59 protein-coding genes, 1 tRNA gene, 1 other RNA gene and 1 pseudogene (2 of these 62 cut by a window edge) are annotated in these 54,962 nt (G+C 55.5%); 30 read left to right on the top strand and 32 right to left on the bottom strand.

What is annotated here, in order from left to right; genetic code table 11:
* The 14 genes and pseudogenes from FEE96_RS19875 to FEE96_RS19810 all read right to left on the bottom strand — a co-directional run.
* Positions 1-1,196 (bottom strand): annotated as a pseudogene (locus FEE96_RS19875) (acyl-CoA synthetase) (it extends 700 nt beyond the left edge of the window).
* Between the two features lie 333 nt (positions 1,197-1,529).
* Positions 1,530-3,329 (bottom strand): ABC transporter transmembrane domain-containing protein, encoded by a 1,800-nt coding sequence (locus FEE96_RS19870; RefSeq protein ID WP_138164868.1) that lies wholly within the window; start codon positions 3,327-3,329, stop codon positions 1,530-1,532.
* A 157-nt stretch (positions 3,330-3,486) separates the two neighbouring features.
* A tRNA-Gly gene (locus FEE96_RS19865) sits at positions 3,487-3,560 on the bottom strand.
* 478 nt (positions 3,561-4,038) lie between these two features.
* Complete coding sequence (locus tag FEE96_RS19860) at positions 4,039-5,145, bottom strand: CaiB/BaiF CoA transferase family protein (RefSeq protein ID WP_138164867.1); 1,107 nt, start codon at positions 5,143-5,145, stop codon at positions 4,039-4,041.
* Between the two features lie 18 nt (positions 5,146-5,163).
* Positions 5,164-5,745 (bottom strand): cupin domain-containing protein, encoded by a 582-nt coding sequence (locus FEE96_RS19855; RefSeq protein ID WP_138164866.1) that lies wholly within the window; start codon positions 5,743-5,745, stop codon positions 5,164-5,166.
* Between the two features lie 129 nt (positions 5,746-5,874).
* Positions 5,875-6,549: a nitroreductase gene (locus FEE96_RS19850; RefSeq protein ID WP_138164865.1), complete on the bottom strand. Its 675-nt coding sequence runs from the start codon at positions 6,547-6,549 to the stop codon at positions 5,875-5,877.
* A gap of 42 nt (positions 6,550-6,591) precedes the next feature.
* Positions 6,592-7,722: a TFIIB-type zinc ribbon-containing protein gene (locus FEE96_RS19845; RefSeq protein WP_138164864.1), complete on the bottom strand. Its 1,131-nt coding sequence runs from the start codon at positions 7,720-7,722 to the stop codon at positions 6,592-6,594.
* A 15-nt stretch (positions 7,723-7,737) separates the two neighbouring features.
* Positions 7,738-8,265: a cytochrome b gene (locus FEE96_RS19840; protein WP_138164863.1), complete on the bottom strand. Its 528-nt coding sequence runs from the start codon at positions 8,263-8,265 to the stop codon at positions 7,738-7,740.
* Positions 8,266-8,301: 36 nt separating this feature from the next.
* Positions 8,302-8,736: a hypothetical protein gene (locus FEE96_RS19835; RefSeq protein ID WP_138164862.1), complete on the bottom strand. Its 435-nt coding sequence runs from the start codon at positions 8,734-8,736 to the stop codon at positions 8,302-8,304.
* Position 8,737: 1 nt separating this feature from the next.
* Complete coding sequence (locus FEE96_RS19830; RefSeq protein WP_138164861.1) at positions 8,738-9,901, bottom strand: SPFH domain-containing protein; 1,164 nt, start codon at positions 9,899-9,901, stop codon at positions 8,738-8,740.
* A gap of 16 nt (positions 9,902-9,917) precedes the next feature.
* Positions 9,918-10,775, bottom strand: a complete 858-nt coding sequence (locus FEE96_RS19825) for a DUF2927 domain-containing protein (RefSeq protein WP_342770985.1) — start codon at positions 10,773-10,775, stop codon at positions 9,918-9,920.
* Positions 10,776-10,890: 115 nt separating this feature from the next.
* On the bottom strand, positions 10,891-12,081 hold the full coding sequence (locus FEE96_RS19820; protein WP_138164860.1) for a toxic anion resistance protein: 1,191 nt from the start codon (positions 12,079-12,081) through the stop codon (positions 10,891-10,893).
* Positions 12,082-12,100: 19 nt separating this feature from the next.
* Positions 12,101-12,991 carry a 5-bromo-4-chloroindolyl phosphate hydrolysis family protein gene (locus tag FEE96_RS19815; RefSeq protein ID WP_138164859.1) on the bottom strand — a complete coding sequence of 297 codons (891 nt, stop codon included), beginning with the start codon at positions 12,989-12,991 and terminating at the stop codon, positions 12,101-12,103.
* Between the two features lie 164 nt (positions 12,992-13,155).
* The gene (locus tag FEE96_RS19810; protein ID WP_138164858.1) at positions 13,156-14,169 is read right to left on the bottom strand and encodes a pseudouridine synthase; all 1,014 of its coding nucleotides are present in this window, start codon (positions 14,167-14,169) and stop codon (positions 13,156-13,158) included.
* A gap of 61 nt (positions 14,170-14,230) precedes the next feature.
* On the opposite strand from FEE96_RS19810, the gene FEE96_RS19805 reads away from it, so the two are divergent.
* The 4 genes from FEE96_RS19805 (at position 14,231) to FEE96_RS19790 (ending at position 16,355) form a co-directional block, all read left to right on the top strand.
* Positions 14,231-14,680, top strand: a complete 450-nt coding sequence (locus FEE96_RS19805; protein ID WP_138164857.1) for a nucleoside deaminase — start codon at positions 14,231-14,233, stop codon at positions 14,678-14,680.
* A 130-nt stretch (positions 14,681-14,810) separates the two neighbouring features.
* Complete coding sequence (locus tag FEE96_RS19800) at positions 14,811-15,383, top strand: TetR/AcrR family transcriptional regulator (protein ID WP_246079522.1); 573 nt, start codon at positions 14,811-14,813, stop codon at positions 15,381-15,383.
* A gap of 36 nt (positions 15,384-15,419) precedes the next feature.
* Positions 15,420-15,707 carry a YciI family protein gene (locus FEE96_RS19795; protein ID WP_138164855.1) on the top strand — a complete coding sequence of 96 codons (288 nt, stop codon included), beginning with the start codon at positions 15,420-15,422 and terminating at the stop codon, positions 15,705-15,707.
* Positions 15,708-15,725: 18 nt separating this feature from the next.
* Positions 15,726-16,355: a DNA-3-methyladenine glycosylase I gene (locus FEE96_RS19790; RefSeq protein ID WP_138164854.1), complete on the top strand. Its 630-nt coding sequence runs from the start codon at positions 15,726-15,728 to the stop codon at positions 16,353-16,355.
* Here FEE96_RS19790 and FEE96_RS19785 read toward each other — a convergent pair.
* From FEE96_RS19785 to FEE96_RS19770, 4 genes are all read right to left on the bottom strand, one after another.
* Positions 16,333-16,704 carry a hypothetical protein gene (locus FEE96_RS19785; RefSeq protein WP_138164853.1) on the bottom strand — a complete coding sequence of 124 codons (372 nt, stop codon included), beginning with the start codon at positions 16,702-16,704 and terminating at the stop codon, positions 16,333-16,335. The two genes, FEE96_RS19790 and FEE96_RS19785, sit on opposite strands and share 23 nt — an antisense overlap.
* Before the next feature lie 140 nt (positions 16,705-16,844).
* Entirely contained in the window at positions 16,845-17,537 is a 693-nt protein-coding gene (locus tag FEE96_RS19780; protein ID WP_138164852.1) for a metal-dependent hydrolase, read from the bottom strand.
* Between the two features lie 139 nt (positions 17,538-17,676).
* Positions 17,677-18,369: a metal-dependent hydrolase gene (locus tag FEE96_RS19775; protein WP_138164851.1), complete on the bottom strand. Its 693-nt coding sequence runs from the start codon at positions 18,367-18,369 to the stop codon at positions 17,677-17,679.
* 141 nt (positions 18,370-18,510) lie between these two features.
* Positions 18,511-18,921: a VOC family protein gene (locus tag FEE96_RS19770; protein ID WP_138164850.1), complete on the bottom strand. Its 411-nt coding sequence runs from the start codon at positions 18,919-18,921 to the stop codon at positions 18,511-18,513.
* Positions 18,922-19,074: 153 nt separating this feature from the next.
* On the opposite strand from FEE96_RS19770, the gene gatC reads away from it, so the two are divergent.
* From gatC to FEE96_RS23580, 9 genes are all read left to right on the top strand, one after another.
* A complete protein-coding gene (gene gatC, locus FEE96_RS19765) occupies positions 19,075-19,362 on the top strand; it encodes an Asp-tRNA(Asn)/Glu-tRNA(Gln) amidotransferase subunit GatC (protein ID WP_138164849.1) in 288 nt (95 codons plus the stop codon).
* A gap of 4 nt (positions 19,363-19,366) precedes the next feature.
* Entirely contained in the window at positions 19,367-20,854 is a 1,488-nt protein-coding gene (gatA, locus tag FEE96_RS19760) for an Asp-tRNA(Asn)/Glu-tRNA(Gln) amidotransferase subunit GatA (protein WP_138164848.1), read from the top strand.
* 40 nt (positions 20,855-20,894) lie between these two features.
* Positions 20,895-21,656, top strand: a complete 762-nt coding sequence (locus FEE96_RS19755) for a hypothetical protein (RefSeq protein WP_138164847.1) — start codon at positions 20,895-20,897, stop codon at positions 21,654-21,656.
* Positions 21,617-22,378: an N-acetylmuramoyl-L-alanine amidase gene (locus FEE96_RS19750; protein WP_138164846.1), complete on the top strand. Its 762-nt coding sequence runs from the start codon at positions 21,617-21,619 to the stop codon at positions 22,376-22,378. The genes FEE96_RS19755 and FEE96_RS19750 overlap by 40 nt, the downstream gene beginning before the upstream one ends.
* A 204-nt stretch (positions 22,379-22,582) precedes the next feature.
* Positions 22,583-23,000, top strand: an RNA gene (gene rnpB / locus FEE96_RS19745) — RNase P RNA component class A.
* A 107-nt stretch (positions 23,001-23,107) separates the two neighbouring features.
* Positions 23,108-23,275, top strand: coding sequence for a 50S ribosomal protein L33 (gene rpmG / locus FEE96_RS19740; protein ID WP_008206879.1), 168 nt, complete (start codon positions 23,108-23,110; stop codon positions 23,273-23,275).
* A 74-nt stretch (positions 23,276-23,349) separates the two neighbouring features.
* The gene (locus FEE96_RS19735; protein ID WP_138164845.1) at positions 23,350-23,835 is read left to right on the top strand and encodes a GNAT family N-acetyltransferase; all 486 of its coding nucleotides are present in this window, start codon (positions 23,350-23,352) and stop codon (positions 23,833-23,835) included.
* Between the two features lie 73 nt (positions 23,836-23,908).
* On the top strand, positions 23,909-24,415 hold the full coding sequence (locus FEE96_RS19730) for a hypothetical protein (protein WP_138164844.1): 507 nt from the start codon (positions 23,909-23,911) through the stop codon (positions 24,413-24,415).
* A 135-nt stretch (positions 24,416-24,550) separates the two neighbouring features.
* Positions 24,551-24,700: a hypothetical protein gene (locus tag FEE96_RS23580; protein WP_158980957.1), complete on the top strand. Its 150-nt coding sequence runs from the start codon at positions 24,551-24,553 to the stop codon at positions 24,698-24,700.
* A gap of 110 nt (positions 24,701-24,810) precedes the next feature.
* On the opposite strand, the gene FEE96_RS19725 is transcribed toward FEE96_RS23580, so the two are convergent.
* The 3 genes from FEE96_RS19725 to FEE96_RS19715 all read right to left on the bottom strand — a co-directional run bounded on the left by FEE96_RS19725 (position 24,811) and on the right by FEE96_RS19715 (position 26,538).
* Complete coding sequence (locus FEE96_RS19725; protein WP_138164843.1) at positions 24,811-25,284, bottom strand: GNAT family N-acetyltransferase; 474 nt, start codon at positions 25,282-25,284, stop codon at positions 24,811-24,813.
* Positions 25,285-25,365: 81 nt separating this feature from the next.
* Positions 25,366-26,145, bottom strand: coding sequence for a Bax inhibitor-1/YccA family protein (locus tag FEE96_RS19720; protein WP_138164842.1), 780 nt, complete (start codon positions 26,143-26,145; stop codon positions 25,366-25,368).
* A gap of 183 nt (positions 26,146-26,328) precedes the next feature.
* The gene (locus tag FEE96_RS19715; protein ID WP_138164841.1) at positions 26,329-26,538 is read right to left on the bottom strand and encodes a DUF1127 domain-containing protein; all 210 of its coding nucleotides are present in this window, start codon (positions 26,536-26,538) and stop codon (positions 26,329-26,331) included.
* Positions 26,539-26,665: 127 nt separating this feature from the next.
* Between FEE96_RS19715 and FEE96_RS19710 the strand changes: the two genes are divergently transcribed.
* Positions 26,666-27,553, top strand: coding sequence for a LysR family transcriptional regulator (locus FEE96_RS19710; RefSeq protein ID WP_138164840.1), 888 nt, complete (start codon positions 26,666-26,668; stop codon positions 27,551-27,553).
* A gap of 117 nt (positions 27,554-27,670) precedes the next feature.
* Here the strand turns inward: FEE96_RS19710 and FEE96_RS19705 are convergent, their stop codons facing one another.
* On the bottom strand, positions 27,671-28,642 hold the full coding sequence (locus FEE96_RS19705) for an NADPH:quinone oxidoreductase family protein (protein WP_138164839.1): 972 nt from the start codon (positions 28,640-28,642) through the stop codon (positions 27,671-27,673).
* A gap of 345 nt (positions 28,643-28,987) precedes the next feature.
* Here FEE96_RS19705 and FEE96_RS19700 point away from each other — a divergent pair, with 345 nt between their 5' ends.
* The 4 genes from FEE96_RS19700 to FEE96_RS19685 all read left to right on the top strand — a co-directional run bounded on the left by FEE96_RS19700 (position 28,988) and on the right by FEE96_RS19685 (position 32,097).
* Positions 28,988-29,359 (top strand): helix-turn-helix domain-containing protein, encoded by a 372-nt coding sequence (locus tag FEE96_RS19700; RefSeq protein ID WP_138164838.1) that lies wholly within the window; start codon positions 28,988-28,990, stop codon positions 29,357-29,359.
* A gap of 53 nt (positions 29,360-29,412) precedes the next feature.
* The gene (gene hisN, locus FEE96_RS19695; protein ID WP_138164916.1) at positions 29,413-30,204 is read left to right on the top strand and encodes a histidinol-phosphatase; all 792 of its coding nucleotides are present in this window, start codon (positions 29,413-29,415) and stop codon (positions 30,202-30,204) included.
* Positions 30,205-30,314: 110 nt separating this feature from the next.
* On the top strand, positions 30,315-31,652 hold the full coding sequence (locus FEE96_RS19690) for an 8-oxoguanine deaminase (RefSeq protein WP_138164837.1): 1,338 nt from the start codon (positions 30,315-30,317) through the stop codon (positions 31,650-31,652).
* Positions 31,653-31,656: 4 nt separating this feature from the next.
* On the top strand, positions 31,657-32,097 hold the full coding sequence (locus tag FEE96_RS19685; RefSeq protein WP_138164836.1) for a CAP domain-containing protein: 441 nt from the start codon (positions 31,657-31,659) through the stop codon (positions 32,095-32,097).
* A gap of 58 nt (positions 32,098-32,155) precedes the next feature.
* Here the strand turns inward: FEE96_RS19685 and guaD are convergent, their stop codons facing one another.
* On the bottom strand, positions 32,156-33,445 hold the full coding sequence (gene guaD, locus FEE96_RS19680) for a guanine deaminase (RefSeq protein ID WP_138164835.1): 1,290 nt from the start codon (positions 33,443-33,445) through the stop codon (positions 32,156-32,158).
* 134 nt (positions 33,446-33,579) lie between these two features.
* Between guaD and mgtE the strand changes: the two genes are divergently transcribed.
* From mgtE to FEE96_RS19655, 5 genes are all read left to right on the top strand, one after another.
* Positions 33,580-34,968, top strand: a complete 1,389-nt coding sequence (mgtE, locus tag FEE96_RS19675; RefSeq protein WP_138164834.1) for a magnesium transporter — start codon at positions 33,580-33,582, stop codon at positions 34,966-34,968.
* Positions 34,965-35,534 (top strand): 5-formyltetrahydrofolate cyclo-ligase, encoded by a 570-nt coding sequence (locus FEE96_RS19670; RefSeq protein WP_138164833.1) that lies wholly within the window; start codon positions 34,965-34,967, stop codon positions 35,532-35,534. Before mgtE ends, FEE96_RS19670 begins: the two co-directional genes overlap by 4 nt.
* Before the next feature lie 201 nt (positions 35,535-35,735).
* The gene (locus tag FEE96_RS19665; RefSeq protein ID WP_138164832.1) at positions 35,736-36,548 is read left to right on the top strand and encodes a TIGR00282 family metallophosphoesterase; all 813 of its coding nucleotides are present in this window, start codon (positions 35,736-35,738) and stop codon (positions 36,546-36,548) included.
* An 85-nt stretch (positions 36,549-36,633) separates the two neighbouring features.
* Complete coding sequence (locus FEE96_RS19660) at positions 36,634-38,412, top strand: SLC13 family permease (RefSeq protein WP_138164915.1); 1,779 nt, start codon at positions 36,634-36,636, stop codon at positions 38,410-38,412.
* Positions 38,413-38,514: 102 nt separating this feature from the next.
* Positions 38,515-39,273 (top strand): YbaY family lipoprotein, encoded by a 759-nt coding sequence (locus FEE96_RS19655; protein WP_212744800.1) that lies wholly within the window; start codon positions 38,515-38,517, stop codon positions 39,271-39,273.
* 174 nt (positions 39,274-39,447) lie between these two features.
* Here the strand turns inward: FEE96_RS19655 and FEE96_RS19650 are convergent, their stop codons facing one another.
* Positions 39,448-41,220: an SLC13 family permease gene (locus tag FEE96_RS19650; protein ID WP_138164830.1), complete on the bottom strand. Its 1,773-nt coding sequence runs from the start codon at positions 41,218-41,220 to the stop codon at positions 39,448-39,450.
* Between the two features lie 41 nt (positions 41,221-41,261).
* Positions 41,262-42,212 (bottom strand): glutathione S-transferase family protein, encoded by a 951-nt coding sequence (locus FEE96_RS19645; RefSeq protein WP_138164829.1) that lies wholly within the window; start codon positions 42,210-42,212, stop codon positions 41,262-41,264.
* Positions 42,213-42,389: 177 nt separating this feature from the next.
* On the opposite strand from FEE96_RS19645, the gene FEE96_RS19640 reads away from it, so the two are divergent.
* Positions 42,390-43,130 carry a YebC/PmpR family DNA-binding transcriptional regulator gene (locus tag FEE96_RS19640; protein WP_138164828.1) on the top strand — a complete coding sequence of 247 codons (741 nt, stop codon included), beginning with the start codon at positions 42,390-42,392 and terminating at the stop codon, positions 43,128-43,130.
* A 72-nt stretch (positions 43,131-43,202) separates the two neighbouring features.
* On the opposite strand, the gene FEE96_RS19635 is transcribed toward FEE96_RS19640, so the two are convergent.
* From FEE96_RS19635 to FEE96_RS19620, 4 genes are all read right to left on the bottom strand, one after another.
* Entirely contained in the window at positions 43,203-44,222 is a 1,020-nt protein-coding gene (locus tag FEE96_RS19635) for a DUF1036 domain-containing protein (RefSeq protein WP_138164827.1), read from the bottom strand.
* 30 nt (positions 44,223-44,252) lie between these two features.
* Positions 44,253-44,462 carry a peptidyl-tRNA hydrolase gene (locus tag FEE96_RS19630; protein ID WP_138164826.1) on the bottom strand — a complete coding sequence of 70 codons (210 nt, stop codon included), beginning with the start codon at positions 44,460-44,462 and terminating at the stop codon, positions 44,253-44,255.
* Between the two features lie 173 nt (positions 44,463-44,635).
* On the bottom strand, positions 44,636-45,415 hold the full coding sequence (locus FEE96_RS19625; protein ID WP_246079521.1) for a COG3904 family protein: 780 nt from the start codon (positions 45,413-45,415) through the stop codon (positions 44,636-44,638).
* 120 nt (positions 45,416-45,535) lie between these two features.
* Entirely contained in the window at positions 45,536-46,414 is an 879-nt protein-coding gene (locus FEE96_RS19620) for a LysR family transcriptional regulator ArgP (RefSeq protein ID WP_138164825.1), read from the bottom strand.
* Between the two features lie 87 nt (positions 46,415-46,501).
* Between FEE96_RS19620 and FEE96_RS19615 the strand changes: the two genes are divergently transcribed.
* The 3 genes from FEE96_RS19615 (at position 46,502) to FEE96_RS19605 (ending at position 49,157) form a co-directional block, all read left to right on the top strand.
* Positions 46,502-47,107 carry a LysE/ArgO family amino acid transporter gene (locus FEE96_RS19615; RefSeq protein ID WP_138164824.1) on the top strand — a complete coding sequence of 202 codons (606 nt, stop codon included), beginning with the start codon at positions 46,502-46,504 and terminating at the stop codon, positions 47,105-47,107.
* Between the two features lie 83 nt (positions 47,108-47,190).
* Positions 47,191-48,123 carry a pirin family protein gene (locus FEE96_RS19610; protein ID WP_138164823.1) on the top strand — a complete coding sequence of 311 codons (933 nt, stop codon included), beginning with the start codon at positions 47,191-47,193 and terminating at the stop codon, positions 48,121-48,123.
* Between the two features lie 128 nt (positions 48,124-48,251).
* The gene (locus FEE96_RS19605; protein WP_280817706.1) at positions 48,252-49,157 is read left to right on the top strand and encodes a DMT family transporter; all 906 of its coding nucleotides are present in this window, start codon (positions 48,252-48,254) and stop codon (positions 49,155-49,157) included.
* Positions 49,158-49,170: 13 nt separating this feature from the next.
* On the opposite strand, the gene betI is transcribed toward FEE96_RS19605, so the two are convergent.
* On the bottom strand, positions 49,171-49,746 hold the full coding sequence (gene betI / locus FEE96_RS19600) for a choline-binding transcriptional repressor BetI (protein WP_138164822.1): 576 nt from the start codon (positions 49,744-49,746) through the stop codon (positions 49,171-49,173).
* A 157-nt stretch (positions 49,747-49,903) separates the two neighbouring features.
* Here betI and betA point away from each other — a divergent pair, with 157 nt between their 5' ends.
* Positions 49,904-51,559, top strand: coding sequence for a choline dehydrogenase (gene betA / locus FEE96_RS19595; RefSeq protein ID WP_138164821.1), 1,656 nt, complete (start codon positions 49,904-49,906; stop codon positions 51,557-51,559).
* 73 nt (positions 51,560-51,632) lie between these two features.
* Positions 51,633-51,872, top strand: coding sequence for an HP1242/YdcH family protein (locus tag FEE96_RS19590; protein WP_138164820.1), 240 nt, complete (start codon positions 51,633-51,635; stop codon positions 51,870-51,872).
* Between the two features lie 103 nt (positions 51,873-51,975).
* On the opposite strand, the gene FEE96_RS19585 is transcribed toward FEE96_RS19590, so the two are convergent.
* On the bottom strand, positions 51,976-53,364 hold the full coding sequence (locus tag FEE96_RS19585; RefSeq protein WP_138164819.1) for a helix-turn-helix domain-containing protein: 1,389 nt from the start codon (positions 53,362-53,364) through the stop codon (positions 51,976-51,978).
* 87 nt (positions 53,365-53,451) lie between these two features.
* On the bottom strand, positions 53,452-54,666 hold the full coding sequence (locus FEE96_RS19580) for a multidrug effflux MFS transporter (protein ID WP_138164818.1): 1,215 nt from the start codon (positions 54,664-54,666) through the stop codon (positions 53,452-53,454).
* Between the two features lie 189 nt (positions 54,667-54,855).
* Between FEE96_RS19580 and FEE96_RS19575 the strand changes: the two genes are divergently transcribed.
* A protein-coding gene (locus FEE96_RS19575; protein ID WP_138164817.1) for an acyl-CoA carboxylase subunit beta crosses the window boundary here: on the top strand, positions 54,856-54,962 show its beginning. Its footprint extends 1,426 nt past the window's final position; 107 of the gene's 1,533 nt are visible here — the first part of the coding sequence; its start codon is at positions 54,856-54,858; its stop codon lies off the right edge, out of view.

Below are 54,962 nucleotides of genomic sequence, written 5' to 3'. Positions count from 1 at the left end.
TCCGTGTAGGGAAAGGGGATGCCGATTGAGCCAACTTTTTTCTCTCCCGCTGGTGGGTTGCAGGACACCAGACAGGTGGCCTCGGTCAGTCCATAGCCTTCAACGATGGAAATGCCTGTCGCGTCTTCAAAGCGGCGGAATAGTTCCAGCGGTAACGGGGCAGAGCCAGAAAATGCGGTCTTAACTGTCGAGACGTCTGCATCAATTGGGCGCTGCATTTTGGCGGAGATTGCGGTGGGGACCGTGATGATAAAGGTGATTTTCCAGCGTTCCACCAGTTTCCACAGATTGTCGAACACACCTTCACCGCGATAGCCTTGCGGTGTTGGAAACACCACATGCGCACCCGAAGCAATGGCCGGCATTTAAATTACCTGGCAGGCAAAAACGTGGAACAGTGGCAGCGGACACATGATGTTGTCTTCGTCGGTGAACAACAAAGTATGGCCCAGCCAGCCATTGTAGATCATGCCGGAATATTTGTGTTGTGCCACTTTGGGCATGCCGGTGGTGCCACCGGTATGGAAATAGCACGCGACCCTGTCTTCGGTACTATCTGCAAAGGTCAACGAAGTGGGCTGCTTGTTCAGTTCTTTGTTAAAGGACTTGTATTCAGCATGCGCAACCTTGTCTTTGTCCTCTAGCTTGGGGCGGATCAGCGGTACGATCCAGGATTTCGGCGGAGTTAAGTAGCGGTTGAGATCGATTTCTAGGACGGTGTTAACGCCTGGTGCATGGCGTACGGCCTCAGCCACCTTTTGGGCGACGTTCGTTTTGGGAAAAGGTTTGAGTGTCACCACAACCTTGGCTTTGGTTTCGCGCAGGATCGAGGCAATCTGTTCCGGCTCCAACAGTGGATTGATCGGATTGACAATCCCAGCCACAGCCCCGCCCAACAGCGTTAAGATTGTCTCGGTACAGTTGGGGAGAATATAGGCCACCACATCTTTTTCGCCGATCCCAAGAGAGCGGAACAAGTTGGCAGCTTGCGTGGTTTTGTCTTTTACCTGTTTCCAGGTGAGAGTTTCAGCTTTGTCTGTGGGGCCAGAAAGTATCTGATAGCTGACAGCACTGTTATTGGGGAACTTTGAAGCGGTGCGTGATAACAGGCCGTACAGTGTTGCCGGTAGATCCCGCTCGCCAAATGGCATCTCTGCTTCCAACGCATCGCGATCCGCGAACCCGGCAAATGTCATGTTGTGTCTCCCCTGATGCCCATTTGTTGCGGGCTTGTTTTGTGCTTTGTTCCAAGATGCGGTCAAAATCGCAAAGGTGCAAGCAAGGGCAAGGATCACCTTAAGTTAGCTAGGGTTGTGACGCTGCGCAATTTTGGTATCAGCAAGCCCGTTTACTGGGCCAACGTGAGGGGCGTGCCAAAAAAATGGATTGCCGCTTCCTATAGGAAGTGTGTTCGTCGATGTTTGGTGGCTGCTGTGGGGGCAGCCAGACATTCACGTTCCTCTTCGGTCAAAATGCAAAAGCCCCGGCGAACGGGCTAGGGCTTCTAATTCGTAATTTGCAGTGTTGACTTACTCCGCTGCCAGCCCTTCGGTGAACTGCAAACGTGCCAGCCGGGCGTACAACCCACCCTCAGCCACCAGCTGATCATGGGTGCCAGTCGCAACAATCCGGCCTTCTTCCATTACCACAATCCGGTCGGCCTTTTTTACCGTTGCCAGACGGTGTGCCACAATCAGTGTGGTCCGACCCTGGCTCAGCTCATCGACAGCAGCCTGTACCAAACGTTCACTTTCCGCATCTAATGCCGAGGTTGCCTCGTCCAGCAGTAGCACCGGAGCGTCACGCAGGATGGCGCGGGCAATTGCGATGCGCTGTTTTTGACCACCAGACAGCATAACGCCGCGCTCGCCGACATAGCTGTCATAGCCATCGGGAAGGGCTGAAATGAAATCATGGGCCGCCGCCGCTTTCGCCGCCGCTTCGACCTCGGCATCGGTGGCTTCTGGTCGACCAAAGCGGATATTTTCGCTGGCTGAGGCCGCGAAGATCACCGGATCTTGTGGCACCAGAGAAATGGCCCTGCGGAATTCGTCCCGCTGAAGGTCGGTCAGTGCAATCCCGTCCAGTGTCACAGCGCCTTTGCTGGGATCGTAGAACCGTTGGATCATTTGGATGATCGTGGTTTTACCAGCCCCTGACGGGCCAACAAAAGCCACGGTTTCACCCGGCGCTACCGTTAGCGAAACTTCTTGCAAAGCTGGGGTTTCGGGGCGCGCCGGATAGCGGAAAGACACATCATCGAAAGTGATCTCGCCCCGCACCGGGCTGGCTAGCACCTTAGGAGACGCAGGGTCGATAACATTGTCTGTGGCGTTCAACAGCTCGATCAACCGTTCAGTCGCACCAGCGGCTCGTTGCAATTCGCTGAATATCTCTGACAGTGCTGCCACCGAACCGGCGACGAGAACAGAATAGATCACAAACTGAATCAGAGTGCCTTCGCTCATCAGGCCTGCGCGGACGTCAATGGCGCCCATCCACAGCACCCCAACGATACCCGAGAACACCAGAAAAATGACAATCACGGTCAGATATGCGCGGGTCTTGATCCGACGCTGAGACACATCATAAGATGTCTCGGTCATCTCGGCGAACTGGGCTTTGCTGGCCCGTTCATGGGTAAATGCCTGGACGGTCTGAACCGCGGTTAGGGCTTCACCTGCATTACCAGAGGAGGCGGCAATCCAGTCCTGATTTTCCCGGCTGATAACCCGTAAACGGCGACCCAGAACCAGAATGGGTACAATCACAGCCGGTACGATCAGCAAGACTAATCCGGCCAGTTTTGCCGAGGTCAAAAGCATCAGTATGAGACCGCCGCTGAACAAAAGCAGATTGCGCAATGCAATAGAGACGGATGACCCCAATACGGATTGGATTAGGGTTGTATCGGTCGTGATCCGGCTCAGTACTTCGCCGGTCATGATCTTTTCAAAAAACTCCGGGCTCATACCGATAACACGATCAAACACAGCCATGCGAATGTCAGCGACTACACGCTCTCCCAACCGGGTCACCAAAGCATAACGCAATCCAGTGCCCAAGGCTAACAGCGCCGCAATACCCAGTGCAGCCAAAAAATATTGATTTAGCCGTTCAGTATCCGAGACCCGGAAGTTATCGACCACCCGCCGCACGGCCAGTGGCAGTGTCAGCGATAGGCTGGCGGTCAGTACCAGCGCACATGTTGCCGCCAGCATCAACAACCGGTAGGGCTTCATAAATGGCCAGAGCGCCCCCAGAACGCTGATTTTCTTAGAGCTTTCACGCTCTTCTTTCGCATTGGGTGCTACTTGCGATCGCGCCATTTCGGATCCTCTGGTCAGTCAAAACGGGCAGGCATTCAAAGCTCTGCATGTGGCCTAGGTTCATGGCCTCGCAATGACAGTTCGTCAAGCCGCCAGTTGTCGCGCAGTTGCACGAGATAACACTCAATTGCGGTGTGAATGAAGCGGATTGAGGAGTTGGAGCGGGCGACGGGAATCGAACCCGTGTCATCAGCTTGGAAGGCTGAGGTCTTACCATTACACAACGCCCGCGCAACTAAACACCACTTATTTCATAGGAAAATGGAGGTCAAGTCACCCTGTGGCTTCTTTTGGAAATACGGGTGAACTTTTTTGAAAACAGTATTCCAAAATGGATGGCGCTATACCTCGGACAGCCAGTCACGCATAAAGCTGGCAAGCGTTGGGCTAATGTCTTGTGCTTCGCTTTCACACTCAACACATCGAGACCCCAAAACTTTTCGCAGGTTATAATGCCGGTTCTTGCACATCCGGCCTGAGAAAAAGTAATCAGCCCCGGCTTTCAAAGCTCTGGGACGCGTGCGTGGATACTCCATCCATTCGGGATGCCCTGCAAGATTGGCTCTCCTTTTACGCTGACCTTCTTTATGATGCTCTGCCATCTTTTTAGTATCGGAAGTCAGGTTGCTAATTTCAATAAGAAGGTTGGCTTCTCGCTACCCAAAAGGGGCAGAAGCCGACCTCAAGAAATAAGGCCGACCTCTTGTTGTTAATCCTTGGGCAGAATGGGGGCGGACTTCTCTGTTGCGAGTTCCGCGTCTGAGAAAACCCAAGGGCCACGCACCCCGGGAACACCTTCAGGCGTGATCACCATGCCGCGTGACTGGATTTGTGGGTCATCAAATGTTTGGGCAATCGTGTTGATTGGCCCTGCGGGCACTGTTGCGGCTTCAAATGCCGCCAGCAATTCTGCGCTGGTCCAACCTTGAAATTGCGTTTCCAGGCTGGCGGTCAGTGCATCGCGATGTTCAACCCGCAAGGAATTACTGGAATAGCGCGGATCACTGGCCAGATCAGGTCGATCAAGCACTCCGCACATCCGTTGAAACTGCCCATCATTGCCGACGGCGATGATGATGTGTCCATCTGAGGTCGGCAGCACCTGATACGGTGCAATATTGGGATGGGCATTGCCTTTGCGCTCTGGGCTAGCCCCCGTGGCCAGAAAGTTCATCGCTTGATTGGACAGCATGGCCGTAGCGCAGTCCAGCAGGGACATGTCGATATGCTGACCCTTGCCCGTGGTGTGCCGTTGTTCGATTGCCGCAAGAACACCGATCGTACCGTATAGCCCTGTCACGATATCTGTCACAGCAACACCAACTTTTTGCGGGTGCCCATTAGGCTCCCCCGTGATCGACATCAGGCCCGACATGCCCTGCAAAAGGAAGTCGTAGCCAGCTCGTTTTGCATAGGGTCCATCCTGACCAAAACCGGTGATCGAGCAGTAGACCAAACGCGGATTGAGCTCTGACAGGCTGTCATAGTCCAACCCGTATTTTTTCAGCCCACCAACTTTGAAATTCTCTACCAGGATATCAGCATCGGCAATCAGGTCGCGTACGGTCTGCTGGCCCTCGGGTGTGCGGAAATCAGCAACCACTGATGTTTTGCCCCGGTTTGCTGAATAGAAATAGGCCGCTGTCTTGTCTCCGTCGCGTTCGATGAACGGAGGCCCCCAGGTGCGGGTGTCGTCGCCTTGCGGAGCTTCGACTTTGATTACCTCGGCACCAAGATCAGCCAGGGATTGGCCTATCCAGGGGCCAGCGAGAATTCGGGCCAGTTCGACGACCTTCAGACCTTCAAGCGGTTTCATACTGGGTTCCTTGCGTATCTAAAGATAGGGGGGCGTACAGGCTGAAATCACTTCGGCTGCACGGTCAGAGATGTTGCGGAACCGGTGTGGTTCGCGGCTGTTGAACAGATAGGCGTCCCCGGCCTTTAGGATACTGATTGTGTCGCCAACCGTTATCTCGATTTCCCCGGACACAACAATCCCACCTTCGTTGGCATCATGTTCAATCATGGTCTCGCCGGTATCGGCACCAGCTTCGTAGCGTTCCTGAAGAATTTGCAACCCATGCGCTTTGGCGTCGCCAACCTGCTTGATGGCAATCTTCTGCGGAGTGTCTTTACCGTCTTGATACAGCAGTGACGTCAGATCGCGCAGTTCACCCGGTGTGAAGAAGATCTGCGATGTTGCAACGGAATCTGGCTCAAAAAACTCTGACATTGTAATGCCGAATCCGCCCAATATTTTGCGCAAAGATGCCACTGAGGGGCTACTTCTGTTGGTTTCGATCATGGATATCTGCCCGTGAGGCACGCCTGCACTGTCAGCCAATTGTCTTTGAGAGAAGCCAAATTGCTGCCGAATGGCTTTCAATCGTCCGCCTACATCAAATTCATCTGCCATTATTGGGATCTCCAGATCGAGTCCCATCCACACTAGCAGTGCTAATGGAGATTGCGCAATATATTGAGCGATTGACGGGGTGCAGCGCCGAGACCGCTGCCACACAGCACGAAAAGCTCCTACTGTTGCTCAATCCTGCCAGTCTACGAAATCGTCCAAATCAGCACGTTCGGTTCTGAATGAATTTGCAGCGTGGTTGGGGTTGCCATATCCAAATGAAATCGCGCACAGAATGATCCGGTCTTTTCCAATGCCAAGGTGCTGATGCAGCATTGGCGCAAATGAAGCGACAGCAGCTTGTGGAATACTGGCGACACCAGCAGCCTGTGCAGCCAGAGTGAATGCAGCAACAAAGCCGCCGCAATCCATAGCACCATAAGGGCCTAGCTCAGCCGGGCTGGAAATGATCGCGCAATGGGGCGCATCAAACAGGCTGAAATTTTGCCGCATTTGCCGGGCTGACCCCTCGCGGTCGCCTTTCATTACGCCAACAGCTTCGTAGAGGGCCCAACCGCAAGTGCGACGGCGGTCTTGGTATTCATTCGAGTAACCAGTCGGAAAAGCCAGATCCGGAGCATGGCCACCTGCATCGGCGGCCCGCAGCAGCTCCCCTCGCAATGATTCTGTTTGTGCGCCACTGGTAACGGTCAGTTTCCACGGTTGCGCATTACACCAAGATGGCACTTTTTGCGCAGTTTCGATAATCTGTTCAATCACCGTCCGCGGCACTGGGTCAGATAAAAAGGCGCGACAGGAATGACGCGCTGCAAACAGCGAATTTAGCTCGGGCAGGGTAGGCGGCATAGGTCTCTCCTTGGGCACACGCCGTTGGTAAGGTGTCAGAGCTTACTGCTGGGCAGCCAGATATCCGATGCCTGCAGCGATGATCAGACCAACAACCACGGCCCCCGCAATTTTCCAAGCAGAATAGGGGCGTTCCCCTTGCACGCGGCCGGATTGCCCGTTGACGACAAACCGATAGGTTTTGCCACGGTATTTATAGGCCGCCAACCATACTGGAAGAAGGACGTGTTTGAATGTAACCTCTGAAACACTGGTATTGATGTCATGGATCCGCTGACGATCTCCGCCAATGTCGAACCGCACATCACGTTCGATTACCCGATCCATTTTGTCCCGCGCTTCAGTGTATCCGTCCTGTAGCTCGACGGCGTAGGCCTCGGCCCGGAACCCGGCCAGATACTGCGGTTGATAGGGTTCCATCGCGGATAGGTCCCAGGGCTCCAGTGCTTCTGTATATCGTTTTGGCAGGCTTTTTGAGGCCAGCACCAACACGTCGTCAAACCAACGCTGAACGCGGCCCGAGGCGGGCCTCCAGCGTACTTTGGCCACTTGGTGGCTTTCGCTCTTGCCATCCACCATCCGGGTTTCGGTGACGTAATATACGGTCCCGCGTTGGCCAGAATAGTTGGATTTGGTGTCCGCATCAAAAGTCCAGTAGGGGACATAGATGCCCTGCATTTTGCGGCCTTTGCGTGCGTATTCCTTAAGGCCGTTAGGGGCAAACCACAACTTGCCTAGCCAAGCGCTCATGTCCTTATGAGCGCTACGCTCATCAACCCCAAATGGCAGCACACCTTTCGGCTTAATGTGACGGTTTTCACCGGTGTCTACCACCACTGGTGACGCACAGAACGGGCATTCCTTGGCGTGGGTGTTGGGATCAAACTCAACCTGCGCTGCACAGTTGGGACAGGCCGAAATCCGGGTCACCTCGATCTCAGCTTCGGGCAGCTGCTGTGCAATCGCAGTGTCAAAGTCCAGCTCACGCAGGCCTGTAGCCCGCCATGGCCCATCACTGATCTGATCCGTATGACCGCAGTGATCACAGGTCAGCGTTTGGTTCTTGGGATCATAGCGATAATCACTGCCGCATTGTTCGCAGGGAAAGCGATGTGATTCATCCGGGGTGGCAGGGCTGTCTTGTGAGGCGGGAGGAGGTGGAGGTGTGGTCACAGGGTATCCCTTGTCTCAAAGGTATTTGTGCAAAACGCGTGGCACCATGATACGCAGAGCATTGTCTTTCAGCCAATAGTGCCGCCAGATATGAAATGCAGCATGGGCCAGGATCACGATGATCAACCCGTCAAAGACTATCTCGTGCAGCTCTTCGGCCAGTTCGTGCAACCATTTGCTACCAAAAGCCGGATTAATAGGCACAGTTCCAAAAGCGCGGATGGCAAAGGGGGCGACAAGCCCGGCCAATGCGCCTGAGGCCACAACCACCGCGACGCCATATTGCAGGGTTTTGTGACTTAGGTGGTGAAACCCTTTGGCCCAGCTCGGCAGCTTCGGGCCAGGGCGACCCATCAAGCCTTTGGTCAAATAGAAGGCGAGCCAGAGGGCGACGATTACCGATAGGATCAGCCCAACGCCTGCATGAGTGGACAGACCTAATCCAGGATCGGCCTTATTTTCATCGGGTTCCACAAGATAGAAATATGCAATCAGCCCAAGGCAAAGCCAGTGCATCCATTTAACGGCGGAGCGTCGGTTCATAGTAGAGTAATTCCTGTAGTGACTGCGAAAGGTTGGCTAGGAACCTATCTCGCATTTCTTTTTCCATTTGGCGCGGTTGCCAAAAACACCCGTGCAATAAAGTTGGCCTGCGGCATTCTTGTAAACCTTAACGCACATTCCGCTCCAGTTCCCGGTACTCGCAATACACAGAAGGTCGGGCGCTGGATAGTATGACCGTGAGGTTTCGGTAAGGTCGGTTAGGGCGCGCATGGGGCGATATACAACGTTCCCATCTGGTAAGAAAGTAAAACGGAATTCATTACCAGCTTGAAGCGAAAACTCTTGAGTATCTGATCCTGCGTTGTGAAACTGTTTTTGCAGGGCGTCAAAGGTTATGATCTCGTAGCCTTTAGGGGCTTTCTTATGACGTAGTTCGGCCGGATCAGCAGCAAGGGCCGCGCCAGCCGACAGGCCAAGCGCGGCAATTATTGTGGCAGCCAGAACTTTCATATCAAGCACCTGGAGCAGGCGGCGGAGGCGGCGGCATGATGGTGAACAGCTGTGCCAGTTCGGCGACATCACCGGCGCGTTTCCACCCATCCTGACCCGGGGTCCAGACATGGGTTTCGCGGGTTAATCCGCCCTCAACCGCCATGCGCCCTAGGCGGGCCTTGGAAAACGGTCCGGTGGTCTGGCCGTTTTCAGCCAAGTGCCAGACATGTTCCACAGGTGGCGGCGGGGGGGCAATTGGCGCAGCCGCCGGTGCCGGTTGCGCGGCCGGTGCTGCCGCAGCGGGGGCAGGGCGGGCGCCCCATGGGCCTGCGGCCTGACCAGCTGCCATCTGTTGCGCCATGCCCATACCCATCCCCATGCCAAGACCTGCGCCCATGCCACCGTTTGGATTTTGTGCTGCTGCCGTCATCGCTTCGGCGGCCGAGAATTGCGTGTAACGGCCCAGATCGCCGACAATGCCCATCTGGGTGCGCTTATCCATCGCCGCCTCTACCGCAGGGGGCAGCGAGATGTTTTCGATGTAGAGCTCAGGGATCGACAGCCCGTATTCGCTAATGGTGCTGGAAATCTCCGCGGCAACCAGCTTGCCCAGATCGGCCGTGTTGGCCGCCATGTCCAGCACTGGAAGACCGGACCCGGCCACCACGCGTGAAAATTCCTGGACGATGATATTGCGCACCTGGAATGAGATTTCATCCATGGTGAATTCGCCATCAGTGCCGACGATCTCAGTCAGGAACCGGGCGGCGTCGGCGACCTTGACCGAATAGGTGCCAAAGGCGCGCAAGCGGATCGGGCCAAACTCGGGGTCGCGGCAGATGATTGGGTTCTTGGTGCCCCATTTCAGGTCGTTAAACCGCGTGGTGTTGACGTAATAGATCTCAGATTTGAACGGCGACTGAAATCCATGGTCCCAATGCTGCAACGTGGTCATCACCGGCATATTGTTGGTTTCAAGCATATAGAGGCCGGGGGTGAAGACATCGGCCAACTGGCCCTCATGTACAAAAACGGCTGCCTGACCTTCGCGCACAGTCAGCTTGGCGCCGTACTTGATTTCGTGGTCTTCGCGTTCAAAGCGCCAGACCATGGTGTCGCGAGTGTCGTCGGTCCAATGAATGACATCGATGAATTCACCGGTCAGAAAATCAAAAATTCCCATTGTGCAGGTCCTCTTACTAATAGGCGCGGGGCGTGGCCTCTGGAGGCACCCCCATCAATTCGTTTGCTATGATGCGGGCGATGGGGCGGGCCTGTTCGGCACTCATCCCGGGTTGCAGACGCGCATCATACAACATGGTCAGCAGTTTTTCATCGTGGCTGGTGAGCAGGGCAAATTCATCGTCATCATTAAAGATCGATGGTCGTGCCCTTGGACTGTCGTTGCGCAATCCCAGCCCCTGCGCAACTTCCTCATGTACACAGCTTTTACGCACCAAATCCGGGTGTTCGTCACGAATCAATGCGATACCGCGGGTATAGGACAGCGGGTCGTTTTGCGGTCCACCAGCTAGCACCAGACAGTAAAAGCTACGCGGCGGATTGGCAAAGATTTCTAGGTTTTCGGCGCTGATGCCGGGCAATATCTGCTGCACCCGGGCACGCACAAAATCGCTATCGTCTTTGCCGGCATAGATCACGTAAAAATTGCCGCGAGACGTTGGGGTGCTGATCGGATGTCCGGTGATCCGTGCCAGCCGATTTGCGTAGTCGGCAAGGAAACGGCTATCTTCAAACTGCTGTGCCTTTGAGACAGACGGGCCAAACTCTGCTTTCAGGCGAACAGGCCCTCGCCACCGGCTGAGCCCGCCAGCGCTGCCGCTGCCGCTGCCTGCGTATTCGTCAAAAAAGGCAATGGCCTCGAAGTTTCTGACCAATTTATCCGCGTCATAAGGCGTGTCCGGTCCCCCTCCATCCCGCCGTAGTAAGCCGCGGGTCAACAGGTCCTGCTGCAAAACCGCGTAGTAGTGGGCCAGTTGCTCGCTTTCGGATGATCGTGGGGGGGGCGCAAGGTCCTCCGGGCGCGATTGTGGCACCAGCGAATCCCGCGGTGGCGGTGGCGTGCAGGCTAGCAGTGCAGTCAGGCCAATTAGACCTGCTCCAAACCGTGGCGCCTGTAGCCATCTATTTCGCCGCCGAGCATTCATTGGCTTAGCTGGGGACCGAAGTTGCGGCTGTGTCACCAACCCCGTCTTTGCGCGCCTTGGCAGCGGCAAGCGTATCGCGCAACTCACCTTCCATCTTCTTCAGCTCTTCTTCAGCTGCGGCGCGCTGGGCTTTGCCCTGGTCCGCAATCGCAAGACTGTCCTGAATGGTGCCAATCAGATCTGCGTTGGCTTGCTTCACCGCTTCGATATCAAATACGCCGCGTTCCATTTCTTCGCGCACCATCTTGTTGCTGGTGCGCAGGTTGGCGGCGTTGGCGGTCAGAAGCTCGTTGGTCAGGTCATTGGCTTCGCGCACCGCAGCGGCAGCCTCGGCACTCCGTTGGATGGTCACCGCCTGCGCCAACTGTGTTTCCCACAGCGGCACGGTGTTCACCAGGGTTGAGTTGATTTTGGTGACCAGTGACTTGTCATTTTCCTGAACCAAACGGATTGAGGGCAGCGACTGCATGGTGACCTGGCGGGTCAGTTTTAGATCATGCACCCGGCGCTCCAGATCGTCCCGCGCGGCGCGGATGTCGCGTAGCTCCTGCGCCTGCATCACCTGTTCGCCTTCAGCGGCGGCGTTTACCTCAGCCTCTTTGGCGGGGATGGTGGTGGTGTCCAGCTCAGTCAGTTTTTCCTGACCGGCAGCGATGTACAGGCCCAGTTCATCGTAAAATTCGAGTGTCTTGGTATATAAGACGTCTAGCGATTTGATGTCTTTCAGCAGCGTGTGTTCATGCCCCAACAGGTTGTCTGTGATCTTGTCGATTTGACCCTGAACACTTTCGTAGCGGGCTGTGAACTGGGCAAAAGGCGCTGCCTTGCCGATAATGCGCTCCCACAAGCTGGGCTTTCGACGCACATCCAGTTCCGAAACCGAAAACCCACGAATAGCGGTGACCATGTCTCGCAAGCTATCGCCTGCCGGGCCAACATCTTTGTTGCGGACATCTGCCAACATGGCCTGCGAAATCACTTGCAATTCCGCTTGTGCCGCCGATCCAAATCCAATGATCGAATTGCTGTCCGTCATGTCCAATTGATCCATACGGGTGCGGATCGCTTCGCTTTTGGGGGCGTCAGCTTGCTCCAGTGTTTGGATCTCGGCCACAGGTTCGGGCAGGACAATGGCCGTGGTTTCAATGACCAACGTCTCGGCCTCAGTCGCTTTTTGTTTCACAATCTCGGACATAAAGGCATTCCTTATTTAATTAGGTCAGGTCCAGATGGACCCCTTCGCGCTGCAAACGGTCACGCAGCACATCAATTTCAATGGTCAGATCGCTGCGGTCTTCTAACAGCATCTTGCGGTTGCGGGCAGCAAAGTTTTTTTCCAGGTCATCCAACAGCGATAGATAGTCGACACGGGCTTGGGTATCACCACTGCGGCCATAGATATCGGCAAACTTGATTGTCGCGTCGCGCGCGCCCTGTAGATAGACCGTCAGATACTTACGCGCGGCTGTTAGATCGCGCGGATCTTCCTCGACGGTACGAAACAGGTCGCGAGCGACGGATTGGAACTGTTCGATGCGGGCTTCGACCTGCCGGTCCTGTGCGCGCAATGCAGCATCGCGCATTTCGGTCAGGTAATCCTCTGCATCATCCACAACCCGGGCGACACGGGACTGCTGAAAGTCATCAATGCCTTCGACGCCTTTGTCTTTCATCGGATCCAGACCAAAGGCGGCGAGGTGAAGGCCCAGGGCTGCCGAGCCATAAACAGCAGCAATCAATACGCCCGGTTCCGCTTTCCAGGCAGCAATGGCAGCGCCAATTCCGGTCAGCAGAGAGGCAGCCAATTTGCGAGGCAAAACTGGGCGGCGGGCAACGCGGCGGGCGTTAAAGGCGCTTTCGGCGCGCAGCCCTTCCCGCAACATCCAGGCTGCGGCACTCCAGACTCCAGCTCCAACCAACCCCAGCGCCAGCCCCGATGCCCCATCCGTCAGCGACATCAACAGCAGGACTGCTGGTGGCACAAACATTAGATTTGAGCGCAGTCCAATCGGATCCAACTGGGCGTTTTTATATGAGTTTTTGTGAGGTGAGGGCGCTTCCGGTGCAGATTCGGGACTAAATTGCCCACCATATTTTTTGGCCATTGGTTCAGATCCCCACTATCCAGCCGGTACCTAGGCCAAGCATCAAGATCAATAGGGCCACAAAAGCAATTTTCTGCACGCGGGTTCTCCCGAAGACGCTGTTTCCCCTAGAAATCTAGGGGATAGCAGCGCTTCTTTCTAGGGGGAACTGATGCGCAACGCGATCAGCGGCGGGGATTTTTGCCGATTGGCTTGCCACCAGAGCGTCCATCCGGGCGCCGGGATGGCTTGCCGGCGGGTTTCCCGCTTGTACGACCAGAGGGTTTACCACCTCCGGATCTGTCAGCGCCCTTGTTGGAGTAACTGCGACCAGCGGGACGTCCGTCCTCTTCTGGTGGCTTAGGTCGACCAGGTCTGCCTGCCATCGTGCTGGGCTTTTTGCGCACCACACGTCTTGTGTTCTTGGGCTTTTCTGGTTCCGGCTCAGCCGCGAGACCCAGTTGGTCGCGCATCACTTTGCGACGGATCTCTTCAACCGCGCCAAGTTTTAGCTGACCCAATTGGAACGGACCATAAGACACCCGCAGCAGGCGGTTCACGGTGAAGCCGATATCTTCGATAGCCCGGCGGATTTCACGGTTTTTACCTTCACGGATGCCAATGGTCAGCCAGGCGTTGGCACCCTGCTGACGATCTAGCGCCACTTCCATCGGCTGAAAGCGCTCCCCGTCAATAACCATGCCCTTACGCAGTGGCTCGAAATCTTTCTCTTGCGGGCGCCCGTTGATCCGTACCCGGTATTTGCGCAGCCACCCGGTTGAGGGCAGCTCCAACTGGCGTTTGATGCCGCCGTCGTTGGTCAGCAGCAGCAAGCCTTCGGAATTCAAATCCAGCCGGCCCACCGTCATCACCCGTGGTAAATCTTCGGGCAGTGCATCGAAAATGGTTTTGCGCCCTTTTTCATCACTGTTGGTCGTCACCAAGCCTGAGGGCTTGTGATACAACCACAACCTCGCGGGTTCCGGATCTCCGACGGGGTTGCCGTTGACAGTGATTTTGTCCTGCGGTGTGACATTCAACGCTGGGCTGTCAATCAACTTGCCATTGACGGTGACAAGACCAGCTTGGATCATGCGCTCGGCCTCACGGCGTGAGGCAACACCGGCACGGGCCAGAACTTTGGCGATACGGTCGCCGGATGGGGTGGCGCCGGGAGGAGGGGTCTGAGATTGGGTCATTAGTGGCCCTTAGACCATTCTGAGCGGTTGCGAAAGGACGCATTCCAAGGCAATTTGCTGCATGGTTTTCAAATCTCATATGGAACAGGCGCTTAGCGAAGCGCGCGCAGCTGCAGATCGGGGCGAGGTTCCGGTCGGCGCGGTGCTGATAGATCCACGAGGGCAGGTGGCTGCAATTGCAGGAAACCGCACCCGAGAGCACTGCGATCCCACTGCCCACGCCGAGATTTTGACCATCCGTGCGGCCTGTGCTGCAAGTGGGTCTGAACGGCTGGCGGGTTATGATCTCTATGTCACGCTGGAGCCCTGCGCCATGTGTGCCGCTGCTATTGCTGCAGCGCGGATCAGCCGGGTGTACTATGGCGCGTCTGACCCCAAATCCGGTGGCGTCGCGCACGGCGCAAAGGTGTTCTCGCATGCGCAGGCGCATCATACCCCTGAGGTTTACGACGGTATTTCCGAGGATGAGGCTGAGCGGATGCTGAAGGAATTCTTTGCTGCTCGGCGATAAAATGTTGCCTTGACGCCTGGAATACGCTTAGGAGCCAAACCCTTCATTTAGGACGCTTGACCTATTTTTGCTTTTCAAACTAGGTCGGCTGTCCTAACTTGAAATGGAATCACCCTTGAAAGGACATGAGGTGCCTAGACCAAACACGCGCGATAGGATTGTTGATGCGGCAGACCTTCTGTTTTACCAGACCGGTTTTGAACACACGTCTTTTGCGGAAATCGCTGCCGTTGTCGGGGTTTCGCGTGGCAATTTCTATCATCACTTCAAAACCAAGGATGAGATACTGACGGCAGTGATTGATTTGCGTCTGAACAAAACACGCGCAATGTTGCGGGACTGGCAGGCAGAGGGGCAGGGACCGGCAGAGCGTATCGGCTGTTTCATACAGATCCTGATTACCAACCAATCTAAGATCGTGTTGCACGGCTGCCCTGTGGGCACTTTGGTGTCCGAACTGGCCAAGTTAGACCATGCGGCGCATGACCACGCCAATGCGCTGTTCACACTGTTTCGAGACTGGCTGCGTGAGCAGTTTGTGCAGCTGGGACGGAAAGAAGATGCGGATGTTTTGGCCATGCGGCTCCTCGCGCAGAGCCAGGGGGTTGCCTCCTTGGCCAGTGCATTTCGCGATGCTGAATTTATCAAAGCCGAAGTTCATCAAATGCGGGCTTGGGTGCAGAGCCTGACACCAGCTGCCTGAGGCTTTTCAAACAAAAACTGCTACGGAGATTAGTAAATGTTCATCGTATTACTTAGGTTTTCCAAAAACAAAGATCAGGTTGGGGAATTCCTCGAGGGGCACAAGGCCTGGATTCAGCGCGGTTTCGATGACGGCGTATTTCTACTGGCCGGAACGTTAAAGCCTATGGTCGGGGGCGGATTGCTGGCACATAACATCACTGCGGAGGCGTTGCAGGCACGGGTGAACGAAGATCCCTTTGTTGCAGAGGATGTGGTTACAGCCGAGGTCATCGAGATGTCGCCTTCGCGGGCAGACAAGCGTTTGGATTTTTTGGTCGATTGAGTAAGGAAAGCGCAGGAAATGAGTAATATTACCACCGGCCCGGATGGGTTGAACCGTTGTAGCTGGAGCGGGTCAGTGCCGGAATTCCTGCCCTATCACGACAACGAATGGGGTTATCCGGTTGGCGATAACACCCGGCTGTTTGAAAAGGTCTGTCTGGAGAGCTTTCAGTCAGGCCTCAGTTGGCGGACAATTCTGAACAAACGCGAGAATTTTCGCGCGGCCTTTGATGGATTTGATTACGCCAAGGTGGCCAAATACACCGAGGACGATGTGGAGCGGTTGCTGCAGAATGCGGGCATAATCCGCCATCGTGGCAAGATCAACGCGGTGATCAACAACGCCAAACGCGCTCTGGAGCTGGAGGCTGAGGCTGGATCACTGGCGGCGTTTTTCTGGAGCTTCGAGCCGGACCCAGAAACGCTGCCTGAACCGCAGACTCAGACCACCAGCCCCGAATCCGTGGCGCTGTCAAAAGCACTGAAAAAACGAGGCTGGAAGTTTGTCGGCCCCACCACCGCCTTTGCATTCATGCAGGCGATGGGGTTAGTGAACGATCACGCGAGGGGCTGTGTATGCCGGGACAAGGCGCAGAAAGCGCGGGAGGGGTTTCGTGTGGAGGGCGTCAAGACTTTTCGATGTAAGTAATGGTTTCTTCTAAAACGGAGTTCGAAATTGTGTGAGGGAAACAGTGGTCAGTTAGTGCTGAGCGCAAGTCATCAGATGACTGGAGGTAGCTCGAATCCCGATTTCGTTCGAATACGAACCCGTCTGCAATATCCTTGATGATCTTGAATTCACTGTACATTGGCCGCTGGCCAAAGTTGTCATAATAATCCTGTATCGACTTATCCTCAAACCCTTCGTCGAGATACGTTTTGATAATTTTGTTGACGACTTCAAAGTGGCGAATTTCAAAAGACTTTTCGGATAAGAATTTTGCATTGAGTAGAACGTATATATGTTGGTGTTTTTCGAGGTCTGTTAATTCAGGCATCTTGTCTTCCTAGTGAATTGTTTTCGAGGCATTGCCGGATTGGGGCGAGCAATTGTCCGGGTATGATGCCCGGACCGCGCCTGACCTTCCCCCCGGGAAGGCGCTTTGCAACTCCCCAAGGTCAGGCGCGGTCCTGCTCTTCAGATCTCAATCGCCTGCATCACTTCCGGCTCGATCACATCGACATTTGGCAGGGATTTGATAAGGGTCTCGGCACTTTGCTCTAGGATCGGAAAGCTTTTGTAATGGCAGGGGATCACGGTTTTGAAATCAAAATACTTCTTCGCCGCAAAGGCCGCGCCGCGCATGTCCATGGTGAAATGACCGCCCGCACATAGAATGCCAATATCGGGCTGATAGTATTCGCCCATCCAATCCATGTCGGCCATGATGTCGGTGTCGCCGGATACATAGATCATGTGTCCCTCCGCGGCGATCATATAGCCACATTCGCTGCCACCAGCACGGGGGCCATCTTCGGTAGCAAAGGTCGAGGAATGCGTGGCGTTGACCATCGAAACCTTAACCCCGCCCAGATCAACCGTGCCGCCTTTGTTGAAGCCAATTGTTTTGATCTCTTCGGTTTCAGACCAATAGCCAATCAGATCGTATTGGCCGACCACTGTAAGGTCGAGTTTCTTGGCCAGGGGCAGCACATCCACCACATGATCGAAATGCACATGGGTCAAGAGAATATGGGTGGCACCGGCAATGGCTGCGTCATGGGCGACCTCGGGCAGCACCGGATTACCGGTCAGCCAAGGATCGATCAGCAGCACCTTGTCGCCGGTTTCAATTCGGAAAGAGCCATGGCCTAACCAGATGATCTTCATTGTGAGTTCTCCCAAGATTTTTTGTGCCTTAGTAATCTATGTATAGAAAATCTACGTTCCACAGCATTGTTGCGCAGCGCCGGATCTGCACGTGGAAAAGAGCATTACCCTCCCCCATGCTATAGCATTGTCCTGGCGCTCAAAACTCCAATGGCTGCATCACTTCCGGTTCAACGACATCCACATCTGGAAGGCCATTGATTAAGACCTCTGCGCTTTGTTCCAGCATTGGGAACGTTTTGTAGTGACAGGGAATAACGGTTTTGAAGTCGAAGAATTTTTTGGACGCGTAAACCGCACGGCGCATATCCATTGTGAAATATCCGCCACATGCCAGAATGCCAATGTCGGGTTGGTGAAGATCATTAAACATCGCCATATCCGCCATCACATCCGTGTCGCCTGAGACATAGATCGTGTGGCCTTCCCCTGAAATCATAAAGCCAGCTTCACCACCTACATAACGTCGTGATCCGTCCACTAAAACTGATGAGGAATGTTGGGCGTTAAGCAGTGTGACTTCGACGTCGTTCAATCTGATTGTGCCGCCTTTACCGAAGCCAATGCCTGACACTCCAGGTGTTTGCTCCATCCATTCTACAAGTTCGTAAACTCCAACAACTGGTGCTCCTGTTTCAGCAGCAATCTCAGGGACATCAGCGACATGGTCTGAATGGCCGTGAGTCATGAGAATTGCTGTGGCGCCCGTCAAGGCTTGCGCTCTGCTATCATTTGGGAATGTCGGGTTGTCGCGTAGCCAAGGGTCGATCAGCAGGACCTGATCTTCAATTTCAATGCGAAAGCTTGAATGACCAAGCCATATGATTTTCATTTTGAGGTCTCTCTTTTCGTTGCCGGAATGGTCGCAACCATATTGTTTTGCCCGGCATCGCCGGGTAGTACCTGACCTTCCCCGTGGTAAGGCGCTCTGCATCTCCCCAAGGTCGGGCGGAGTCGCTTGCCCTTAAGTAAACTAATCCTCGTTCACCTGATGCACTTCAATTACATTGCCATCGGGGTCATAGAAAAAGATCTGTCTCCAGCCTTCGACCGCTTGGTGGCCCCAGTTCGAATAGGGAATACCTTGTTCCTCTAGGTGGGCGATAAAGCTGTCGAGGTCATCAGTGCGATAGGCGATATGCCCATGCGACACTGGGTTGACGAACTGGCCGCTATTGAAACCTGCGTTCACATCCTTTTGCGCCAGATGCATTTGAATGTCGCCATCGGTTACAAAGGAGACATCCCCACCATAGCCCTTGTTTTTTTGCAGCACTGGCAGGCCTTCGGTCTTTTTGTCCAGTCCCATCACGTTTCGGTAAAAATCATTCATCCGGCCCACGTTTTCGGTCGACAGATTGATATGGTGAAGCTTCAACTTCATTTGGCGGCTCCGGTCTGTAAATTGTTCTTTCAATTGCCTCACAGTGACCACTGCTAGGGCGAACAGGCAAGTGATTTTCGATATCCGCTCCGCCTAGGCTTGCAGCAGCGCCTTGAGGGCGGTAAATGCCAAGGCAACGTATATGAGGTTCCCATGTCGATTGACCAAAACACCGCCGCCAAAGTGGCCAAACTGGCCCGGATTAAGGTTGAAGATGACGCCCTGCCGGCGCTGGCAGACGAGTTCAACACCATCCTTGGCTTTATTGAACAGCTGAATGAGGTGGACGTCGAAGGCGTTGAGCCGATGACTTCGGTCACGCCGCAGCGCCTGAAACGTCGCGAAGATGTGGTTAACGATGGCAACCAGCAGCCCAAAGTATTGTCCAATGCACCCGACGCCCGCGAGGGTTTCTTTGCAGTGCCTAAGGTAATGGAATAAGAGCATGACTGATCTGAACAAACTGGGTCTGGCCGAGGCCCGCGACCTGCTTCGTAAGGGTGAAACAACCTCTGTTGAGCTGACGCAGTCTTGCCTGACTGCCATTGATGCTGCTGGCGCGTTGAACGCATTCGTGCACAAGACACCCGAGCTGGCAATGGAACGCGCCAAGGCCGCAGATGAGCGCCTGAAAGGCGACGACGCGCCTGCGATGTGCGGTCTGCCTATTGGGATCAAAGACCTATTCTGCACCAAAGGTGTCGACAGTCAGGCCGGTAGCCGCATTCTTGAAGGCTTTAAGCCCGAATATGAATCGACCGTCAGCCAGAACCTGATCGACAATGGCGCGGTGATGCTGGGCAAGCTGAACATGGACGAATTCGCCATGGGCTCGTCCAATGAAACCTCGGTCTATGGTAATGCAGTCAGCCCTTGGCGTCGTGGCAATGATGATGCCGAACTGACACCGGGTGGCTCCTCTGGTGGCTCGGCTTCGGCTGTGGCTGCTGATCTGTGTCTGGCGGCAACCGGTACTGATACTGGTGGATCCATTCGCCAGCCTGCTGCTTTTACTGGCACTGTGGGCATCAAGCCGACCTATGGCCGCTGCTCGCGCTGGGGCGTTGTTGCCTTTGCCTCGTCGCTGGATCAGGCGGGCCCGATGACCAAATCGGTACGCGATGCTGCCATCATGCTCGAAGCGATGTGTGGTCATGACGTCAAGGATTCGACCTCAGCTGATCTGGCGGTGCCGAATTTCGAAGCGATGCTGACTGGTGACATCAAGGGCAAGAAAATCGGTATCCCCAAGGAATACCGCATGGACGGCATGCCGGGTGAAATCGAACAGCTTTGGGCCGATGGCACTGCGATGCTGAAAGCTGCGGGTGCTGAGATCGTTGATATTTCGCTGCCGCACACCAAATACGCGCTGCCAGCCTACTATGTGATTGCCCCAGCTGAGGCTTCATCGAACCTGGCCCGTTATGACGGGGTGCGCTATGGCCACCGCGCTACTCTCGAAGCTGGCGATGGCATCACCGAAATGTACGAGAAAACCCGTGCCGAAGGCTTTGGCCACGAGGTGCAGCGCCGGGTGATGATCGGGACATATGTTCTGTCGGCTGGCTTTTATGACGCCTATTACAACCGGGCGCGCCGCGTGCGTACTCTGATCAAGAAAGATTTTGAAGATGTGTTTGCCGCTGGTGTTGATGCGATCCTGACCCCGGCTACGCCTTCGGCAGCTTTTGGTCTGGGTGAGATGACAGATGCGGATCCGGTACAGATGTATCTGAACGATGTCTTCACCGTGACCGTGAACCTGGCGGGCCTGCCGGGGATCTCGGTTCCAGCTGGTCTGGATGCGCAGGGACTGCCCCTTGGTCTGCAGTTGATTGGCAAGCCTTGGGAAGAGGGTGATCTGCTGAACACCGCTTATGCGCTAGAGGCTGCAGCCGGGTTTGTGGCCAAGCCGGGCAAATGGTGGTAAGGTTTTACGCAAACAAGAGCAGAAACTGCAGGTAACAATCATGCGTGTACTCGTCTCCCTCATCTCAGTGGGCAGTGTGCTGGCCTTGGCGGCCTGTACACCGCCTATTCCCGATAGCGGGGCTGAAGCCGGTTTTGACACCAGCCCCTTTGATGCTCCGCCTGCTGTCGGGAGCACCATTATCGGTGAACCCTTGGTGCCAGCAGCTCAGGTTGTTGAGACTTCTACGACACCTCTAGCCGCAGCCCCGCGCAGTGCTGGCAGCTCGAACAGTGCAGGTAGCCTGGTTGACAGCAATGCTGATTTTGCCAGCGAAACTGCAGCTGCGCTCTCTGCAACCCAGAGCAACTCTGGCCAAGCTCCACTGCAGGCCAGCCCTTCAAATCCCGCCCCACCGGTGGTGAGCAATGCCGGGATTTCTGACGAGAATGATTTTGGAGCAGTGTCTTCACGTCAGAGCATCGAAAGTGATGCTGATCGTCTTGCGCAACAGCGTTCGCAGTATCAAGTGATTGAACCCACTGCAGTGCCTTCCCGCCCCGGGGATGCTGGACCAAACGTGGTCAGCTATGCGCTTAGTTCCAAGAACCCCCTCGGAAATCGTATCTACAGTCGGACTGGCATCAATCTGCGGACGAAATCAGCCCGTAATTGTGCTGGCTACCGTTCGTCAGATCTGGCGCAACAGGCATTTTTGGAAAACGGCGGTCCACGCCGCGACCGTTTGGCGCTTGATCCGGATGGTGACGGCTATGCCTGCAAATGGGATCCAATCCTTTTCCAACACGCGGTGCAAAACTGAATAGCGCGGCAGAAACCCCAGCCGCGATTTGGCATCCCAGCCCAAACTTCGGGATTCGTCGCGATGGGCTGACGCCCTCCCTGATCGTGATCCACTATACTGCGATGGACAGCGCAGCGGCCGCGTTACAGCGCCTCTGCGACCCATCCGTTGAAGTCTCTGCGCACTACCTCATCGGCGGTGATGGCGCTTGCTGGCAAATGGTCGCCGAAGACCAACGCGCATGGCACGCGGGTGCGGGGCAGTGGTGCGGTCAGGATGATATCAATTCGCGCTCCATTGGTATAGAGCTGGACAATCGCGGAGGCCATCCTTTTGCAGAGCCGCAAATGGCAGCTCTTGAGGGCCTGCTGGCGGGTATTATGTGTCGCTGGTCCATCCCGGCTGACGCCGTGATTGGCCATTCAGACATGGCACCGGGGCGCAAGATTGATCCAGGTCCCAAGTTCGACTGGAAGCGCCTTGCCCGCCTAGGTCTATGTGTCTGGCCCGCTGAAACCGCTGGGCAAGCCACGGAGCTGGGTTGGTGGCACGATTATGCAGAAAGCTTTGGCTACCCCATCTTCGGTCTTGAACTTGACGGCGTAGACGACTTAGAGGGGGCGTCTTTTCAAGCTTTCAGGGACAGGTTCAGACCGCAGGCTCGAAACATCAAACATGTCGAAAACGAAGACCTTAGAATAATTGAAAACTTGGCCAAACAAGAGTTCGCCAAGTTTTAGGACTGGCTTTTGCCCCACTGCTGTTTTTTATGCGAGGCTCTGCCTCGCGCTCCGGGATATTTTCAGCTAGATGAATTATGGATCCGCATTCATCTAGCTAGAAATATCCTGGGGTGAATTGGCCGCAGGCTAAGAGGGGCAACGCCCCAAAACTCCAGATCATTACCTTGACGCGCTCTGAGTAAATGCGTAGTGCCCAGCTGCGCAGAGGGCTGGATGGCCGCGGGGGGCGTATGCCCCGCGAGGAAAGTCCGGACTCCATAAGGCAGTGGTGCCGGGTAACGCCCGGGCAGGGCAACTTGACGGATAGCGCCACAGAAAACAGACCGCCGCGGCGAGTCAGAGGTTCGCCTTTGGCAAAACGCGGTAAGGGTGAAACGGTGGAGTAAGAGCCCACCGCGCTGCTGGCAACAGGAGCGGCACGGCAAGCCCCACCAGGAGCAATGCCAAATAGGACCCCCGCGTGGGCTGATCCCGGCAACGGGATATCGCCGCTAGGTATGCTTTAACCAAGAGGGGTCGGGTTGGCAGCTTGAGGTTCGCAGCAATGCGCGCCCTAGAGGAATGGTCATCGAAGGGGGCAACCCCGGAACAAAATCCGGCTTATAGGCCCTCTGCGCAATTATCCCCCGCGAATCCTATTGACTTGGGGGCTGGGGAGGGTACAAGCCGACCTCGAATAGATATTTACCGGAAGGCCCCTGCCTTTTCGGACGCAGGAGAAGCACCATGGCGAAGCCTACCACAATCAAAATCCGCCTGAACTCGACCGCGGGCACCGGCCACTTCTATGTGACAAAGAAGAACGCACGGACAATGACCGAAAAGATGGTCATCCGTAAGTATGACCCGGTTGTACGCAAGCACGTCGAGTACAAAGAAGGCAAAATCAAGTAAGCCTTTTTTGTCAGGATTGACAGACAACAGGGTCTCGCAATTGCGGGGCCCTGTTTGTTTTTGAGGATCATAATATGAGCTATATTGTTCGACCTTCCATCACGGAAGATCTGCCTGCAGTCGATGCCTTACTGGCGCGTAGCTACCCCAAACTTTTGAAAGCGGACTATGCTCCCTCTGTGCTGGTGACGGCGTTACCAATCATCAGTCGCGCGCGGCCCGAACTTATTGACTGCGGGACCTATTTCGTGGCCGAAGAGGCAGGTCAGATTCTTGGGGCAGGCGGATGGACCCAGGACCGTATCCGGGCCGACAAGGGGCATATCCGTCATGTGGTCACAGATGACCGGGCTCTGCGCCGGGGAATTGGGCGTGCCATCCTCAGCCACACAATTGACACGGCGCGACAGTCAGGGGTTATCGAACTTGAGTGTGCCTCGACCCTTACCGCAGTGCCCTTTTACGCCTCGGTCGGGTTTGAAAGCGAAGAGACAATTGTCATTGATCTCGCCCCGGGTATCCAGTTTCCAGCGGTGAGAATGCGGCAGTTTCTCGGCTGATCCATAGGTCGCAATGGCGCCGTATTTATCCGGTACGATGGTGGCACTGGATTGAAGCCGTATAGGATCTCCCATGATGCGTATTTTTGTTCTGACCTCACTGACTGCCTTAGCTCTTACCGCCTGTGGGCCCGCGCCGCAGGGGGTAGGGTTCACTGGGGTGGGCAGTGAACCCGTAGGCTTGGCAACCTCAACCTCTTCGGCAGACAGACGCTTAACAGCGACACAGCCGCTTCCATCCAGTAACGGTTTGCCTTTGCACCATGTTAGCAGCGCCTCAACCAGCCAGCCCGTTTTGGCGGCTCAGGTTATGGGAGGCTCTCCTTCCGCAACAGCAAAAACTGTGGAACTGGTCGGAAGCAAGGTGCTGGTCAGCCTGGCCGAGGCCAATGGTGAAGTGTTCCTGGTTGGGCAGGTGCCAAAAAGCATGTGGTCCCAATCCCTGTCTCCTGGAGCTGACAAGGCCTTACTGGCGGCAGTCCCACAGCTCACCGGGTGTCGCCATCAGGGGAAGGTCTATCGCGGAGGCGTCTCAAAAACCCAACCTGTGGCATTGGCTGTACCGCTGTCCTGTGGCTAGGTTTAGCCACGGCTGAAACCCTACAGCTCCGTTCAATTTCAATTGAATTCTTAACACTTGGCAACCTGGTGTTAAGAATTTGGCACGGTTCTGCCTTATTTGGCGCGCAACCTGTCATTGAACAGGAGGTGTTACATGCAATTTGTTCTCAAGGTGATGAATGTTTTGGGTTTAGCCGCATTGATGCTGCTGTTTGGGGCAATGCAATTTGGACAGCCAACTTTGCCAGCTCAGGTTCTCGCTCCACCGTCGATTGATACCCTGGTGTTAGAACGGCAGGGCTAAGGGGCGGCCTGTTACATGCTGCCTGCGGTTTTGGCTCTATACGATTGAACGCTCAGGTAGGGATATGACGTTGCGCAGCCAAGGTGTCCGTCCTACCGGGGCAATCAGGGTCAAGCCCGCCACTCCGCCACGGTCAGTACGGGCTCCAGCCCCATGCCTGACATCAAGGCTGCAGAGGCGGCGTTAAAGGGGGCATAGCTGGTGGAAATGACTTTGACATTCTGTGCGCTCACGCGGGTCTTCATCTCACTCATCAGCGCCTTACCCATCCCCATCCGCTGCCAAGCCTCCTGCACCGCAATGTGATGCAGCACAGCCCGTGTTTCAGCGTCACGCACAGGCAGGGCCTCGCGGTGCTCAATCTGGTAGATCAGGTATCCCAGTAAACTGCTCTGAGGGCTTTCTGCACCCAATGCAACCATGCCTTCACCTGCCAACCATTCGCCGAGCCACGACTCGAGTTCGTTTGCACAGGGGGTGGTCGAATGGCGCTTGGGTTGATGGGTTACATGCAGTTCATGCAGGCCCTGCAACAAGGGGACCAAGCGCGCAGCGTCCGAGGCGGGGATATCAATGATCTTCATAACAAAACTCACTTTTTATAAACGCAAAGGGGCGGATCGCTGTGATCCGCCCCTTGCTGAATTTGGTATGTGGTGGTGCGGTTATTCGCGATTACCAAACAGCTGGAGCAGGAACATGAACATGTTGATAAAGTCCAGATAGAGGCTCAGGGCGCCCATGATGGCTGCCTTGCCCAGCATTTCCTGATCGCCGGAATGCGCCAGCTCAAGATAAGTGGTTTTGACTTTCTGCGTGTCATAAGCAGTCAGGCCCGCAAAGATCAGTACACCGATGGCCGAAATCGCGAACATCATCGCGGTCGACTGCATGAACATGTTGACGATCATCGCAACAAACAGACCGATCAGACCCATCATCAGGAAGGTGCCCATCGCGGACAGGTCTTTCTTGGTTGTGTAACCGTACAGTGACAGACCAGCAAAGGCGATCGAGGTGATCAGGAAGACCTGAATGATCGACTGCCCTGTGAACACAAGGAAGATCGAGCTGATCGACAGGCCCATCAGGGTTGCAAAGACATAGAACATTGTCTGCACGCCAGCGGCGGACATACGGTTCATGGCTGCGCCAAAGCCGAAGAAGATGAAGGCCAGAGGAGCAAACATGATGACGTATTTCAACGGCGTCATGTAGAGCGCATTACCAAGCGGTGTCAGGAATTTACCTGCACCAATTTGTGCAGTTGCACCTGTCGGGTCTGAGGTGACAGCCAAGCCTGCAATAGCCCAGGCGGCGATAAACGTGATGAACATGCCAACGGACATTGTGCCGTAGACTTTGTTCATATGGGCGCGAAGGCCCGCATCGATCTCGGCGGTGCGGGCACCGGCAGCGGATCTAATGGTGTCAAATTGTGCCATGTGTCATGGTCTCCGTCTAAAATCTCGTGCATCGCCACTTACGGCTGCGCTCCCGCTAAATATCGGGTGAACGGGGTTTGTTTTCAAGTATTTCGTTGCGGATATTGCATAAAAACGTGAATGGACGGGGCCTATTCGGCATCCCGTCCATTTCTTTACTTTCCAGACTGCGTTGAGCCGAGCTTAACAGCGCCAAGTTTCAGGAGCGTCCCAAAATGTGCGCTTCGCTTCCAGATTGGCTTCGCGCCGGGTCAAACCAATGTCTTCCAGTGCAGTGTCGTTCAGCGCCTTCAGGGCGCGGCGCTGTTTCCAGACTGCCAGACGTGCAGTCAGACCTGCAATCAAAGTGGGGCGGCTCGGTGCGGTGGTGCAGCTGTTTGCGATATAGGTCATTGTTCTTGTCCTTTCCGGCGTTCTTGATGTTTTGCGATCTGCTGATCAATTCTATTGATGTATATGGCGGAGTATGATTGATATTGGAAACGAATGTTTTTGAACTCACCCATCAAGGATTGTGATAATGCGAAATCTCGACATCACCACCCTGCGATCATTCATGGCAGTGGCAGATAACGGCGGTGTGACACGCGCGGCCGGATTCCTGCATTTGACCCAATCTGCCGTGTCGATGCAGTTGAAGCGTCTGGAAGAACTTTTGGGGCTCCAACTGTTGGATCGATCCGGACGCACCATTGCCTTGACCGCCTCAGGGGAACAGTTGCTGGCCTATGCCCGTCGGATGGTCACACTGAATGACGAAGTGATCGGACGGCTGACAGATCAGGTTTATGAAGGCGAGATTATGCTGGGGGTGCCTTATGACATCGTCTACCCAGCGATCCCACAGGTTCTGCAACGGTTCAATGCCGCCTATCCACGGGTACGTGTACAACTTGTAGCCAGCAATACCCGGCAGTTGAAAGAGCAGTTTAGTAAGGGGGATTGCGATCTGATCCTCACCACTGAGAGTACCAGCACCGATGACAGTGAAACGCTGGCCGAGCGTCCGTTACGCTGGATTGGTGCACCGGGTGGGTCAGCCTGGCGACAGCGGCCATTGCCAATGGCGTTTTGTCGATTTTGCACCTTCCGTCCCAAGGCGGTCGAAAGGCTGGAACAATCAGGTATTGCCTGGGATATGGTCGTGGAGACTGAAAGCGACCGAACCATTGAGGTGACGGTTGCAGCCGACCTGGCTGTTCAAACGATGATTGATGGAACTGAGCCACAGCATTTGGTGCAGATCGATCATGGTGGCAGCTTGCCGGAGCTTCCTGTGCAAAAGATCAACCTCTATGGGGCAGAAGCAACCGGGTCACATATTGTGGCAGAGTTGTCGGTCTATCTGCGTCAAGCGTTCAGCAGTGTGACAACGCCTCTGGCGCCTGCCCAATGGCATGCGGCATAAAATCTTGCCAACTGCCCAGCATTTTTGGCACGGCAGTTGGCAGCGATGCCTTTTGCATTGGTGTCTTAAATCAGGAACCGAGGGGGCGAAGATCCTGCCCCTAAGGCTCTTGGCTATTTAGGTAGAATGAACCGGCATTGTGATCACCACCTTGCCGGTGGATTTCCGGCTTCGCAGCAATTCCATACCTTCGGCCACCTGCTCCAACGGCAGGATATGACTAATATGCGGCGTTAGCCGTCCCTGAACATACCATTCAAGCAAAGATGACATCGAAGCGTGGATGATTTCAGGGTGGGACTTCAGATACCCGCCAATGTAAACGCCAATCACCGTCAGGTTCTTGACCAGCAGATGGTTGGCCGGGATCTGTGGTACGTCGCCACTGGCAAAGCCAATGGGCAACAGGCGTCCGCCCGGATTGGTGGCGCGAAAGGCGGCTGTCCACAGATCCCCGCCCACAACGTCATAGACAACATCCGCGCCGCCAAGGGATTTGACCACTTCGCGCAGGTCTTCATCTGCATCGATCAGGTGGTCTGCGCCCGCAGCCTGCGCGACCGCCAGTTTTTCTTTGCCGCGCGCCTGTGCAATCACGCGCGCGCCCATCTGTTTGCCGATCTCAACGGCGGTTAGCCCGGCGCCTCCGGCTGCACCTGTAACGAGCAGGGTTTCATTGGGCTGCAATCTGGCACAGTGATGCAGTGCTACGTGACCAGTACCATATGAAATCTGAAACGCGGCAGCGTCTTCAAAACTCATTTTTTCTGGAATTTTGATCGCGTGCCGGGCGTCGAAAACACCGAACTCAGCCAAACCACCGTGACCGCAAAACACCGCGACCCGGTCACCCAGTGAAAATCCTCGAACCTGCGCTCCCAAAGCAGTGACCACCCCCGATATTTCCATTCCAAGAGTGAACGGCGGCTCCGGTGTGTCCTGATAGGTTGATTTTTGCATTAGTAGATCTGCAAAATTCAACCCACAGGCGAATACCTGGACCTGAATTTGACCTTCCTGTGGAGGAGGGCAGTCAATTTGCACCAAACTGGGTTGGGCATCAAAGGTAGGCATATGATAGGCGTGCATATTAAAAAACCCTGTATTTCCGCTACTAAGCGGATTTTGCCAAATACTGTCAAATGAGAATCAACAATAATCAAGCTCACTATTTCTGGGGAGGAGTGAGGGGGGCAAATTACCCTAGATGCGTGAAAAAAAGACAGGTTAAATCAGTTATTTGGAATAAAGCCACCGGGGACCGGGTGGCGATGGGCTTGAATTCAACCAAGAAGGGCGTACAGTAATGGTGTGGTTGGTTCGGTATGTTAGATGGGGAAGGGCTAGAGGCGGCGTGACGTGAAAATGCGCTTGGTTCTGGTTCGATTTTGGCAGTCCGGACATGAGACCTTTTAACTATAAGAGGAGAGACATATGGCTCATCCCGTTGACGTGCATGTAGGAAAGCGTATCCGCCATCGCCGGTGGCTGACTGGAATGACACAGCAGCAACTGGCTGAACAGGTTGGTATTAAGTTTCAGCAGATCCAGAAGTATGAAACTGGGGCCAATCGGGTTAGCGCCTCACGCCTGTGGGATATTGCTGACTCACTGACTGTTCCGGTTAGCTTTTTCTTTGAAGGCCTGGATGGCGAAGATAAGGCCAGCGACGATAAAACGTCAGTGCCTGCAGACCTGATGGGGGACAAAGAGGCACTCGATCTTGTTCGGTCCTATTATGCCATCCCGGAAAACCAGCGCCGCCGTCTGTTTGAACTGGCGCGTGTGCTAAGTGACGTCGCCTAAATTGACTTACCTTTAGGCTTGCAAAAGATGCGGTTGAGTGGCAACCGATGGGGATGACCTCAACCGCGTTTTCTGATCTCGAGATTGCACATTTGCTGGCGGATGCCGCCCGTAAAGCAATTCTACCTCACTTCCGCAGTTCCGACCTAAGTGCCGAGAACAAGCTGAGTGAAGGTTTCGACCCCGTAACCATTGCCGACCGCGACGCTGAAACTGCTATGCGCGCTGTGCTCTCCAACCATCGTCCTAGTGACGCCATCTGGGGTGAAGAGTTTGGCCAGACCTCCGGAACCTCTGGGCGTACTTGGGTTCTGGACCCAATCGATGGCACCCGTGGTTTTATCAGTGGCACACCAACTTGGGGGGTGCTGATAGCGCTGTCCGATGCGAACGGCCCTTTCTTGGGCATTGTCGATCAACCTTACACAGGCGAGCGGTTCGTCGGATCGCCAGACGTGGCTGAAATGACCGGCCCCCTGGGTTGGAGTCCTCTGCAAACGCGAGCAACCTCAGATCTGGCACAGGCGATCCTGTTCACCACCTTCCCTGAGGTAGGCACAGCTAAAGAACGTGCGTGCTTTGAACGCGTGTCAGCGCAGGTCAAGCTAACCCGCTATGGCATGGATTGTTATGCCTATGCCTTGCTTGCTGCAGGGCAGGTGGATCTGGTGATTGAGGCCGGGCTAAATGCTTATGATATCCAGGGTCCAATAGCGGTGATCCAGGCCGCGGGCGGCATTGTCACCAATTGGCAGGGCGGTCCCGCACATCAGGGCGGACAGGTGTTGGCAGCAGCAAATGCGCAAATACACGCCGCTGCATTAGAACTGCTGAAAGACGCTTGAGCACATCCGGACACTGCGCTAGCTTTGCCAAGCGCCGAGTCCTTTGCCCCTTCTGTCGGCCTATATCACACTTCGCACCGAAGCGGGCCTAAACGAAGTGTGAGGGGCCTATGCCTGAAATTCTGATTCAAAACGCCGATACCATCCTTACGATGGATGACGAGGCACGTGTGTTACAGGGCGCCGACCTGCTGATCCGCGATGGTGTTGTCGCTGCCGTTGGGCAGGGCTTGCAAACGACGGGCGACGTTGTCTCCGGACGCGGCTGCGTTGTAACGCCGGGCTTGGTCAATACCCACCATCACCTGTATCAAAACCTGACTCGCGCGGTGCCCGGAGCGCAGGACGCATTGCTGTTTGGCTGGCTGCAACGGCTTTACCCGATCTGGGGACGTTTTGGCCCGGATGAGATGTTTGTTTCGGCGCAACTGGGACTGGTTGAGCTGGCGTTGTCTGGCTGCACGCTCAGTTCGGATCACCTGTATCTCTATCCAAATGGTTCGCGGCTGGAAGATACCATTCATGCCGCTGCCGAGGTCGGCTTGCGCTTTCAGCCCACCCGGGGCGCCATGAGCATTGGTGAAAGTGATGGTGGCTTGCCACCGGATGCACTGGTCGAGCGGGAAGAGGCCATTTTGAAAGATATGATCCGGGTGGTGGATGCATTCCATGATCCGGCAGAGGGTTCAATGTGCCGGGTAGGGCTGGCACCTTGTTCGCCGTTTTCGGTCAGCCGCGAGCTGATGCGCGATACGGCGTTGTTGGCCCGTGACAAAGGGGTGATGTTGCACACTCACCTGGCTGAGAACGAGGAAGATATCGCCTATTCCGAGGCGCAGTTTGGTTGCCGTCCCGGTCAATACGCCGAAGATCTGGGCTGGACTGGTGATGATGTCTGGCACGCCCATTGTGTAAAACTCGACGTGACCGAAATTGATCTGTTCGCGCGCACCCGTACCGGTGTTTCACATTGCCCCTGTTCCAACTGCCGTCTTGGCAGCGGCATCGCCCCCGTACGGCAGATGCGTGATGCGGGTGTTCCAGTTGGGCTGGGTGTGGATGGGTCGGCCAGCAATGATTCCGCCAATCTGATTGGTGAGGCACGCCAGACCATGTTGCTGCAGCGTGTCGCCAATGGGGCAGATGCGATGAGTGGTTATGAAGCGTTGGAAATTGCAACGCGAGGTGGCGCTGATATCTTGGGGCGTCCTGATTGCGGACGCTTGGCTGCGGGAAAACGTGCTGACATAGCGGTGTGGGATACCACCGGAGTGGCCTCCAGCGGTAGCTGGGATCCAGCTGCGCTGTTGCTTTCGGGACCAACGCAGGTGAAACACCTGTTTGTCGAAGGCCGCCAAATCGTGCGCAGCGGCGAGATCACCACACTGGACCTGCCGAAGTTGCTACAGCGCCACGGTACCCTTGCGCAGAACCTGATGCAGGGATGAAACTATGAAACATGTGTTGGTGCTGACAATTGGCATTTTGCTTTGGGCACTGCCTGTATTTGCGGCAGATGTGGATCGCACCGCCGCGACACGCAGCATCAACACCCTTCGTTCAGATCAAAATGCAGCAGACCTGAAGTATTCCACACAGCTGGAGAAGGCCGCCCAAGCCCACGTTGAGGACATGGTACGCAACGGCTTTTTCTCTCATACAGGTAGCAATGGCTCAACCATCGGGACCCGTTTGACACGCGCCGGGTATGGCTGGTGCGCCGCTGCAGAAAATATCGCGTCGGGTCAGAGATCTTTGGCTCAGGTCATGGACAGCTGGACCAAATCGCGTGGTCACCGAAAAAATATGCTAAACACCCAAGTCAGTGAATTTGCGCTTGCGCGCGGCACAGGCCATATTTGGGTGATGGTGCTGGCCCGACCGGGTTGCTGAACATCGGCTGCGCCTGAATTTTTCATGCGCAGCCGATCGAACTGTCTTTTGATGAGGCCTAGCTGGCCTGCTTGCCAGCAATCCAGACCTCGGCGATCGCGCGGTCATCGCCCATCATGATCGTTGGAAAAATGGCTTCCCACAGATCGCTGGCACGGTCTGAACGTTGGGAGATCGCTGGGGTCGAGGCCAGATCCAGTACCACCAGATCTGCCTCCATGCCGACAGCGATATTGCCAACCTTATCGTCCATCCGCAGCGATGCGGCGGACCCTTGGGTCGCCAACCACATCAATTGCGCTGCGTGCAATGGAGTGCCGCGCAGCTGGCCAATCTCATAGGCCGCCGCCATGGTGCGCAACATCGAAAATGATGACCCGCCGCCAGTGTCGGTGGCCAGTCCAATTCGGTGGCCTTCGGCCATCAGGCCTGCCATGTCAAACAGGCCGGACCCGATGAAGGTATTTGAGGTCGGGCAATGGATCAGCGAGGCGCCATGTTCGCGCAGGCGGTCGCGTTCACGGTCTTCCAGATAGATCGCATGACCGTACAGGCCACGCGCGCCCAGCAGGCCAAACTCCTCATAGGTGTCCAAGTAGTCGCGGGCTTGAGGGAAAAGGGATTTGACCCATTCGATCTCGTCGGTTTGCTCGCTCAGGTGGGTCTGCATCAGACAATCGGTGTGTTCGGCCCAAAGCGCCCCCATAGCCTGTAGCTGTTCTGGAGTAGAGGTCGGCGAGAACCGCGGGGTGATGGCATAAGACAGACGGTCAACCCCATGCCACTTTTGCAGCAGGGCTTTACTGTCGTCATAGCCTGTCTGTGCCGTGTCACGCAGCCCTTCGGGAGCGTTGCGATCCATGCAGGTCTTGCCCGCTACAATCCGCTGACCACGCGCCTGTGCAGCGGTGAAAATTGCATCAACGCTTTCGGGATGGATGGTGCAGAAACTGCAAACCGTGGTGGTGCCATTGGCAACTGTCAGGTCAAGATAACGGTTGGCGATCTCATCCGCATAGGCGCGGTCGCCAAACCGCATCTCTTCCGGGAAGGTGTAAGAGTTCAGCCAATCGATCAGCCGCTTACCCCAGCTGGCGATCATCGCGGTTTGCGGATAGTGGACATGGGCATCCACAAAGCCTGCCGTAATCAGTTTATCACTGTGATCCACCACTTTTGATGTGGGCTGCAAGGTGCGCATGTCTTCCAATGTTCCAGTGCCCGTGATTTTGCCATCCCGGAGCGCCACAGCCTCAGTCACCTTAGCGGCGTCCTGTGGTGCGCCTTCGCCAAAGGGAGAGCGATCAAAGGCCAGAACTTGCCCTTTCAGGATAATTTCTGCGGTCATGATACCCGTCCTTTTGTTGCCAAACTGCGTTCTGCAGGATAGCGGCCGCCGCAGTTGCAGTAAATTATGCCATTGTCATTGTTTTCTGGTAGCTGCTTCTTCTAGTTTGCAATGAATCAAGCGGAGGTCAGCCCATGAGCACAGGCAGCGATCAGGACAGCGGCGATCTGCACCGCGACGATGCCTATGAGCTGGACCGCAAGGCCGTTGCGGCAATCCTTTATGCAGTTGACGTGCAGGACAAGGACCAGCTGACCCAGCTGATGGAGCCCCTGCACGCGGCTGACATCGCTGACCTGCTTGAACAGATCAACGCCCATGACCGTGCCCTGCTGATCCAACTCTATGGCCGCGAATTCGACGGCGAGATCCTGACCGAGCTGGAAGAATCCGTTCGCGAAGAAGTGTTGCCGATCCTCAACCCGCAGGTTCTGGCCGAAGCGGTGCGCGATCTGGAAACAGACGATGTGGTGGATCTGGTCGAAGATCTGGAAGAACCGCAACAAGAAGCCATCCTCGAGGTGCTGGAAGACGTTGATCGGGTTGCGGTTGAACAGTCGCTGTCCTACCCGGAAAATTCCGCAGGGCGTCTGATGCAGCGCGAAGTTGTGATGGCACCTGAGCACTGGAATGTCGGCAAGACAATCGACTTCTTGCGTGAAACCGATGATCTGCCAGAGCAGTTCTATCATGTGGTGTTGATTGATCCGCGCATGAAGCCGATCGGAAATGTGACGCTAGGCAAATTGATGGGCGCGCGCCGCGAGGTGCCGCTGGTCGACTTGCAGGAAGAAGTGTTTCAGATCATTCCTGCAGATCAGGACGAAGAAGACGTCGCATATGCCTTCAACCAGTACCACTTGATTTCGGCACCAGTGGTAGACGCCAATGATCGGCTGGTGGGCGTCATCACTATTGACGACGCCATGGTGGTTTTGGACGAAGAACATGAAGAAGACATTCTGCGCCTCGCCGGGGTAGGGGAAAGCGCGCTGTCTGACAGTGTAGGTGAGACCTCGAAAAAAAGGCTGCCCTGGCTGGGCGTGAACCTGTTTACCGCTATCTGTGCTTCGCTGGTGATTTCGCAGTTTGAGGCCACGATTTCGGAATTGGTGTCACTGGCCATCTTGATGCCCATTGTGGCTTCGATGGGGGGCAATGCCGGAACCCAATCGCTCACTGTGGCGGTGCGGGCACTGGCAACCAAGGATTTGACAGGATCAAACGTCTGGCGGGTGATCCGGCGCGAGCTGATGGTCGGGCTGTTGAACGGACTGTGTTTTGCGACTGTTCTGGGTGTGGTTGGAATGCTTTGGTTTGAGTCTGCAATGTTGGGGGGCGTGATCGGTACGGCCCTGGTGTTTAACATGATTATTGCCGGTTTTGCGGGAACGGTGGTGCCGGTGACACTGGACAAGATGGGTATTGACCCGGCACTGGCCTCTGGCACTTTTGTAACCACCACAACGGATGTTATGGGATTCTTTATTTTCCTGGGACTGGCTTCAAAGGTATTGCTATGACGAATGCAGATCTCGCCGCGATCAAAGATCAAGCGCGCAAGGCGGCCTTTGCACGCCGTAAGGTAGCCTATGGGATGCATAAACCGGGGGTGGCAGGGCATTTGTCGGAGGTGCTGGCGGGATATCGTGGTGTATCGTTATCTGGTTACATGCCAATCCGGACCGAAATTGACCCTCTCCCGGCGATGGCGGAAGCCAGTGCACACGGAGCTGTCGGGGTACCTGTGATTCAAGGGGCAGGTCTGCCCTTGAAGTTTAGTCGCTGGATACCCGATGTGCCGCTGCGTGATGGTCCGTTTGGTGCAAAGGTTCCGGAAGTGGACGACTTTTTCGACCCCGAAATCCTGATTGTACCGCTGGTTGCATTTGATGCTCAGGGTGGGCGCCTTGGCTATGGTGGCGGGTTTTATGATCGTACGCTGGAAGGTCTGCGGGCAAAACGGTCGACGCTTGCCATTGGCTTTGCCTTTGATGCGCAAGAGGCCGAGGCATTGCCGCTGGAACCAACAGATCAGCCGCTGGATATGGTGATTACCGAAAGCCGGGTGCTGCAGTTCTCTCGCTGAACGAGGCTCTCCCGCCCGTCGTTGTCCTCCTGTCGGAGGCCCGCCTTGCGGTGGGCCGAGCGCCACGCAGATGCGTGGCGCAACAAAAGGGCAAAGGTTCCCTTTGAAAACTAGGGAAACAAAGCAACAAAAAGTAGCGATTTAAGGACGAAGATTGTAAGGGGTTGTCCTTGCCCCCCGCGACAGCCTAAGGACTGGTTTATGAGAATTCTGTTTTTAGGCGATGTGATGGGCCGCGCTGGGCGCAAGGCTGTCACCGAAAACCTGCCTCGTCTGCGTGACGAATGGCGGCTCGATTTTGTTGTAGTCAATGGTGAAAACACCAGCAACGGCATGGGCCTCAGTAGCGAACACGCCAAGCTCTTGCTGGACGCTGGCATTGATTGCCTGACATTGGGTGACCATGCCTTTGATCAAAAGGACATGCTGCAGTTCATCGAGAAAGAGCCGCGCATCATCCGGCCTTTGAACTATGCCAAAGGTGCACCGGGCAAAGGCTACCGGTTGTTTAATGCACCGGGGGGGCGCAAGGTTCTGGTACTGCAGGCCTTGGGGCAGGTGTTTATGAAACGCGCCTTTGATGATCCGTTTTCAGCTGTTGAGAATGTGCTCAAGGCACATCCTCGTGGCGGATTGGCGCAGGCAGTGATCGTGGATATGCACTGCGAAGCCACATCCGAGAAAATGGCGATGGGCCATTTCTGCAATGGCAAGGCATCCTTGGTGGTCGGGACCCATACCCATGTGCCAACTGGCGACGCACAGATCCTTGAAGGTGGCACTGGCTATCTGACCGACGCGGGGATGTGTGGTGATTACAACTCGGTGATTGGCATGGAGAAAACTGAACCCATGCGCCGTTTTATTACTGGTATGCCGAAAAGTCGTTTTACCCCGGCAACCGGAGAAGCTACCCTTTCAGGTGTCTTCATCAATACTGATGATCGCACCGGCGCCGCCAAAGAGATCCGCATGATCCGGATCGGTGGTTTACTGCAGCAATCGACACCTTGATTTGAGATTTCCTGCCCGTGGCGGAGCTTGCAGCTGATGCCAAAGGGAGGCAGGATATGACATATTTATGACAGCGGGCGGTGTGATGGAATTTCTGGCTTTTTCTGAAACCGGCAGTGCGGTTGTGACGCTTGTTGTTGTCGCAGTGATGTTCATCCTGTTCATGCGCGAGTCTTACCCAGCCGAAGTGGTTGCGATTGGCGGTGCTGCTGCAATGCTTTCTCTTGGGGTGTTGCCCTATGATGAAGCCTTACATGTGCTGTCTAATCCGGCGCCCTGGACCATTGTGGCCATGTTTATCGTCATGGGGGCCCTGGTGCGTACCGGTGCGCTTGAATGGTTCACCCAACTGGCCGAAGCGCAGGCGGATGCGCGTCCGGCTGTGGCCATTGGCGCTCTGATGCTCTTTGTGGTGGTGGCCTCTGCCTTTGTGAACAACACCCCCGTGGTGGTAGTGATGATCCCGGTGTTTGTGCAGCTGTCCCGCAAACTTAATATTTCTGCCAGCAAAATGCTGATCCCGCTAAGTTATGCCGCTATTTTGGGCGGCACTTTGACACTGATCGGCACCTCGACCAACCTGTTGGTTGACGGCGTTGCACGGGCGCAGGGGCTCAGACCCTTTACGATCTTTGAGATCACACCCCTGGCTGTGATTCTGGTGATCTGGGGCGCGATCTACTTACGTTACGTAGCACCGCATCTACTGCCTGACCGGTCCAGCATGGCCACCATGTTGTCGGGCAAACATAAGATGAAATTCTTTACCGAGGCTGTAATCCCACCGGAAAGCAACCTGATTGGCCGTGAAGTCACCGGGGTACAATTGTTCAAACGCGCTGGCGTGCGCTTGGTCGATGTGATCCGTGGCGATGCCTCGTTGCGGCGCGAGCTGCAGGGGGTAGAGTTACAGGTTGGCGACCGGGTGGTGCTGCGTACCCAGATGACCGAATTGCTCAGCCTGCAGCGTAACAAAGAGCTAAAGCGGGTTGATCAGGTATCGGCTGTTGAAACCTCGACCGTTGAGGTGCTGATCACGCCGGGGTGCCGCATGGTCGGTCGCTCGCTGGGCGCTATGCGTCTGCGTCGTCGTTACGGGGTTTATGTGCTGGCTGTGCACCGACGCAATCAGAATATCGGCCAGCAGCTGGACGACCTGGTCGTGCGAGTTGGTGATACCCTGCTCCTTGAAGGCTCATCCGAAGACATTCAGCGATTGGCCGCTGATATGGACATGGTTGATGTGACCAAACCATCGGCGCGCGCTTTTCGCCGCAGCCATGCGCCTATTGCGATTGGTGCGATTGCTGGCATCGTGATCCTAGCTGCCTTTGGCGTTGCTCCTATCTTGTTACTGGCGGTGCTGGCGATGGCAACAGTGTTCCTGACCCGTTGCATCGACAGTGACGAGGCCTTTTCGTTTATTGATGGCCGCTTGCTGGCTTTGATTTTTGCAATGTTGGCGGTGGCAACGGCGCTTGAAACATCGGGTGCGATTGATCTGATTGTGCACGCCATGGCGCCACTGATAGGCGACCTGCCGCCCTTTTTCATTGTCTGGGCAATCTATTTGCTGACCTCTGTCCTGTCCGAACTGATCAACCATGCGGTGGCGGTGGTGTTGACACCAGTGGCGATTGGCTTGGCTCTCTCGCTTGGAGTTGATCCGCGGCCACTGGTGATTGCAGTGATGGTCGCCGCCAGCGCAACCTTTGCCACGCCGATCAGCTATCAGACCAATATGATGGTCTATGGCCCCGGTGGCTATCGGTTCACCGATTTTATGCGGGTGGGTATTCCTCTGAACCTGACCGTTGGATTGCTGGCCTCTGCTCTGATCCCAGTGTTCTGGCCACTGAACTAGGATTTGCGCGGCGTATTTTTGCTGATCTGGTTGAAGGGGCGGTGAAATCTCTGAATCAATCCTTAGATGTCTTTGGAACAAGTTTCCGATGAGGCACAGAAAATGGATTTCAAAACAGGTTTTATGACTTTGGTCGTTGCGGCCTCAACCGCAATTGCAGGTGCTTCAATGGCCAAGGCAGGTACAGTCGAGGGTAGCGTCACCTATCTGCAGCGTATTGCGGTACCAGAGGGGGCCAAGCTGCTGGTTGAACTTCGCGATGTTTCGCTGGCGGATGCACCTTCGACATTACTGACCGCGCAGGAACATGATCTGATCGGCGTTCCAATGGAGTACACGTTGAACTTTTCAGACAGTGAGATCGACGAGCGCAACACTTATTCGGTTTCTGCCCGGATCACATTGGATGGAAAACTGCTGTTTATCAGCGATACCTCTTATCCAGTCCTGACCCGTGGGGCCGGCGACACTGCGGATTTGATTGTCAAACCCGTCGCTGCCAGCGCAGCGGTGCAGGGGGATTTACAGATGGACAATACCCAATGGACTTTGGTTGAGTTGAACGGTGCGCTTGTGGACAAGGGACGCGACCCCGGGTTGAGTTTTTCCGAAGGCGGACAGTTTTCCGCTTCAGGTGGGTGTAACCGGTTTATCGGGCAGGCGGATCTGCAGGGGACCGAGGTCAGTTTCCCTGACAATATGGCGGGAACCATGATGGCCTGTGTGCCGAGGGTGGACGAGCAGGAGCAAGAGTTTTTAGCGGCACTAGCCAACGTCACTCAACTCGAACGACAGGGGCCTTTGCTAAAAATGCTGGCCGATGATGGGACAGTGTTGATGGGTTTGAAGCTATCACACTAGAGCGTATCAGCTTGATACAAGTCTAGATCTGCCAATTTGGCCAGGCTGTCAGGCCGGGCCATGCCAGACCTTCCCCAAGGAAGGCACTGCCCTGACTATTCTGCTCATCTACAATCAGTGCCCATTTTTCTATGGCAATGGAACGGAAACTCGAATTTCTGATGAGCGTCGCACCTACATCGGCCAAAACACCAGTATTGCCGGGATTGAGGTAGCTACGATCAACACCTCCAGCGGCAGGCCAATGCGCCAATAGTCGCCAAACTGATACCCCCCGGGCCCCAGTATCAGTGTGTTGTTCTTATGCCCGATCGGGGTGAGAAAGGCCGCCGAGGCCGCTACGGCCACGGCCATCAGAAACGGATCAGCTGAGACTTGCAAGCTGTTGGCCATCTGGATGCCAACCGGGGCAGCGACAATGGTGGTCGCTGTATTGTTCAACACGTCCGACAGCGTCATGGTGACCACCATCAACACGGTTAGAATAGCCCAGGCGGGAAGACCCTGTGTTAGCGAAAGCAGCGCATCAGCAATCAGCGAGGTCCCGCCCGAACTTTCCAAGGCAGACCCCAGCGGGATCATCGACCCTAGCAAGACCACCACTGGCCATTCAATATGGTCATAGATTTCTGCCACTGGCAGGATCTTGGTCAAGACATAGCCCACGACAACCAATCCAAGCGCCACTGGTAGATACAGTAATCCAAAGGACGCTGCCATCACCGCAGCCGCAAACATGCCAATCGCCAACCAGGTCTTGTCATTGGCGGTGACAGCCAGCCCACGGGTGGCCAAAGGCAGGCATCCCAGCCAGTCGGTCACGTCTGCGGCCCGGTCGCGTGGACAGAGCAATAGCAGAATGTCGCCAGCTTCAATTTCAGTTTGGCGGATATGTTTGGTCAGCTGGCGACCTTGACGCGACAGCCCCATCAACACCGTGCTTTGCCGCCAGGCCAACCCCATCGACTGTGCCGAGCGGCCAGCGATGCGGGCGGTTTCGGGCACTACCACCTCAATAACTTCCAGGCCTTCGCCGTCTGCTGTTAGTTTTTCCTGACGGGCTTGGTCCGAAAAATCCAATGAGAGCGCAGTGCGAAATTCGTCCAGTGCTTCGGGTGTTGCCTCTAGCAGTATTGCGTCGCCGGCCTGCAACAAAGATCCGGCTGCCAGGCCATAGCGGCGACGACCGTCACGGATCAGGCCCAGTATGGCAACATCGGCCTTCTCGGCCTCATCGTTCAAATCCCGCAAGAGTTTGCCGATATGGGGCGAGCCTTCAGGCACGGTTAGTTCGGCGATATACTGCGCCAGCTGCGATTCAGATGATCCGGCGTCGTCGCGGGTGGGGACTAGTCGCCATCCAACAAGCGCTACAAAGGCCAGTCCGGCAAGAGCCGCAATGCCTCCAACCGGGGCAAAGTCAAACATGCCAAAAGGCTCCCCCTGTGTTTCGGCGCGGATTGAGGCAATGATGATGTTTGGAGGCGTACCGATCAGGGTGACCATGCCACCTAAAATGGTGGCAAAGGACAGGGGCATCAGGCTAAGGCCCGGCGCACGGCCTGCCTTGCGCGCCGTCTGAATATCAACCGGCATTAGCAGGGCCAATGCCGCCACGTTGTTCATAAAGGCTGACAACACGGCCCCAATGCCGCCCATAAGGGCAATGTGACTGCCCAGTCCGCGTGTGGCGTCTACCAGTGTGCGGGTGATCAAAAACACCGCGCCAGATCGCACCAATCCAGCTGAGACGACCAACACCAATGCCACTACTAGCGTGGCGGGATGGCCAAAGCCTGAAAACGCATCTTGGGTGGGCACCACGCCCAAGACAACACCTGCCATCAGCGCGGCAAAGGCGACCAGATCATATCGGTAGCGCCCCCAAACCAGCAGGGAAAAAACAGCAGCAAAAAGCGAAAACAGTATGATTTGATCTAATGTCATAAGCGCAACCTAGGCGTTTGGCATCACCTTTGCCAGCGCGATCAGCGATGCAGAGACAGCTGTCTTTGGCTTGGTGCGGTCCAATCCACCTCTGGTCCCATTGGGACTATGCCCAGTGGATTGCGCAATTCGGACTGGGAAAAATAGCCCTGTTTGTAGATCTCTTGCCAGACCGTTGCTGCGACACCGGGCAGGGCATAGAACGCTCGGGCATAGTCCCACAAGTTTGGGTAGTCCGAGAGTTTGCGGATATTGCACTTGAACGCATAGTGGTAGGCCACGTCAAACCGGGCCAATGTTGGGAACAGGCGCAGGTCTGCCTCGGTGACATGATCTCCAGCTAAACAAGTCTGGCGCCCCAAATGGTCTTCGATCTGATCCAGCGTCTCAAATAACTCCAATACGGCGGAGTTATAGGCTTGCTGTTTACGGGCAAACCCCGCGCGATAGACACCATTGTTTACACGGGAGTGGATCAGCGTATTCCAGCGGTCAATGTCGTCGCGGCGTTCACTGGGGTAAAGGAGCTGTGCAGGATCAAACTCCGTCGCCAACATCCGCACGATGTCGGCGCTTTCGTTGGATACGATTTGGCTGGTTTTACGGTCCCACAGAACCGGGACAGTTAGTCGCCCGGTATAGGCTGGGGTCTGGCGTGCGTAAACCTGATGTAGGGCAGTCGCGCCTAACTCAGCATCGCTAAACTCACCCGATGTATCAAACACCCAACCCTCAGCCGTTCGCCGCGGCATGGCATAAGACGCTGAAATTATTCCGTCCAACCCCAACAAGGCACGGGCGAGCAGCGTTCGGTGTGCCCAAGGGCAATTCCAGGCCACAAACAGATGATACCGATCGGACTCGGGGGGGAACAGGCCATCTTGGGTGACCCAGTTGCGGAGTGTACTGGCCGCGCGCTCATAGGCTCCCTGCAGATAGGACTGTGGTGCCGGGTCATCAATGTGAAAGGTGCCGTCGATCATCACAGCCATGGGATTTCCTTTGTTTGCTGTGATCAAGCTATCCACTTCTCAGCATGGTAAAACTCGCGCAGATGCGCGTGCGCCCTGCATTCACGCACAACACGCCTCGTGGTCTTGCCCTCCACCCCTGCTGTGGCTTATAGAACCGGCCAAACCTATGGTGATAGATACAGACGGAGAGCAGACATGGCAGGCCACTCAAAATGGGCAAACATCCAGCACCGCAAGGGGCGTCAGGATGGCATCCGGTCCAAATTGTTTTCCAAGCTGTCCAAGGAAATCACCGTAGCCGCCAAAATGGGCGACCCGGATCCGGATAAAAACCCGCGTCTGCGGATGGCGGTAAAAGAAGCCAAATCGCAGTCTGTGCCTAAAGACGTTATTGATCGCGCGATCAAGAAATCGGTTGCGGGTGAAGGGGACGAATACGAAGAAATCCGCTATGAGGGCTATGGCCCCAATGGCGTGGCGGTGATCGTCGAGGCCATGACCGATAACCGCAATCGCACCGCTTCCACCGTGCGCTCGACCTTTTCTAAAAACGGCGGCAATCTCGGCGAAACCGGTTCGGTTGGCTTCATGTTCGACCGTAAAGGCGAAGTGACCTATCCGGTTGCCGTCGGCGATGCGGATACCGTGTTCGAAGCTGCCATCGAAGCGGGTGCCGAAGATGTTGAAAGCTCGGATGAGGGCCACATCATCTATTGCGAAGACACCGATCTGAATGACGTGTCAAACGCGCTGGAAACAGCCCTGGGCGAATCCGAAAGCACTAAACTGGTGTGGAAACCAACCACCACCACCGAGATGGATCTGGTGGCGATGGAAAAACTGATGAAGCTGGTGGATGCTTTGGAAGATGACGACGATATTCAGCGCGTCACTACCAACTTTGAGGCCTCTGATGAGGTTATGGCGCAGCTCTAAAAGCTGACCTGAATTAGCGTTTTGAAAGCCCCCAAATTGGGGGCTTTTTTATTGAGACTAGGACTGTGCCTTCTAGTCTAGCTTGCGAAACTCCAGAGGGTTTCCGCGGGGCAGGTAGGTCAAATTCAGCACCAGCGCATCGATGTAATCCACTGCATAGCAATAGCTTTCACCGGTTTCTTCCTCCATCGCGTATAGATAGGGGCCGCCACCTTCGAACTGTCCGCACCAGTTTGAAACCGAAATATACTCAAGGCCAGACGGGGCGCCGTCATAGGTATTTTCCCGTTCCGACCCCAATACATTGAATTGGAAATGTGGATCTTCAGTCGAATACCAACTGCCCTGCAGCTTGTCCAAAATCGCGTCGTATTCGGTGCTGGGCCTTACGCTGACATTGCGCAAAACTACATCCGCGGTGCGGTCATAAATCGCCTCTAGATCACCTTCGACTGATATAGGTGTGCCTGGGTACAGCCCATTCAGCGCGGCAAACACCGAACTGGGGGTGCGCCCATCATCGCGGACAAAGAACTTTGTACCCTCGGCGTGAAAGGCGCATTCAGCAACGCTTTGTGACCAACAGCCCTGATGGGTCGCATTGTTTGAATAGGGCTCGCCATAGGTTCCGGGTGCTGCGGTGCTGGATCGGGGCGCCGGTGCCGGTGCCGGTGGCTCTTCAGTTCGCTTTGCACCAGCTGCGTCGACTAGGGTCAGGGTGTAGTTCTTAGCGGTTTTCCCGGTGTCGACTTTGCTGAACCCAACCTCGTCATAGCCACGTTTGCGGCAGTTTTCGTCACCTTTGATGGTAAAGGCGTCCGAGGTGGTGCAGAACATATAGTCGCCGCTGATAAACGGATCCCCCTGGGCTGTCGCCCGATAGTAATAATACCGGTTCTTCAAATCGCCGCCTAATGGGGTTTTGCAATCGCCTGCGCCGATATTCCACCAACCCTCAGAGACCCAGGCCTTGCCCTCGGCATATCCTACGGCGACGCTTAGACTTTGGGTTGAATCATTGCATATTTCCAACCCTGCCAGCACCGGTGATGCAACCAGTGTAAGGGTCGTTGTCAAAATTGATACCTTCATGAGAACCTCTTAAATGACCTGTGGTCAATGCTAAGAGAGGCGCATGCTTTCGGCAAGTATTAGGCAGTTGGACTTATCCGCAGGGACCTGACGCAGGTCAGACGCCATCAGTTGGTCGGGAACCAGCTCTGTGATTTTTTCCCCGCGAAATTCAGGGTTATCAAAATTGAATCCGCGCAACAGACGAAATAACATTCGGCGTCGCAGCACGGTTTCTTCACTGTCTATTCCATCAAGCATTTTGTACGTCCCCACGTATTCACCGGTCCTTATGCTGCAAGAGAAAGGCAAACAAGTGGTTTCCGAGACGAAACTCTGTCTTTCGAAATTTTATTAGATTTTAAGCATGTACGCCGTGTTGGCCGTCGAAACATTGTGGTTCGACGTTCACTGGCTTAAATTTTTGAGCTCTCTTACGGAGAAAGCAATCCGGCCTGACGGGCCTCCGACCGATTGGGCGACCACAGACCCGTGCTGGGTGTATCAAACATTCGGATAAGAAAATCTTCGCTAACACCCTGGCTGCGGAAAAAGGCGCGATCTTTGGCCTGCTCTTTTTGCAGGTCAAGCTGTGGCAGGGCGGTGCCAAACTCTAAGGCATAGCTATGAAAACCGAGATTGACACCCGCTGCCAGACTTCGTTGATGGCCAGCAATGAACAAAAGGGTACAGGCTGAACTGCATGCCCCGGTGGCATGTGTGTTAAGCCCCTGTTCACGGATAAGATTGGCAAATCCGCGTGCTTCGTAGATATGACCACCGGGGCTGCTTAGGGTGATGGTGGTCAACTGTGGCGTTTCAGCCATCAGTGTACGGACGTGTTTTGTGAGGCCAAAGGTAATGGTGCCGTCGAAGTGGAGGGTCGATCCATCCTGTGACAGGATCAGCTCATATTTGGCAGCGTGTTGGCGATTCATCTGATCGGTGAACAGCTCAGGCGCCTGTGGTTGTTGGGTAAACAAAAATGCCCCCCACCACAGGGACGCCGAAGCAAAAGCGGCAAATAGCAACACCAGATAACCACCCCAAACCGGCGCCAAGCCGCCCAGGCTCCGCAGATGATCGTCCGCGCTGGACTGAAATCGGATGAATTGCCAGACAAAGAACAATCCGTCAGAAGGTAAAAGAAGGTATAAAACGGGGACGGGCAGTCTTAATGCGCTGCCAAGCCCCATCACTGTCAATAAGATCACGGCACGCGGCAATACAAGGTCAAACCAAAAACTGTGGGATATCGACGGTATGCTGCGCTCTGCCATGCAAATAGATTGGGCGATCAACTGCGTTAGATCAAGTACATCCGCCCATTTAATCTACTTTAAGTTGCATTTGGCTGCGTTCAGTACAGAGCGCGTGACATCCGCAAGGGAAGGCGCCATCACCCGGCTGACTTGCCATGTTAGGGGGACAGCCAGCTCAGTCTGTTCCACAAGCGGCTGCAATCGCCCCTGATCTATCAAGGGCGTAACCAATTGAAGCGGGTTCATGCCCCAGCCAAACCCTGCGACGGCTGCTTCGACAAAACCCTGACTGGACGGCAGGAAATGGGTGGGAGGTGATAGATGCGGGGCAATATTGGCTTCCAGCCATCGGCGTTGCAAAGCGTCTTTTGCATCAAACACCAAACATGGCGCGCAGCTTATGGCTTTTGCCGTCACCCCATTGCTAAACCATCGGCGCATATAGGATGGACTGGCTGTGGCGACATACTGTTGTTCCCCCAGCGGATAGGCGTCGCACCCTGTCACCGGTTTATCATGAGCAGTAATCGCTGCCGAGACCTCGCCTCGTCTTAGCCATTCGGCACTATGGTCCTGATCATCGATGACCAGATCAAACAACACACCCTCTACTGCCGCCATTGCCTTGATGAACCAGGTGGCAAGGCTGTCGGCATTGACCGCCAACTTCAACCGGGCGGTGTTCTGGCCCACATCCAACGACAGCTCTCGCGTCAGTTGGGCCTCCAGCAAGCCGATATCTTCGGCGTGCTTGGCAATCCTCAACCCGGCTTCGGTGCCTGTGCTTGGTGGACCGCGCAGCACCAGGGCTGTCCCGGTTTGATCCTCCAGAGTCTTGATACGCTGTGAGATGGCAGATGGTGTGACAGACAGGGCAAACGCAGCGGCTTCAAAACTTCCCAAGCGCAAGACATGCGATAAGGCGGCAAGGTGGTGAGGCGCGAACTGCATTAGCTAGCCTTAATTTGGGTAACCATCTTTAATTTGATTACTTCGTCGCTGCTTTGTAGTCAAACTGCAAACAGAATAGGAAATCATATGTCGCCCAGTCTATTTGCCGGATTTGCCCTTGGGTTCAGCCTGATCATGGCCATTGGCTCGCAGAACGCATTTGTCCTGCGTCAGGGGTTGCGGCGCCAACATGTGTTCTGGATTTGCCTAACCTGTGCCACGTCTGATGCGTTGCTGATCACAGCTGGTGTGATGGGGTTTGGATCGTTGACCCTGGTCTGGCCCTGGTTCGAACAGGCAATGCGCTGGGGAGGGGCAGCGTTTCTGTTTTGGTATGGTGCGCGTAATCTACTGGCGGCTTGGCGCGGTGGAGAGGCCTTGCAAACCAATGGCAGCGCGCTGGTTGAGGTGGCCTTGCTGCCAGTGCTGATGACGGTGGCGGCTTTGACTTGGCTTAATCCCCATGTCTACCTTGATACAGTTGTGCTGCTGGGGGCAATTTCAGCCCAGTATCCGCAGCCCTTGCTGTTTGGGCTGGGGGCCGCAATTGCCAGCTTTACGTTTTTCTTTTCCCTTGGGTATGGCGCGGCCGCATTGGCCCCGCTGTTTGCCCACCCTCGCTCCTGGCAGGTTCTGGACGTGGTGGTGGGGCTGACCATGTGGGCGATCGCGGCAAAACTGCTGATGATGTAACGCACAGCGCTTGTGCGCCTTGCCGGGCTGGTCCTTTGAGCCTGTGTTGCTACCTTTCAGACAGAGCAACACAGGAGGCAAAGATGAGTTGGAACCCAAGCCTGGAACCACACTGCCCCGACGCGGGCAATCTGGATGCCATTGAAACCGTGATTATCCCACGAGCACGGGATCTGGGCGGGTTCGAAGTGCGAAGGGCCTTGCCCGCACCGCGTCGGCAGATGGTTGGACCGTTTATCTTCTTTGATCAGGCCGGACCGGCTGAGTTTTTAACCGGACAGGGCATTGATGTGCGTCCGCATCCCCATATCGGGTTGGGCACAGTTACCTACCTGTATGAGGGGGAGTTTGAACACCGTGACAGTTTAGGTACCCATCAGATGATCTATCCCGGTGAAGTGAACTGGATGGTGGCTGGGCAGGGGGTGACACATTCGGAACGCACCTCTGCGGCCACACGCCGGGGGGAAAGCAAACTGTTTGGCATTCAGACCTGGATGGCGCTGCCGGAAAGCCACGAAGACAGAGCCGCTAGCTTCGAACATCACGGCAAGGCAGCGCTGCCTTTGCTTGAAGGCGAAGGCAAACAGGTGAGGTTGATCCTTGGCTCTGCCTGGGGCGAAAAGGCGCCTGTGACGATGTATTCAGAAACCTTTTATGCGGATGTTGTTTTGCAGCCGGGCGCCAAGCTGCCACTCCCCGAAGACCACGAGGATCGCGGGCTTTATATCACCCAGGGGTCCATTGAAATTGCCGGGGATACATTTGAAGCGGGGCGCATGATGGTGTTTCGGCCCGGTGATGCCATTACCGTCACTGCGGGCCTACAAGGCGCGCGGTTGATGGCGCTGGGCGGTGAGACGATGAACGGGCCGCGGCACATCTGGTGGAATTTTGTGGCCTCTTCCAAAGAGAAAATCGAAGAGGCCAAGGCCGCCTGGGCGGCTGGTGACTGGCAACATGGTCGGTTTCAATTGCCTCCCGGCGATGACCAGGAGTTCATTCCGCTTCCTTAGGCGCCCATCGGGGGGGGCAACTGCCCATCCCCAGTTCTGTCCCGCTGAGAAGAACTTGAACATGCGAGAGAGAATTAATTGCCATGTGAAGGGTTGTGCCTGCCTCAGTTTGGGTGTTGGTTCCCCTAATGAGCCAAAGCCCCCACCATAACCCGATTAAAGGCGTCATCTGGATGCTGGTCACGGGGCTATGCTTTGTGGCCGTAACGGCATTGGTGAAAATTTTGGGCGGCCGCATTCCTCCGGCTGAAGCTGCATTTCTGCGCTATCTGCTGGGGTTGGTCTTTCTTGTGCCGATGTTGGGTGCGGTGCGCCGGGCGCGGCTGACCGCAAAGATGTGGGGATTGTTTGCCACCCGTGGTGTGGTTCATTCAGGAGGGGTGATTCTGTGGTTTTATGCGATGACACAGATCCCATTGGCCGAGGTTACAGCGATGAATTACCTGTCACCGGTTTATGTAACGCTGGGAGCGGCGCTGTTTTTGGGTGAAAAACTGGCCTTGCGGCGTGTGGCTGCAGTTGTCGCTGCACTGATCGGGGCGCTGATTATTCTGCGACCCGGATTTCGTGAGGTATCACCCGGCCATATTGCGATGCTGTTTACGGCTATGGCCTTTGGTGCGTCGTATCTTCTGGCTAAATTCACCGTTGATGGCACCAATCCCACTGTGGTGGTGGCGATGTTGTCGATCTGGGTGACATTGGGGCTGGCACCTTTTGCTCTGATGGTTTGGGTGACCCCAACTCTGGCTGAGGTTGGTATCCTGTTTGCAGTGGCCTGTTTTGCCACCGGCGGTCACTATGCGATGACCCTGGCCTTTGCTTCTGCACCGATGACGGTGACACAGCCGGTGACCTTCCTGCAGTTGGTTTGGGCCACTGCGCTGGGCGCATTGATGTTTGCCGAGCCGGTGGATATCTGGGTTGTCGCAGGTGGCGGACTGATCCTGGCTGCGGTAAGCTTTATCACCTGGCGTGAAGCGGTGTTGAAACGCCGCGCAATCACGCCACCAGATATGGCTACCAAGGTCTAGAAGTGGTCCTGCGTTAGGACAGAACCAGATCCACAACTCGACGCGCTGCCGCCCGCGCAGATACGGGGTCAAGAGGCTGATCCGAAAGAGCAGCCTGTAACCATGCACCATCCATATAGTTCTGCAACGCCTGACGGGCGGTCTCAACACCTTCAGCGGGGAGCAAGTGTCGCAGCTCCGCCCGGAAGTGGCTGCGGACCCGTGCGCGGTTCAATCTGTGCAATCGCGCCAGGTGGGGCGAATAGGGCGCATTGGCCCAAAACTGCATCCAGATGCTGCACTGCTCTACGGTGAACAGCTGGTCAGAGAAATTGGCATCCATCACCGCGTATAGCCTGTCAGTTGGGCTGTGTGACGTTTTGTAGCCGGTAATCATGGCCGTACGAAGCTTGCGCAGCAAATAGCGCATAGTGGCTTCCATCAGGCCTTCTTTTGAACCGAAGTAATAATTGATCGAAGCGGCTGAAGCCCCGGCCTCACGGGCAATATCTGCCATGGTTACAACGCTGTACCCATGATTGTGCACGGCCACGATTGTGGCTTCAATAAGCTCTTCGTTGCGGATGTCGCGGATGCGTTTTCTGTTCATGCCGCATGATTGCCGAGCAAGCGCCGGGTTGCAACTGCTGTTGTTTGGATAAGAAAAACTTGTATGACTGTTCAGAAAATGGTTTGGATCGTTAAGAAGTCGAAATTCGGCAAGATTTTTCACCCGTGAACCACGGACATTCGACCGGAGAAAATAAATGAACGCGGACTATGTGATTGTTGGTGCAGGATCGGCAGGCTGCGCATTGGCCTACCGCCTCAGCGAAGCCGGGCACCAGGTTCTGGTGATTGAGCACGGTGGCACCGACGCTGGTCCGCTGATCCAGATGCCAGCCGCGTTGAGCTACCCAATGAACATGGGCCTTTATGACTGGGGCTATAAATCGCAACCCGAACCACATCTGGGGGGACGTCAACTGGTCACCCCGCGCGGCAAGGTGGTTGGCGGGTCTTCTTCTATCAACGGCATGGTCTATGTGCGTGGCCATGCAGGGGACTACGACCATTGGGCTGCCAGCGGTGCACAGGGCTGGGGCTATGCGGATGTCCTGCCTTATTTCAAGCGAATGGAGTCCTGGCACGAAGGCGGGCATGGAGGCGATGCGACATGGCGGGGCAATGACGGCCCGCTGCATATCTCGCGCGGCCCCCGCAATAATCCGCTACATAATGCGTTTGTCGACGCGGGCAGTCAGGCGGGATATCCGGTCACGGATGACTACAACGGTCACCAGCAAGAGGGCTTTGGCCCCATGGAGCAAACCGTTTACAAGGGACGGCGTTGGTCGGCTGCCAATGCCTACTTGCGTCCAGCCTTGCAGCGGCCCAACTGTACCCTGACGCGTGCTTTTGCGCGCCGGGTGATGATCGAACAAGGCCGGGCTGTCGGGGTCGAGGTCGAACGTGGCGGCAAAGTTGAAGTGATCCGCGCCAACAACGAGGTAATTCTCTCTGCCAGCTCTCTGAATTCACCCAAGCTGTTGATGCTGTCCGGTATTGGTCCGGCGGCGCATCTGGCGGAACACGGCATTGATCTTGTGGCAGACCGGCCCGGAGTTGGGCAAAACCTGCAGGATCACCTTGAACTGTATCTGCAGATGGCCTGTTCGCAGCCGATCACTCTGTTCAAGCACTGGAACCTGTTCAGCAAGGCAATGATTGGGGCGCAGTGGTTGTTCACCAAAACCGGGCTGGGTGCGTCGAACCAGTTCGAATCTGCAGCCTTCATTCGATCGCAGGCTGGGGTGGATTACCCGGACATTCAGTATCATTTCTTACCTATGGCGGTGCGGTACGACGGGCAGGCCGCTGCCGAGGGGCACGGGTTTCAGGCCCATGTCGGCCCTATGCGCTCACCCTCACGCGGGGCTGTGACGCTGGCCAGCGCAGATCCGAAAGAAGCGCCGAATATTCTGTTTAACTATATGTCCAGCGAACAGGACTGGCAGGACTTCCGCCGGTGCATCCGTCTGACTCGCGAGATTTTCGACCAAGAGGCCTTCAAACCCTTTGTCAAAAGTGAAATCCAGCCGGGTGTAGATCTGCAGAGTGACGATGAGCTGGACAGCTTTATTCGCGAGCACGTCGAAAGTGCCTTTCACCCCTGCGGCACCTGTCGCATGGGCGCGGCGAGTGATCCGACCTCGGTTGTTGATCCGGAATGCCGGGTTATCGGAGTGGAGGGATTGCGGGTGGCTGACAGCTCGATCTTCCCGCGCATCACCAATGGCAACCTGAATGGGCCATCGATCATGACAGGTGAAAAAGCTGCCGATCACATTTTGGACCGTAGCCTGCCATCGTCAAATGCCGAGCCATGGTTTCATCCGGATTGGCAGGGATCGCAGCGTTGATTTGATCCCAGTCAAAGTGTCGGTCTTGAGACTGTAGTAGCCTGTGTTCGAACCAAATTTTAGGAGCGAACACATGGCAAATACCCCACATGAATTGGCGGCGGAATTCCCCGAGAAAAGCGGCGTAATCAGTGCGCTAAAACAGTCTGATGCGCACTTTGCCCGGCTTGCGGATGAATACCACGAGGTAAACCGAGCTGTGCATCGGGCGGAAACCAATGTTGAACCGGCGAGTGAACAGGCCGAAGCCGAGCTGCGCAAGACACGGGCCGCGCTGAAGGACAAGATCTGGGGCATCTTGTCAAAAGTCTGAGCTCAAGGAATTGACTCAACAACAGTTTGGTCCGGCTGTCAGGCCGGGCCGCGCTTTGCTTTCTCTGCGGAAGGCCACCTTGAATTTCCAGAAGGTCAGCCTTTCAGCTCACCTCGTACGGCAGCACGCCCCGCGTGTCAGTGTTGATGGTTAGCTTCCGCTCTAGCGGCGGGACTGACCGCTGGTGGCAATGCTGGCGCTCGCAGATCCGGCAGGAAATCCCGATCGGCTCATAGGCACTTTCGTTATCCACATCCATATTGTCTGCATAGACAATGGCATCGGCATGGCGCAGCTCGCAGCCCAGTGCGATAGCATAGCGGCGCACTGGAGAGCCAAACGACCCACCAGATTTTGAGACATCCCGCGCCAGTGAAATGTAGCGGATCCCATCTGGTGTTTCTGCCAGCTGACGCAGAAAACGGCCGGGCGTTTCAAACGCCCGGTGCACATTCCACAGCGGGCATGCCCCACCAAAACGGGCAAACTGCAGCCGCGTGGCGGAGTGACGCTTGGTAATGGTGCCTGCCTGATCTACCCGCACGAAGAAGAAGGGAATGCCCTTGGACCCCGGCCGTTGCAGCGTTGATAGCCGATGCGCGACCTGCTCGATTGAGGCCCCAAACCGGGTAGCAAGCAGTTCCAGATCATGCCGGCAGTCCCGCGCAGCTGCCAGAAATCGGCCGTAAGGCATCAGGGCTGCCCCGGCGAAATAATTGGCCAAACCAATCTTGGCGATGGCACGGGCTTCGGCGCTGTTGAAGCGAGCAAAATCCAGTGTTGCCTCAAGCAACTTGTTCTGGCGCAGTAACGCGACCTGCAACAGCAATTGAAACACCTGAGTTTGTGGCGTTGCCCGGTTGGAGAGTTGCAGCGTGCGGTTGGTGGCATCGTAATGGCGCAGACTATCCATTTCGACTTCTTTCACGGTGACGCCAAGATCCCGCAACGTGGAAATCGCCGCACTGCGGCTGTCAGCGTCGCCGGCGAAATGCTCGGCTGCACGGTCTACGGCATCAATGTAGTTGTCGCAGTAATGAAAGAAGTCTCGGACTTCCTCCCAGGGGCTGGCCTGAATGCGGGAATCCTCGCGCCCCAATGCCTCATCCAGCGAGGCAAGCCTTTCGTGGGTTTGACGATAGGCCCGGTGCAGCTCCAGAAAGGCCCGCGCCAAGGCGGGCGCGTTGGAGGCGGTGAGACGTAAGTCCGCTAGCGGAGGCGCGTCATCGGCAAACACCGGATCAGCCAAGGCCTCACGCATATCACTGACCAGACGTTCTGAATCCCCGCTGCTCAGCTCGGTGACATCCAGGCCAAATTCCTGAGCCAAGGCCAAAACCACCGTCGTACTGACAGGGCGGTTGTTGTTCTCCATCTGGTTCAGATAGGGCAAAGACACCCCAAGCTTGGCGGCAAAATCCTTTTGCGTCAGCGTCAGCCGGGTTCGCATCTCGCGAAGTTTGGCACCGGCATAGAGTTTTTGAGGGGCCATAGGGGTGCCTTTGCAAATCCGAGTTCATGGAACTGTAGAATTGCAAAGTCATAGCCGCAAGGGGCAGGGCGTCGCAGTGGTGCTACGCTATTGCAAGCCCAACTGTCTCTCGCGTGAAATGACCATCATGATTGAGGTGATGCCCAGTACAGCGGTAACCAGCATGATCACTAGCAGCGGCACTGCTGTAGAGCCCGCGCCCAGGACCCAGCCTGCAAAGGCACTGAGTGCGGCGCCAAGGCCAAGCATCAATGCGCCACTTAATCCCGAGGCCGTACCGGCCAGATGTGGGCGGACGGACAGGGCACCAGCGGTTGAGTTTGGAATTGCCATGCCGTTGCCAACTCCGACAAAGGTCATAAAGCCAAAGAAGGTGTAGACGTTATCGAGCCCAGCAAAGGCCAGCGCCAGCGACAGTGCCACGCCAATTCCGTTGATCCAACAGCCCCAGAACACCATGCGGTTGATGCCAATCCGCATCGAATATCGGCCCGACAAGAAATTACCTGCGAAATAACCCACGGCCGGAGCTGAGAAATAAAGGCCCAGTTGTGCAGTGTTCAGGCCATAGATCTCGGTGCCGACAAAAGGCGCGCCGCCGAGATAGGCAAAGAACGCGCCAGATGACAGGCCCGACGCCAGCGAATAGCCCCAAAAGCGCGGGGAGCGAAGCAGTTCGGGGTACTCGCGGAACTGAGCCACCAGCGTTTTGCCGCTTTTGTGAGCCGTTTCGCCAAAATCGAAATAGGTGAAGGCGAGGATCAGCAGCCCCATGCCGAACAAGAGCCAGAAGTTGGCGGTCCAGCCAAAGGCCTGATCCAGCGCGCCACCAATGGCGGGGCCAATCATTGGCACCACGGCCATACCCATAGTGACATAGCCAATCATGCTGGCGGCCTGGTCAGCGTCGTACAGGTCGCGAACAGCCGCGCGGCTCAGCACCATGGCGACGGCAACAACGGCCTGGGCCATGCGAAACAGCAAAAAGATCTCGGCCGTTGGCGACATGATACAGCCAAGGGTCGCCAGCAGGAAGAATACGATTCCGGCCAGGATGACGGGGCGACGCCCAATTTTGTCAGAGATCGGCCCAACGATGACCTGAACCACAGCGTTCACGGCCAAATACAGCGCAACAGACAGCTGCATCAGGCGATAGTCTGCTTCGAAATACACCGCCATGCCCGGCAGCGAGGGCAGGAACACATTCATCCCCAGCGCGGATATGCCTGCCAGCAGGATCAGTGTCGAGATATGGGGTGGGCTGGTGCGTTTAAAAAAACGGCGCGATGAAGTCTGCATGTGGTCTGGCTTAGGTCACATGGTCACTATTGTCCATGACAACGGCGCGTCAAAACTTAAGTATGCCTATTAGCTGATTTGCAGTTAGCTGGAGGTTGGATGTATAGAGTTTGCAAATTTGCGATTATTACCTTGGGTCCGTGTGTGGCGCAAGATATGGTCGCGTTAAATCATTAGGGGACATGGGCCATGAAAGACATCCTTTCCGAGCTGGAAAACCGCCGTCAGGACGCACGGTTGGGCGGCGGTCAGCGTCGCATCGATGCACAGCACGCCCGCGGTAAACTAACCGCTCG

Source organism: Parasedimentitalea maritima (assembly GCF_005771405.1).
In the GTDB taxonomy this organism is placed as follows: Bacteria; Pseudomonadota; Alphaproteobacteria; order Rhodobacterales; family Rhodobacteraceae; genus Parasedimentitalea; species Parasedimentitalea maritima.
Note: the sequence above shows the minus strand (reverse complement) of the source record. Positions and strands in the feature narration are given on the sequence as shown.

What these genes read in the sequence shown, in the direction of transcription:
- FEE96_RS19870 (WP_138164868.1), bottom strand. Translation starts at nt 3,329, where the DNA reads ATGGCGCGATCGCAAGTAGCACCCAATGCGAAAGAAGAGCGTGAAAGC.
- FEE96_RS19860 (WP_138164867.1), bottom strand. Translation starts at nt 5,145, where the DNA reads ATGAAACCGCTTGAAGGTCTGAAGGTCGTCGAACTGGCCCGAATTCTC.
- FEE96_RS19855 (WP_138164866.1), bottom strand. Translation starts at nt 5,745, where the DNA reads ATGGCAGATGAATTTGATGTAGGCGGACGATTGAAAGCCATTCGGCAG.
- FEE96_RS19850 (WP_138164865.1), bottom strand. Translation starts at nt 6,549, where the DNA reads ATGCCGCCTACCCTGCCCGAGCTAAATTCGCTGTTTGCAGCGCGTCAT.
- FEE96_RS19840 (WP_138164863.1), bottom strand. Translation starts at nt 8,265, where the DNA reads ATGAACCGACGCTCCGCCGTTAAATGGATGCACTGGCTTTGCCTTGGG.
- FEE96_RS19835 (WP_138164862.1), bottom strand. Translation starts at nt 8,736, where the DNA reads ATGAAAGTTCTGGCTGCCACAATAATTGCCGCGCTTGGCCTGTCGGCT.
- FEE96_RS19830 (WP_138164861.1), bottom strand. Translation starts at nt 9,901, where the DNA reads ATGGGAATTTTTGATTTTCTGACCGGTGAATTCATCGATGTCATTCAT.
- FEE96_RS19820 (WP_138164860.1), bottom strand. Translation starts at nt 12,081, where the DNA reads ATGTCCGAGATTGTGAAACAAAAAGCGACTGAGGCCGAGACGTTGGTC.
- FEE96_RS19815 (WP_138164859.1), bottom strand. Translation starts at nt 12,991, where the DNA reads ATGGCCAAAAAATATGGTGGGCAATTTAGTCCCGAATCTGCACCGGAA.
- FEE96_RS19810 (WP_138164858.1), bottom strand. Translation starts at nt 14,169, where the DNA reads ATGACCCAATCTCAGACCCCTCCTCCCGGCGCCACCCCATCCGGCGAC.
- FEE96_RS19805 (WP_138164857.1), top strand. Translation starts at nt 14,231, where the DNA reads ATGGTTTTCAAATCTCATATGGAACAGGCGCTTAGCGAAGCGCGCGCA.
- FEE96_RS19795 (WP_138164855.1), top strand. Translation starts at nt 15,420, where the DNA reads ATGTTCATCGTATTACTTAGGTTTTCCAAAAACAAAGATCAGGTTGGG.
- FEE96_RS19790 (WP_138164854.1), top strand. Translation starts at nt 15,726, where the DNA reads ATGAGTAATATTACCACCGGCCCGGATGGGTTGAACCGTTGTAGCTGG.
- FEE96_RS19785 (WP_138164853.1), bottom strand. Translation starts at nt 16,704, where the DNA reads ATGCCTGAATTAACAGACCTCGAAAAACACCAACATATATACGTTCTA.
- FEE96_RS19780 (WP_138164852.1), bottom strand. Translation starts at nt 17,537, where the DNA reads ATGAAGATCATCTGGTTAGGCCATGGCTCTTTCCGAATTGAAACCGGC.
- FEE96_RS19775 (WP_138164851.1), bottom strand. Translation starts at nt 18,369, where the DNA reads ATGAAAATCATATGGCTTGGTCATTCAAGCTTTCGCATTGAAATTGAA.
- FEE96_RS19770 (WP_138164850.1), bottom strand. Translation starts at nt 18,921, where the DNA reads ATGAAGTTGAAGCTTCACCATATCAATCTGTCGACCGAAAACGTGGGC.
- gatC (WP_138164849.1), top strand. Translation starts at nt 19,075, where the DNA reads ATGTCGATTGACCAAAACACCGCCGCCAAAGTGGCCAAACTGGCCCGG.
- gatA (WP_138164848.1), top strand. Translation starts at nt 19,367, where the DNA reads ATGACTGATCTGAACAAACTGGGTCTGGCCGAGGCCCGCGACCTGCTT.
- FEE96_RS19755 (WP_138164847.1), top strand. Translation starts at nt 20,895, where the DNA reads ATGCGTGTACTCGTCTCCCTCATCTCAGTGGGCAGTGTGCTGGCCTTG.
- FEE96_RS19750 (WP_138164846.1), top strand. Translation starts at nt 21,617, where the DNA reads ATGGGATCCAATCCTTTTCCAACACGCGGTGCAAAACTGAATAGCGCG.
- rpmG (WP_008206879.1), top strand. Translation starts at nt 23,108, where the DNA reads ATGGCGAAGCCTACCACAATCAAAATCCGCCTGAACTCGACCGCGGGC.
- FEE96_RS19735 (WP_138164845.1), top strand. Translation starts at nt 23,350, where the DNA reads ATGAGCTATATTGTTCGACCTTCCATCACGGAAGATCTGCCTGCAGTC.
- FEE96_RS19730 (WP_138164844.1), top strand. Translation starts at nt 23,909, where the DNA reads ATGATGCGTATTTTTGTTCTGACCTCACTGACTGCCTTAGCTCTTACC.
- FEE96_RS23580 (WP_158980957.1), top strand. Translation starts at nt 24,551, where the DNA reads ATGCAATTTGTTCTCAAGGTGATGAATGTTTTGGGTTTAGCCGCATTG.
- FEE96_RS19725 (WP_138164843.1), bottom strand. Translation starts at nt 25,284, where the DNA reads ATGAAGATCATTGATATCCCCGCCTCGGACGCTGCGCGCTTGGTCCCC.
- FEE96_RS19720 (WP_138164842.1), bottom strand. Translation starts at nt 26,145, where the DNA reads ATGGCACAATTTGACACCATTAGATCCGCTGCCGGTGCCCGCACCGCC.
- FEE96_RS19715 (WP_138164841.1), bottom strand. Translation starts at nt 26,538, where the DNA reads ATGACCTATATCGCAAACAGCTGCACCACCGCACCGAGCCGCCCCACT.
- FEE96_RS19710 (WP_138164840.1), top strand. Translation starts at nt 26,666, where the DNA reads ATGCGAAATCTCGACATCACCACCCTGCGATCATTCATGGCAGTGGCA.
- FEE96_RS19705 (WP_138164839.1), bottom strand. Translation starts at nt 28,642, where the DNA reads ATGCACGCCTATCATATGCCTACCTTTGATGCCCAACCCAGTTTGGTG.
- FEE96_RS19700 (WP_138164838.1), top strand. Translation starts at nt 28,988, where the DNA reads ATGGCTCATCCCGTTGACGTGCATGTAGGAAAGCGTATCCGCCATCGC.
- hisN (WP_138164916.1), top strand. Translation starts at nt 29,413, where the DNA reads ATGACCTCAACCGCGTTTTCTGATCTCGAGATTGCACATTTGCTGGCG.
- FEE96_RS19690 (WP_138164837.1), top strand. Translation starts at nt 30,315, where the DNA reads ATGCCTGAAATTCTGATTCAAAACGCCGATACCATCCTTACGATGGAT.
- FEE96_RS19685 (WP_138164836.1), top strand. Translation starts at nt 31,657, where the DNA reads ATGAAACATGTGTTGGTGCTGACAATTGGCATTTTGCTTTGGGCACTG.
- guaD (WP_138164835.1), bottom strand. Translation starts at nt 33,445, where the DNA reads ATGACCGCAGAAATTATCCTGAAAGGGCAAGTTCTGGCCTTTGATCGC.
- mgtE (WP_138164834.1), top strand. Translation starts at nt 33,580, where the DNA reads ATGAGCACAGGCAGCGATCAGGACAGCGGCGATCTGCACCGCGACGAT.
- FEE96_RS19670 (WP_138164833.1), top strand. Translation starts at nt 34,965, where the DNA reads ATGACGAATGCAGATCTCGCCGCGATCAAAGATCAAGCGCGCAAGGCG.
- FEE96_RS19665 (WP_138164832.1), top strand. Translation starts at nt 35,736, where the DNA reads ATGAGAATTCTGTTTTTAGGCGATGTGATGGGCCGCGCTGGGCGCAAG.
- FEE96_RS19660 (WP_138164915.1), top strand. Translation starts at nt 36,634, where the DNA reads ATGGAATTTCTGGCTTTTTCTGAAACCGGCAGTGCGGTTGTGACGCTT.
- FEE96_RS19655 (WP_212744800.1), top strand. Translation starts at nt 38,515, where the DNA reads ATGGATTTCAAAACAGGTTTTATGACTTTGGTCGTTGCGGCCTCAACC.
- FEE96_RS19650 (WP_138164830.1), bottom strand. Translation starts at nt 41,220, where the DNA reads ATGACATTAGATCAAATCATACTGTTTTCGCTTTTTGCTGCTGTTTTT.
- FEE96_RS19645 (WP_138164829.1), bottom strand. Translation starts at nt 42,212, where the DNA reads ATGGCTGTGATGATCGACGGCACCTTTCACATTGATGACCCGGCACCA.
- FEE96_RS19640 (WP_138164828.1), top strand. Translation starts at nt 42,390, where the DNA reads ATGGCAGGCCACTCAAAATGGGCAAACATCCAGCACCGCAAGGGGCGT.
- FEE96_RS19635 (WP_138164827.1), bottom strand. Translation starts at nt 44,222, where the DNA reads ATGAAGGTATCAATTTTGACAACGACCCTTACACTGGTTGCATCACCG.
- FEE96_RS19630 (WP_138164826.1), bottom strand. Translation starts at nt 44,462, where the DNA reads ATGCTTGATGGAATAGACAGTGAAGAAACCGTGCTGCGACGCCGAATG.
- FEE96_RS19620 (WP_138164825.1), bottom strand. Translation starts at nt 46,414, where the DNA reads ATGCAGTTCGCGCCTCACCACCTTGCCGCCTTATCGCATGTCTTGCGC.
- FEE96_RS19615 (WP_138164824.1), top strand. Translation starts at nt 46,502, where the DNA reads ATGTCGCCCAGTCTATTTGCCGGATTTGCCCTTGGGTTCAGCCTGATC.
- FEE96_RS19610 (WP_138164823.1), top strand. Translation starts at nt 47,191, where the DNA reads ATGAGTTGGAACCCAAGCCTGGAACCACACTGCCCCGACGCGGGCAAT.
- FEE96_RS19605 (WP_280817706.1), top strand. Translation starts at nt 48,252, where the DNA reads ATGAGCCAAAGCCCCCACCATAACCCGATTAAAGGCGTCATCTGGATG.
- betI (WP_138164822.1), bottom strand. Translation starts at nt 49,746, where the DNA reads ATGAACAGAAAACGCATCCGCGACATCCGCAACGAAGAGCTTATTGAA.
- betA (WP_138164821.1), top strand. Translation starts at nt 49,904, where the DNA reads ATGAACGCGGACTATGTGATTGTTGGTGCAGGATCGGCAGGCTGCGCA.
- FEE96_RS19590 (WP_138164820.1), top strand. Translation starts at nt 51,633, where the DNA reads ATGGCAAATACCCCACATGAATTGGCGGCGGAATTCCCCGAGAAAAGC.
- FEE96_RS19585 (WP_138164819.1), bottom strand. Translation starts at nt 53,364, where the DNA reads ATGGCCCCTCAAAAACTCTATGCCGGTGCCAAACTTCGCGAGATGCGA.
- FEE96_RS19580 (WP_138164818.1), bottom strand. Translation starts at nt 54,666, where the DNA reads ATGCAGACTTCATCGCGCCGTTTTTTTAAACGCACCAGCCCACCCCAT.